This window comes from Streptomyces sp. NPDC058796, from assembly GCF_042745235.1.
Classification (GTDB): Bacteria; Actinomycetota; Actinomycetes; order Streptomycetales; family Streptomycetaceae; genus Streptomyces.
The window spans coordinates 123,995-179,322 of the sequence record NZ_JBHYOP010000013.1; the positions used below are offsets into that span (position 1 = coordinate 123,995).

The 55,328-nt window shown below is 72.9% G+C and carries 52 protein-coding genes and 1 pseudogene (2 of these 53 running past the window's edge); 29 read left to right on the forward strand and 24 right to left on the reverse strand.

What is annotated here, in order from left to right; translation table 11 throughout:
• On the reverse strand, window positions 1-127 hold the 5' end (the start) of the coding sequence (aztB, locus tag ACFW47_RS29410) for a zinc ABC transporter permease AztB (RefSeq protein ID WP_386286463.1). It extends 731 nt beyond the left edge of the window; the window shows 127 of its 858 coding nt (coding positions 1-127); the start codon lies at window positions 125-127; its stop codon lies beyond the left edge, outside the window.
• A 14-nt stretch (window positions 128-141) separates the two neighbouring features.
• Here aztB and aztA point away from each other — a divergent pair, with 14 nt between their 5' ends.
• Both aztA and ACFW47_RS29420 read left to right on the forward strand, forming a co-directional pair.
• Window positions 142-885, forward strand: coding sequence for a zinc ABC transporter ATP-binding protein AztA (gene aztA / locus ACFW47_RS29415; protein WP_386307612.1), 744 nt, complete (start codon window positions 142-144; stop codon window positions 883-885).
• A 75-nt stretch (window positions 886-960) separates the two neighbouring features.
• A complete protein-coding gene (locus ACFW47_RS29420) occupies window positions 961-2,154 on the forward strand; it encodes an amidase (protein ID WP_386307613.1) in 1,194 nt (397 codons plus the stop codon).
• Window positions 2,155-2,187: 33 nt separating this feature from the next.
• Here the strand turns inward: ACFW47_RS29420 and ACFW47_RS29425 are convergent, their stop codons facing one another.
• Window positions 2,188-2,814 (reverse strand): TetR/AcrR family transcriptional regulator, encoded by a 627-nt coding sequence (locus ACFW47_RS29425; RefSeq protein WP_386286469.1) that lies wholly within the window; start codon window positions 2,812-2,814, stop codon window positions 2,188-2,190.
• Between the two features lie 158 nt (window positions 2,815-2,972).
• Between ACFW47_RS29425 and ACFW47_RS29430 the strand changes: the two genes are divergently transcribed.
• Window positions 2,973-3,734 carry an SDR family NAD(P)-dependent oxidoreductase gene (locus ACFW47_RS29430; protein ID WP_386286470.1) on the forward strand — a complete coding sequence of 254 codons (762 nt, stop codon included), beginning with the start codon at window positions 2,973-2,975 and terminating at the stop codon, window positions 3,732-3,734.
• A gap of 19 nt (window positions 3,735-3,753) precedes the next feature.
• Here ACFW47_RS29430 and ACFW47_RS29435 read toward each other — a convergent pair whose 3' ends face one another.
• The gene (locus tag ACFW47_RS29435; protein WP_386307615.1) at window positions 3,754-5,556 is read right to left on the reverse strand and encodes a flavin-containing monooxygenase; all 1,803 of its coding nucleotides are present in this window, start codon (window positions 5,554-5,556) and stop codon (window positions 3,754-3,756) included.
• Between the two features lie 173 nt (window positions 5,557-5,729).
• Here ACFW47_RS29435 and ACFW47_RS29440 point away from each other — a divergent pair, with 173 nt between their 5' ends.
• Entirely contained in the window at window positions 5,730-6,755 is a 1,026-nt protein-coding gene (locus ACFW47_RS29440) for an SMP-30/gluconolactonase/LRE family protein (protein WP_386286474.1), read from the forward strand.
• A gap of 10 nt (window positions 6,756-6,765) precedes the next feature.
• On the opposite strand, the gene ACFW47_RS29445 is transcribed toward ACFW47_RS29440, so the two are convergent.
• Window positions 6,766-7,359 carry a TetR/AcrR family transcriptional regulator gene (locus ACFW47_RS29445; RefSeq protein WP_386286476.1) on the reverse strand — a complete coding sequence of 198 codons (594 nt, stop codon included), beginning with the start codon at window positions 7,357-7,359 and terminating at the stop codon, window positions 6,766-6,768.
• A gap of 70 nt (window positions 7,360-7,429) precedes the next feature.
• Window positions 7,430-8,086, reverse strand: a complete 657-nt coding sequence (locus ACFW47_RS29450; RefSeq protein WP_386307616.1) for a hypothetical protein — start codon at window positions 8,084-8,086, stop codon at window positions 7,430-7,432.
• A 92-nt stretch (window positions 8,087-8,178) separates the two neighbouring features.
• Here ACFW47_RS29450 and ACFW47_RS29455 point away from each other — a divergent pair.
• The 5 genes and pseudogenes from ACFW47_RS29455 to ACFW47_RS29475 all read left to right on the forward strand — a co-directional run.
• Window positions 8,179-8,325: pseudogene (locus ACFW47_RS29455) on the forward strand (IS110 family transposase); the annotation flags it as partial.
• Window positions 8,326-8,625: 300 nt separating this feature from the next.
• A complete protein-coding gene (locus tag ACFW47_RS29460; protein WP_386307617.1) occupies window positions 8,626-10,068 on the forward strand; it encodes an alanine/glycine:cation symporter family protein in 1,443 nt (480 codons plus the stop codon).
• Between the two features lie 563 nt (window positions 10,069-10,631).
• Window positions 10,632-11,624 carry a dihydroxyacetone kinase subunit DhaK gene (gene dhaK, locus ACFW47_RS29465; RefSeq protein ID WP_386286481.1) on the forward strand — a complete coding sequence of 331 codons (993 nt, stop codon included), beginning with the start codon at window positions 10,632-10,634 and terminating at the stop codon, window positions 11,622-11,624.
• A 49-nt stretch (window positions 11,625-11,673) separates the two neighbouring features.
• Window positions 11,674-12,273, forward strand: a complete 600-nt coding sequence (gene dhaL / locus ACFW47_RS29470) for a dihydroxyacetone kinase subunit DhaL (RefSeq protein WP_386286482.1) — start codon at window positions 11,674-11,676, stop codon at window positions 12,271-12,273.
• Entirely contained in the window at window positions 12,266-12,676 is a 411-nt protein-coding gene (locus ACFW47_RS29475; protein WP_386286484.1) for a PTS-dependent dihydroxyacetone kinase phosphotransferase subunit DhaM, read from the forward strand. The genes dhaL and ACFW47_RS29475 overlap by 8 nt, the downstream gene beginning before the upstream one ends.
• A gap of 111 nt (window positions 12,677-12,787) precedes the next feature.
• Here the strand turns inward: ACFW47_RS29475 and ACFW47_RS29480 are convergent, their stop codons facing one another.
• Window positions 12,788-13,633 carry a glycoside hydrolase family 75 protein gene (locus ACFW47_RS29480; protein WP_386286485.1) on the reverse strand — a complete coding sequence of 282 codons (846 nt, stop codon included), beginning with the start codon at window positions 13,631-13,633 and terminating at the stop codon, window positions 12,788-12,790.
• Between the two features lie 220 nt (window positions 13,634-13,853).
• Here ACFW47_RS29480 and ACFW47_RS29485 point away from each other — a divergent pair, with 220 nt between their 5' ends.
• Window positions 13,854-14,867, forward strand: a complete 1,014-nt coding sequence (locus ACFW47_RS29485; protein WP_386307618.1) for a fibronectin type III domain-containing protein — start codon at window positions 13,854-13,856, stop codon at window positions 14,865-14,867.
• 166 nt (window positions 14,868-15,033) lie between these two features.
• Window positions 15,034-15,591 carry a hypothetical protein gene (locus tag ACFW47_RS29490; protein WP_386286489.1) on the forward strand — a complete coding sequence of 186 codons (558 nt, stop codon included), beginning with the start codon at window positions 15,034-15,036 and terminating at the stop codon, window positions 15,589-15,591.
• Window positions 15,592-15,603: 12 nt separating this feature from the next.
• Here the strand turns inward: ACFW47_RS29490 and ACFW47_RS29495 are convergent, their stop codons facing one another.
• The 4 genes from ACFW47_RS29495 to ACFW47_RS29510 form a co-directional block, all read right to left on the reverse strand.
• Window positions 15,604-16,158 (reverse strand): PadR family transcriptional regulator, encoded by a 555-nt coding sequence (locus tag ACFW47_RS29495; RefSeq protein ID WP_386286491.1) that lies wholly within the window; start codon window positions 16,156-16,158, stop codon window positions 15,604-15,606.
• Between the two features lie 31 nt (window positions 16,159-16,189).
• Window positions 16,190-18,205, reverse strand: a complete 2,016-nt coding sequence (locus ACFW47_RS29500; protein WP_386286492.1) for an FAD-dependent oxidoreductase — start codon at window positions 18,203-18,205, stop codon at window positions 16,190-16,192.
• A gap of 113 nt (window positions 18,206-18,318) precedes the next feature.
• Entirely contained in the window at window positions 18,319-18,687 is a 369-nt protein-coding gene (locus ACFW47_RS29505; RefSeq protein ID WP_386286494.1) for a hypothetical protein, read from the reverse strand.
• Window positions 18,688-18,757: 70 nt separating this feature from the next.
• A complete protein-coding gene (locus ACFW47_RS29510; protein WP_386307619.1) occupies window positions 18,758-19,633 on the reverse strand; it encodes a hypothetical protein in 876 nt (291 codons plus the stop codon).
• Window positions 19,634-19,910: 277 nt separating this feature from the next.
• On the opposite strand from ACFW47_RS29510, the gene ACFW47_RS29515 reads away from it, so the two are divergent.
• Window positions 19,911-22,013: a SpoIIE family protein phosphatase gene (locus ACFW47_RS29515; protein ID WP_386307621.1), complete on the forward strand. Its 2,103-nt coding sequence runs from the start codon at window positions 19,911-19,913 to the stop codon at window positions 22,011-22,013.
• On the opposite strand, the gene ACFW47_RS29520 is transcribed toward ACFW47_RS29515, so the two are convergent.
• Both ACFW47_RS29520 and ACFW47_RS29525 read right to left on the reverse strand, forming a co-directional pair.
• Window positions 21,991-22,824 carry a putative protein N(5)-glutamine methyltransferase gene (locus ACFW47_RS29520; RefSeq protein ID WP_386286498.1) on the reverse strand — a complete coding sequence of 278 codons (834 nt, stop codon included), beginning with the start codon at window positions 22,822-22,824 and terminating at the stop codon, window positions 21,991-21,993. The genes ACFW47_RS29515 and ACFW47_RS29520 overlap by 23 nt on opposite strands.
• Window positions 22,825-22,997: 173 nt before the next feature.
• A complete protein-coding gene (locus ACFW47_RS29525) occupies window positions 22,998-24,056 on the reverse strand; it encodes a hypothetical protein (protein ID WP_386307622.1) in 1,059 nt (352 codons plus the stop codon).
• Between the two features lie 106 nt (window positions 24,057-24,162).
• On the opposite strand from ACFW47_RS29525, the gene ACFW47_RS29530 reads away from it, so the two are divergent.
• The 6 genes from ACFW47_RS29530 to ACFW47_RS29555 all read left to right on the forward strand — a co-directional run bounded on the left by ACFW47_RS29530 (window position 24,163) and on the right by ACFW47_RS29555 (window position 28,859).
• Window positions 24,163-24,657, forward strand: a complete 495-nt coding sequence (locus ACFW47_RS29530) for a MarR family winged helix-turn-helix transcriptional regulator (RefSeq protein WP_386307623.1) — start codon at window positions 24,163-24,165, stop codon at window positions 24,655-24,657.
• Between the two features lie 91 nt (window positions 24,658-24,748).
• Window positions 24,749-25,354, forward strand: coding sequence for a sulfite oxidase-like oxidoreductase (locus ACFW47_RS29535; RefSeq protein WP_386286503.1), 606 nt, complete (start codon window positions 24,749-24,751; stop codon window positions 25,352-25,354).
• Window positions 25,347-26,123, forward strand: coding sequence for a ferredoxin reductase (locus ACFW47_RS29540; protein ID WP_386307624.1), 777 nt, complete (start codon window positions 25,347-25,349; stop codon window positions 26,121-26,123). The genes ACFW47_RS29535 and ACFW47_RS29540 overlap by 8 nt, the downstream gene beginning before the upstream one ends.
• Before the next feature lie 114 nt (window positions 26,124-26,237).
• On the forward strand, window positions 26,238-26,822 hold the full coding sequence (locus ACFW47_RS29545) for a hypothetical protein (protein ID WP_386307625.1): 585 nt from the start codon (window positions 26,238-26,240) through the stop codon (window positions 26,820-26,822).
• A 144-nt stretch (window positions 26,823-26,966) separates the two neighbouring features.
• Window positions 26,967-27,935: an acetylxylan esterase gene (locus tag ACFW47_RS29550; RefSeq protein WP_386286508.1), complete on the forward strand. Its 969-nt coding sequence runs from the start codon at window positions 26,967-26,969 to the stop codon at window positions 27,933-27,935.
• Window positions 27,936-28,115: 180 nt separating this feature from the next.
• A complete protein-coding gene (locus ACFW47_RS29555; RefSeq protein ID WP_386286509.1) occupies window positions 28,116-28,859 on the forward strand; it encodes a GntR family transcriptional regulator in 744 nt (247 codons plus the stop codon).
• A gap of 18 nt (window positions 28,860-28,877) precedes the next feature.
• Here ACFW47_RS29555 and ACFW47_RS29560 read toward each other — a convergent pair whose 3' ends face one another.
• The gene (locus ACFW47_RS29560; RefSeq protein WP_386286511.1) at window positions 28,878-29,603 is read right to left on the reverse strand and encodes a class I SAM-dependent methyltransferase; all 726 of its coding nucleotides are present in this window, start codon (window positions 29,601-29,603) and stop codon (window positions 28,878-28,880) included.
• A 4-nt stretch (window positions 29,604-29,607) separates the two neighbouring features.
• The gene (locus ACFW47_RS29565; RefSeq protein WP_382717149.1) at window positions 29,608-30,195 is read right to left on the reverse strand and encodes a PadR family transcriptional regulator; all 588 of its coding nucleotides are present in this window, start codon (window positions 30,193-30,195) and stop codon (window positions 29,608-29,610) included.
• A 92-nt stretch (window positions 30,196-30,287) separates the two neighbouring features.
• Here ACFW47_RS29565 and ACFW47_RS29570 point away from each other — a divergent pair, with 92 nt between their 5' ends.
• From ACFW47_RS29570 to ACFW47_RS29580, 3 genes are all read left to right on the forward strand, one after another.
• Complete coding sequence (locus ACFW47_RS29570; RefSeq protein ID WP_386286513.1) at window positions 30,288-30,698, forward strand: nuclear transport factor 2 family protein; 411 nt, start codon at window positions 30,288-30,290, stop codon at window positions 30,696-30,698.
• A gap of 371 nt (window positions 30,699-31,069) precedes the next feature.
• Complete coding sequence (rho, locus tag ACFW47_RS29575; protein WP_386286515.1) at window positions 31,070-32,215, forward strand: transcription termination factor Rho; 1,146 nt, start codon at window positions 31,070-31,072, stop codon at window positions 32,213-32,215.
• A 97-nt stretch (window positions 32,216-32,312) separates the two neighbouring features.
• Window positions 32,313-33,494: a D-alanyl-D-alanine carboxypeptidase family protein gene (locus ACFW47_RS29580; protein WP_386307627.1), complete on the forward strand. Its 1,182-nt coding sequence runs from the start codon at window positions 32,313-32,315 to the stop codon at window positions 33,492-33,494.
• An 18-nt stretch (window positions 33,495-33,512) separates the two neighbouring features.
• Here ACFW47_RS29580 and ACFW47_RS29585 read toward each other — a convergent pair whose 3' ends face one another.
• On the reverse strand, window positions 33,513-34,445 hold the full coding sequence (locus tag ACFW47_RS29585) for a glutaminase (RefSeq protein ID WP_383285282.1): 933 nt from the start codon (window positions 34,443-34,445) through the stop codon (window positions 33,513-33,515).
• Window positions 34,446-34,574: 129 nt separating this feature from the next.
• Here ACFW47_RS29585 and ACFW47_RS29590 point away from each other — a divergent pair, with 129 nt between their 5' ends.
• Window positions 34,575-35,633, forward strand: a complete 1,059-nt coding sequence (locus tag ACFW47_RS29590) for a fatty acid desaturase family protein (RefSeq protein WP_386307629.1) — start codon at window positions 34,575-34,577, stop codon at window positions 35,631-35,633.
• A 30-nt stretch (window positions 35,634-35,663) separates the two neighbouring features.
• Here the strand turns inward: ACFW47_RS29590 and ACFW47_RS29595 are convergent, their stop codons facing one another.
• Window positions 35,664-36,500, reverse strand: coding sequence for an undecaprenyl-diphosphate phosphatase (locus tag ACFW47_RS29595; protein WP_386307630.1), 837 nt, complete (start codon window positions 36,498-36,500; stop codon window positions 35,664-35,666).
• An 83-nt stretch (window positions 36,501-36,583) separates the two neighbouring features.
• A complete protein-coding gene (locus ACFW47_RS29600) occupies window positions 36,584-36,871 on the reverse strand; it encodes an ArsR family transcriptional regulator (protein ID WP_386286525.1) in 288 nt (95 codons plus the stop codon).
• Window positions 36,872-37,033: 162 nt separating this feature from the next.
• Here ACFW47_RS29600 and ACFW47_RS29605 point away from each other — a divergent pair, with 162 nt between their 5' ends.
• Window positions 37,034-37,441, forward strand: coding sequence for a MarR family winged helix-turn-helix transcriptional regulator (locus ACFW47_RS29605; protein WP_386286527.1), 408 nt, complete (start codon window positions 37,034-37,036; stop codon window positions 37,439-37,441).
• Here ACFW47_RS29605 and ACFW47_RS29610 read toward each other — a convergent pair.
• Window positions 37,438-37,839 (reverse strand): SseB family protein, encoded by a 402-nt coding sequence (locus ACFW47_RS29610; RefSeq protein WP_386286530.1) that lies wholly within the window; start codon window positions 37,837-37,839, stop codon window positions 37,438-37,440. The two genes, ACFW47_RS29605 and ACFW47_RS29610, sit on opposite strands and share 4 nt — an antisense overlap.
• A gap of 214 nt (window positions 37,840-38,053) precedes the next feature.
• Here ACFW47_RS29610 and ACFW47_RS29615 point away from each other — a divergent pair, with 214 nt between their 5' ends.
• The 3 genes from ACFW47_RS29615 (at window position 38,054) to ACFW47_RS29625 (ending at window position 42,417) form a co-directional block, all read left to right on the forward strand.
• Window positions 38,054-38,386, forward strand: coding sequence for a DUF2795 domain-containing protein (locus ACFW47_RS29615; RefSeq protein WP_386286533.1), 333 nt, complete (start codon window positions 38,054-38,056; stop codon window positions 38,384-38,386).
• Window positions 38,387-38,513: 127 nt separating this feature from the next.
• Window positions 38,514-39,968: a glyceraldehyde-3-phosphate dehydrogenase gene (locus ACFW47_RS29620; RefSeq protein WP_386286536.1), complete on the forward strand. Its 1,455-nt coding sequence runs from the start codon at window positions 38,514-38,516 to the stop codon at window positions 39,966-39,968.
• A gap of 196 nt (window positions 39,969-40,164) precedes the next feature.
• The gene (locus ACFW47_RS29625) at window positions 40,165-42,417 is read left to right on the forward strand and encodes a hypothetical protein (RefSeq protein ID WP_386307631.1); all 2,253 of its coding nucleotides are present in this window, start codon (window positions 40,165-40,167) and stop codon (window positions 42,415-42,417) included.
• 46 nt (window positions 42,418-42,463) lie between these two features.
• Here ACFW47_RS29625 and ACFW47_RS29630 read toward each other — a convergent pair whose 3' ends face one another.
• The 4 genes from ACFW47_RS29630 to ACFW47_RS29645 form a co-directional block, all read right to left on the reverse strand.
• Complete coding sequence (locus tag ACFW47_RS29630; RefSeq protein ID WP_386307632.1) at window positions 42,464-45,847, reverse strand: CARDB domain-containing protein; 3,384 nt, start codon at window positions 45,845-45,847, stop codon at window positions 42,464-42,466.
• 372 nt (window positions 45,848-46,219) lie between these two features.
• Window positions 46,220-47,665: an argininosuccinate synthase gene (gene argG / locus ACFW47_RS29635; RefSeq protein ID WP_272590096.1), complete on the reverse strand. Its 1,446-nt coding sequence runs from the start codon at window positions 47,663-47,665 to the stop codon at window positions 46,220-46,222.
• Between the two features lie 46 nt (window positions 47,666-47,711).
• Window positions 47,712-49,154 (reverse strand): NAD-dependent succinate-semialdehyde dehydrogenase, encoded by a 1,443-nt coding sequence (locus ACFW47_RS29640; protein ID WP_386307633.1) that lies wholly within the window; start codon window positions 49,152-49,154, stop codon window positions 47,712-47,714.
• A 20-nt stretch (window positions 49,155-49,174) separates the two neighbouring features.
• Window positions 49,175-50,443 (reverse strand): aspartate aminotransferase family protein, encoded by a 1,269-nt coding sequence (locus tag ACFW47_RS29645; protein WP_386286543.1) that lies wholly within the window; start codon window positions 50,441-50,443, stop codon window positions 49,175-49,177.
• A 260-nt stretch (window positions 50,444-50,703) separates the two neighbouring features.
• Between ACFW47_RS29645 and ACFW47_RS29650 the strand changes: the two genes are divergently transcribed.
• From ACFW47_RS29650 to ACFW47_RS29660, 3 genes are all read left to right on the forward strand, one after another.
• Window positions 50,704-52,371: a PucR family transcriptional regulator gene (locus ACFW47_RS29650; RefSeq protein WP_386286632.1), complete on the forward strand. Its 1,668-nt coding sequence runs from the start codon at window positions 50,704-50,706 to the stop codon at window positions 52,369-52,371.
• A 120-nt stretch (window positions 52,372-52,491) separates the two neighbouring features.
• Window positions 52,492-53,187: a GPP34 family phosphoprotein gene (locus ACFW47_RS29655; protein WP_386286545.1), complete on the forward strand. Its 696-nt coding sequence runs from the start codon at window positions 52,492-52,494 to the stop codon at window positions 53,185-53,187.
• Between the two features lie 98 nt (window positions 53,188-53,285).
• Window positions 53,286-53,858: a dihydrofolate reductase family protein gene (locus tag ACFW47_RS29660; RefSeq protein ID WP_386286547.1), complete on the forward strand. Its 573-nt coding sequence runs from the start codon at window positions 53,286-53,288 to the stop codon at window positions 53,856-53,858.
• Window positions 53,859-53,864: 6 nt separating this feature from the next.
• Here ACFW47_RS29660 and ACFW47_RS29665 read toward each other — a convergent pair whose 3' ends face one another.
• Complete coding sequence (locus ACFW47_RS29665; RefSeq protein WP_386307634.1) at window positions 53,865-54,224, reverse strand: DUF6463 family protein; 360 nt, start codon at window positions 54,222-54,224, stop codon at window positions 53,865-53,867.
• An 87-nt stretch (window positions 54,225-54,311) separates the two neighbouring features.
• Window positions 54,312-55,328, reverse strand: the 3' portion of a protein-coding gene (locus ACFW47_RS29670; protein WP_386307635.1) for a beta-glucosidase. The gene runs 1,365 nt beyond the window's last position; the window shows 1,017 of its 2,382 coding nt (coding positions 1,366-2,382); the start codon falls outside the window, past its right edge; the stop codon is at window positions 54,312-54,314.

Below are 55,328 nucleotides of genomic sequence, written 5' to 3' on the forward strand. Positions count from 1 at the left end.
CGAGGAAGGCCATCCCCCTGAGCACCACCCAGGTACCGGCCGGTGCGCAGATCGCGGACACGAGGATGCCGCCCCACAGGGCGCGCTGGACGAACGTCACTTCGAACGGGGCCGTCAACCACTCCATGCGAGGACACTACAATGAAAATCATGTTCACCAAACCGTCCCAGTCGCCGGCCGCTGCCACCCGGCGGACCACACGCGTGCGCTTCAGTCGGCTCAGCGCCGGCTATCCGGGCCGTCCGGTGCTCCACCACATGACGGCCGGGATACCGGCGTTGGCCACCACGGCCCTCGTCGGTCCGAACGGCAGCGGGAAGTCGACGCTGCTCGGCGTCCTGGCCGGTGTGATCCGGCCGACAGCGGGAGACGTGCACCATGACGGCGACCGGCCGCCGGCCTTCGTGCCGCAGCGCGGTGCCGTCGCGGACTCCCTGCCGCTGACCGTCCGGCAGACCGTCGAGATGGGACGCTGGGGCGAGCGCGGCCCGTGGCGCCGGCTGACGCGCGAGGACCGCGCGAGCGTGGACTCGGCCCTCGCCCGGCTGCACGTCGCCGACCTCGCCGGGCGCCAACTCGGGGAACTCTCGGGCGGTCAGCGCCAACGCGTCCTCGTCGCCCAGGGGCTGGCCCAGGAGTCGGACCTCCTGCTGCTGGACGAACCGACGACGGGCCTCGACCCCGAGGCCAGGGAACGCATCGCGACGCTGCTGTCGGAGCTGGTCGCCGACGGCGTGACCGTCGTCCAGGCCACCCACGACCTGCGGGCCGCGCGCTCGGCCGACGCGTGCCTCCTGCTCCGCGACGGCCGCCTGGCCGGACAGGGGCACCCCGAAGACGTGCTGACCACGTCGGCGCTGGCCGAGGTCTGGCAGCCCGTGTGACACGCGCCCAACCGATATCCGCTGTACGCCGGCTCACGGGACCGCAAGACTCCCGGCCATGGAGGTCACGCACTGATGATGAGCACGGGAAGGTACTCGACCCTGTCCGCCGTGGAGATCGCCGGGCTGGTACGACGCGGCGACGTGACGGCCGTCGACGTCGTCACGGCGGCCCTGGCCGCCATCGAGGAACGCGACGACGGTGTCCGGGCGTTCACCGAGGTATGGCGCGAGCAAGCCCTCGGCCGGGCCCACGACGTCGATGCGCGGCTCGCCCGCGGTGACCGCCTGCCGCTCGCGGGCGTGCCGATCGGCGTCAAGGCGGGCGAGGGCCCCGGCTCCTGGCAGAACGCCAGGCTGGCGGCGGCCGGTTGCGTACCGGTCGGCGCCACTTCGGTTCCGCGCACCGGCCGGGGCTGGCAGACCTACGGGCACACCGGGCGGGGCCCCACCCTCAACCCGTTCCACGCGGCGTGGTCGCCCGGCGGCTCGTCGGCGGGCTCGGCGGCCGCGGTCGCCGCCGGCCTCGTTCCTCTCGCGAGCGGATCCGACGGCGCCGGATCGGTGCGCATACCCGCCGCCTGGTGCGGTGTCATCGGGTTCAAACCCACCAACGGCCGACTGCCCTCCCGCGACCGGGCGGGCCTCAACTCACCGGGCGTACTCGTCCGCGATCCGGCGGACGCCCTCGCCTACCTCCGAGCGGTCGACGGGGAACCGGAGCCGGCCGGGCGTCCGGCGCACCCGCTCGCCGCGGTCTGGTCGGCCGACCTGGGCCACGCGGACAGCGACCCCGCGGTCACCGCCGTCGCCCGTCGGGCGGCCCTGCGACTGGCCCGCGACCGGCTGATCACGCTGACGGGCTCCGCCGGCCCCCTGCTGGTCGATCCCGCCGATGCGTGGACCTCGCTCCGCGCGGGGGCGTGCGACCGTACCGACGCGCATGGCGCCGCCGCCAACGACCGTCTGCTCCGCCGGTGCTTCGAAGACGCCGACCTCATCCTCACGCCCACCACCCCGCATCCGCCGCACGGCCATGACGGCCCTGGCGATCGGATGAGCGTTGCCCTGACCTGGGCTTTCAACATCAGCGGGCATCCGGCGCTCAGTCTGCCGGCCGGGTTCACCCCGCAAGGGGCGCCCGTCGGCCTCCAGATCGTGGCCCGCCCTCACGAGGAGGGGACGCTCCTCGGCGTCGCCCGGGACGCCGCCCGCCTGCTGCCGGCCCGTCGCCCCCTCACGGCGTCGCCGCCCCCCGCCAGTCGCTGACGGCCGCTCCCACGCTCACCGGCACCACGGCGCTCAGGTGAGTCCGGCCGCCGTCACGGCCAGGGCGGTGCGCAGGGTCGCCGCGAGACCGGCCCGGGCGGTCGCGGGATCGGTGCCCGGCTCGGTCGTCCGGTAGGCGTGGTGTTCGACTGCCGCACGGAGCGCGGCGTTGAGCATGGCGGCCCAGATGGCGGGCCGTACGTCGTCGGCGGGCAGCCCGGCGCGCTCGGCGAGGGCGCGCGCGAAGGCGGGTTCCGCCTCGTCGTGGGTCTGCAGCCAGACCGCCCGCAGGCCCGGCTCGCTCCGGGTCAGCCGCAGCAGGGCCCCCACGTCCGGGCCGGGCAGGGCCGCGTCGCGGGCCCACACGTGGTCGAAGGCCTCGTCGAGGGGGCGGCCGGGGCGCCACTGCCGCAGCGCGGCGGCGATCGTGTCGATGCCGGTCGAGAACAGCGGCCGCACGCAGCTCTCCTTGGTCGGGAAGTAGCGCCACACCGTGCGCGCCGAGACCCCGACGGCCTGCCCGATCTGCTCCCCCGTCGTCGCGGCGACGCCCTGGGCGACGAACAGGTCGACCGCGGCCCGGGCGATCTCCAGCCTGACGGCGGCCTTGCGCTCCTCGGTCAGGGGTGGCCGCCCCGTCCGTCCACGAGCTGCGGTCATCTGCCCCTCCGGCGCCGGTGATCAATGCCATGGGCATCCTCCCCCACCCCCTGTTGCCCGCGTTCCGACTTTATGTCACTCAGAGACACAAAGAGGTAGGGTGCCGGCGCGGTGCGACACGAGTCCACCGCGACGGCACTTCTTGGATGGAGCACTTCATGACCGGCGATCTGAACGGACGCGGTGTGATCGTCACCGGAGCGGGATCGGGCATCGGGCGCGCGGCCGCGCTCGCCTTCGCCGCGCAGGGCGACCGCGTCGTGGCGGCGGACCTCGACGCCGACCGGGCCGGCGCGGTCGTCGAGGAGATCGGCCGGGCGGGCGGCACCGCGGTGGCCGTCACGGGCGACCTGAGCGAACAGGCCGTCGTGGACCGGGTGACGGGGACGGCGGTGGAGCGGTTCGGCGGCGTGGACGTGCTGGTGAACAACGCCGGGATCATGGACAGCATGTCGGCACTGGCCGACGTGAGCGACGCCGAGTGGAACCGGGTCATCCGGGTCAACCTGACCGCGCCGTTCATGCTCGCCCGCGCCGTGCTGCCGCACATGCTCGCCGCGGGCCGCGGCGCCATCGTGAACACCGCCTCCGAGGCCGCCCTGCGCGGCAGCGCCGCAGGCGCCTCCTACACCGCCTCCAAGCACGGCGTGGTGGGGCTGACGAAGTCGCTGGCGGTGATGTACCGCAAGAACGGCATCCGCGCCAACGCCGTCTGCCCCGGCGGCACCGCCACCGCCATCGCGGTGGAGGCCGACCGCACGGCGCACGGGCCGGCGGCGATAGGCCCGCACTTCGTCAACCTCGGCCGCATGTCGCAGCCGGAGGAGCAGGCCGCCGCGATCCTCTTCCTCGCCTCGGAGGCCGCGAGCAACATCAACGGCGCGATCCTCCCCGTCGACGACGGCTGGTCCGCCGTCTGAACCGGCCCTGCCCGCAGGTTCAGGAAGCCTGTCCGGCCCTGAGGACCTCGTCCATGGACTCCTCGCGCCAGCGCTTCAGGAGGTCGTGGAAGGCGACCGCGCCGTGCGGATAGGCGTTCGGCCCGTTCGGCCGGCCACGCCCCTCGCCGTTGTAGTAGCCGGGGGTGCACTCGGCGTGGAACCACTCGTGGTCGGGCGCGCCCTCGGCCAGGACCGCGAGCCAGGCGTCCTCGGCCGCACGGGACGGCTCGATGACGGCACCCTCGGCCTCGGCGGCCGCGACGAGTGCCGCCGCGTGCACGGCGTGCTCGTCGAGTACGTGCGTGAAGTTGACGCTGCTGGCGCTCTGCACGGCTCCCAACTGGATCAGGTTCGGAAAGCCGTTGCTGGTGAAGCCGTGCAGGGAGCGCGGGCCCCGCCGCCGCAACGCGTCCAGCAGATCGACGCCGTCCCGGCCGCGGACGGACAGCTTCCCGGAGTGGACGCCGGAGACCCCGACGGAGAACCCGGTGGCGAAGACCAGGCAGTCGAGTTCGTACTCGGTGTCCCCGACGACGACGCCGCGTTCGGTCATCCGCTCGATGCCGTGCGTGTCCGCGGTGTCGACGAGGGTGACGTTGCCGCGGTTGAACGTCTGCAAGTAGGTGTCGGAGAACGTGGGGCGCTTGCAGGCGTACCGGTACCAGGGCTTCAGCTTCGCGGCCGTGTCCGCGTCGGCGACGATCCGGTCGACGCGGGCGCGGACCTCGTTCATCTTCGCGGCGTCCGCGACCTCGTAGGCCGCTTCGAACGCCTGCCGGTCCGCGGGGCGGCGGAAGCTCGGCAGGAGCTTCTCGAGCAGACCGGCCGACGAGGTCCACCGGTCTGCCACGAGGTCCTCTTCGGCGAACTCGCCGGACACGATGCGCAGGAAGTTGTCGCGGCGCTCGCGCGCCCAGCCGTCGCGGTCGGCACCCACGTCCCGCGCGGTGGTACGGCGGTTGGCGCGCACGTCCACGGCGGAGGGGGTGCGCTGGAACACGTAGACGTGTCCCGCGTCCTCGGCCAGCTTCGGGATGACCTGGACGCCGGTGGCGCCGGTGCCGACGACGCCCACCCGCTTGTCCGCGAGGCCGGTGAGGCCGCCGTCCGGGGTGCCACCGGTGTAGGCGTAGTCCCAGCGCGAGGTGTGGAAGGTGTGGCCCTCGAACTTCTCGATGCCGGGGATCCCGGGGAGCTTGAGCTCGGAGAGGGTACCGGTCGCCGTGATGACGTACGTGGCCCGGAACTCGTCGCCCCGGTCGGTCGTGACGATCCACGCCCGCGAGGCCTCGTCCCAGGTCAGGGACGTGACCGAGGTGGAGAACAGCGCGTCCGCGCAGAGGTCGGACTTCTCCGCGATCCGCACCGCGTGGCGGCGGATCTCCTCGCCGGGCGAGTACTTCCACTCCGGGACGTAACCGGTCTCGTCGAGCATCGGCAGATACACGTGCGACTCGATGTCGCAGTGGATGCCCGGGTACCGGTTCCAGTACCAGGTCCCGCCGAAGTCGCCGCCCCTCTCCAGGACACGGACCCGCCCGATGCCCTGCTGCCGCAACCGCGCGCCCGCCAGGATGCCGCCGAACCCGCCGCCGACGACCGCGACGTCCACCCGGTCCCGCAGTGGCTCGCGCTCCCCCGCTTCCGCCGCGTACGGATCGTCGGCGTAGTGGCCGAACCCGGCGTCGGCGGCGAGGTACTGCCGAGTGCCGTCGGGGCGCACGCGCCGCTCCCTCTCCAGGCGATAGCGGCGCCTCAGCTCGGCCAGTGCTTCGGGGGAAGGAGCATGCGGGTTCGTCATGTGGGGGGCCTCGATTCTTCCGGTTCGCTGCCAGGAAGCCGCTCCGGTCCGGCAAAAGCTCACGCGGTCAACGGACTTGAGCAGGCATGCACTACCGTAACAACAACCGGACAACGCTGTCCGGTTGCGGTTGAGACAGCTTCCGCGAACCTTCGGACAGGAAGAGTGACCCCATGCGACGACTCCCGCTCCGATCCCTCACCGGGCTCGCCGCCCTCGGCCTGCTGGCCCTCACCGGGTGCGGTACGGACACCGGCCGCGGCGGCCCCGGGGAGGCGGCCGCCGACGGTGTGGACCGGACCGTCCGCGCCCAGAAGGTGATGCGGCTGACTCAGGTGCACCCCGAGACGGGCATGACCCTGCTCGAAGGCCCCACGTTTGACGGGGACGGCAACCTGATCGTCGTCGACGTCACGGCGCCGGCCGGCGAACCGAAGGTGCTGAGCGTCGACGTCGGGACGAAGACGTCGCACCAGGTCCACACCGACAACCGCGGCGCGTACACCTCGGCTCAGTTCAGTCCCCACGACGGGCGTCTCTACCTGACCGACTTCTCCCACGGCGAGATCGTCAGCATCGCCCCCGACGGCGGCGACCCGCGGACCTTCTTCTCCGGCGAGGTGGACGCAGCGGCGATGAACCCCGACGACATCGCCTTCGACCAGGACGGCAACCTGTACGTCAGCGACTCGCGCGGTATGTCCGAGGGCGAGGCGGAGGGGCGCGTGGTGCGGATCGACCGCGAGGGGAAGGACGCCACCGTCCTGGCGGACGGGCTGGCGGCGCCGAACGGGATCTCGTTCGACTCGGAGTACCGCGGTCTGTGGGTCAGCGAGCTCACGCAGAACCGCGTGTCCTACCTTCTCCTCGACGGCGAGGGCGGGGTCTCCTCCCGGCACACGGCCATCAGGGTGGACGGCGGCCTCGCCCAGACCGACTCGATCGCGGTGGACGCGGACGGCAACCTCTACCAGGCCCTGCACGGCCGGCCCGCCATGGCGGTGTACGACCGGCACGGTGCGCGCCTGGCGACCGTCGAGGTTCCCGCCCGCGCCGCCGAAGGCCTCGAATCGGCGACCAACGTGGCCATCACCCCCGGCGGGACCAAGGCGTACATGACCGTCAGCGGGCCCGCCGGAGGGTACCTGTACACCTTCGACGCACTGGCGGAGGGCACGCGTCAGTCGAACGGCGGCTGACCGCGCCCCTTCACCCGGCGAAGGGGCGCACCGGTCCGACTTCGACGCCGAGCAGCCGCCAGGCCGCCAGCGCCCGGTGTTCCCGCTGCTCGCGGGTGGGGCCGGTGACGGCGCCCGAGACCATGGCGACGGCGATCATGAGATCGTCCCGCGCCCCCGCCAGCCGGTGGCCGTCCGGCAAGTGCGCCCGCAGGGCCCGCTCGACCCGCCGGGACAGATCGGCGGCGTACTCGGGGATGCCGGAGCGGCCGGCCGCACCGTCGGCGTGCAGGACGCTGATGAAGGCCGCCGACTCGGTCTGGTGCCAGGTCAGCACACCGAGGACCCCGGCGATGTCCGCGTCCGGTGCCGTCGCCGCCCGCTCGATCTCACGGACGTTCTCGTCCAGGACCGCGGTGGCCACGGCGGTCCGGTCGGGGAAGTGCCGGTAGAGGACGCCCTGCCCCACCCCGGCTCGACGCGCGATCGCGGACAACGGCGCGCCGAGACCGTGCTCCGCGTAGATCTCGCGCGCGGCGGTGACGAGAGCGGCCCGGTTGCGACCGGCGACCCTGCGTCCGTCGTTGGTGGGGCGCCGCTCGTCGGGTACGGGTTGCTGAGACACATTCAGAGCGTATCGCCGGTGAAGAAGTGCCCTGCTCACGGTTCCGCGGCCGCGGGAGACGGACCGGACGTCAGCGGAGGAGGAGGCCGGTGGTGAGGGGCAGGACCGCTCCGCCGGCCACGCCCAGGGCGAGGGAGGCGGTGCCGGCGGCCCAGCGGCCGAGTGCGGCCTGGGTTCCGGCGGGTGCGGGGCAGGGCGTGACGAAGACGGGGGCGAGCCGGCGCAGGTAGCAGAAGAGGGACGCCACGGTGTTGGCGACGGCGAGGGCGGCGCTGAAGATCTCCGGTTTGCCGGGGAAGACCCCGGTGGGCGGCGTGCCGACCAGGCCGAGGAGTCCGTGGGTCGCGGAAGGCAGCGTGGTGCGCAGTTCGCGGCAGAGCGTGGCGTGTCCGGCCGCGTACAGGAGTGCGGTGCCGGCCAGCATGGTGGTGCCGAGCAGCACGCCCGTCAGGTAGTACTTCAGGGCGGCTTCGGCGCCCCGCACGTCCTTGGCGAAGGCGGCGAAGAGGGTCAGCAGGTCGTTGGCACCGATGAGGGCGAGGGTGCCGGCCCCGGTGAGCAGGAGCAGTACCCAGTACTCGGTCTCCCGTTTGCGTCCGCGGACGGTTACCACCGACATGGCGGTGATCAGCAGCAGGGCGCCGAGTACGGCCAGGCGGCCGACGCCGGTGGCGGTGTCGACGGCGAACACGTGGGCGAAGGCGGTCTGTTCGCGGTCGGCGGCCATGGCGATGGGAAGTGACTGCCCCGCGTACCCCCGGGAGCATCCGGCAATCCGCGAGAACCATCCGCGAGAACCAACCGTTCGCAGCCCGGTCCGACCTTGTCGGCGAGGCCAACCGCATCCGCGGCCCGCTCACCCGGTTCCGCCCCAGCCTCGAACGCGTCCTCGGCCCACGCCTGGACCACCCCGCCGTCACCTGGCTCCACGAGCGCTACGGCCCCCGCGCGCTCTGCGCCGGGCCGGCCCGCCGCTAGCTCGTCGAGGTCGTCCGCCCGAGAGCCCCGCGTTGATTCGAGGCCTGCCGTGTCGGGAGCCGACTGCGGGCTTCGGCCGGTGGCTTCTCACCTGCGCCGCATTTATGTGAGATAGAGCACTTTCATGAACCATAGGCAGGGACGGCGACGCCAGCCTAGAGTCCTGGGGTTTGCGGAGTGTTTACCTCCGCACCCACCCGGCCCGGCCGTCCGCTCCGTACACGACCTGTACGGGCATGCGGGAACCGGGCCGACTCCCCGACTCACGAGGAACCGGGAAGCACTCGCATGAGCACGTTGGAAACCTGGGTCGTCGATCTCAACGACACCTTCTGGACATACCTGCTGATTCCACTGGTCGCCGTCGCCGGCGTCTGGTTCACGCTGCGCTCCAAGGGTGTGCAGGTCCGCCTGATCCCGGAGATGTTCCGGGTCTTCAAGGACAAGCCGCAGTCCGGCGTCAGCCCCTTCGGGGCCTTCACCATCTCCGCCGCCGCGCGGATCGGCACCGGCAACATCGCCGGCGTGGCCACCGCGATCACCATGGGCGGTCCCGGAGCCGTCTTCTGGATGTGGGTGATGGCCCTGGTCGGCGGTGCCTCGGCGTTCGTCGAGTCGGTCCTGGCCCAGCTGTACAAGGTGCGCGACACCGAGCCCGGTACGTACCGAGGTGGCCCGGCCTACTACATGCAGAAGGCGCTCGGAATGCGCTGGCTCGGCGTGGTCTTCGCCGTGCTGATCACGCTGACGTTCGGGTTCGTGCTGACCGCGGTGCAGTCCAACACCATCACGGTGGCCGCGAAGGGCTCCTTCGGCTCGGACGCCTCCTGGTTCAACCCCGTCCTCGGTGTGGTGCTCGCCGTGCTGCTCGCGCTCGCGGTGCTCTTCGGCGTGAAGCGTCTGACGGCCGTCACGAAGACACTCATCCCGGTGATGGCCGGGCTCTACCTGCTGGTCGGCCTGGTCATCGTGTTCCTCAACCTCGGCAACGTGCCGGGCATGCTCGGCGACATCGTCGGCGGGGCTTTCGGCTTCCGCGAGGTCGCCGGCGGCGCCGTGGGTACGGCGATCCTGCAGGGCGTGCGGCGCGGCATGTTCTCCAACGAGGCGGGCATGGGTTCCGCCCCGAACGCCGCCGCGGCCGCGGAGACCACGCACCCGGTCAAGCAGGGTCTGGTCCAGACCCTCGGCGTCTACTTCGACACCCTGGTCATCTGCAGCATGACCGCCTTCGTGATCCTCTCCGCCAACCCGACCCTCGGTGAGCGCGGCGGCGCGGACGTCACGCAGGCCGCCTTCACCAGCGCGCTCGGCGACTGGGCCGGTCACCTGCTGACCCTGGTGGTCTTCATGGTTGCCTTCAGCTCCATGATCGGTAACTACTACTACGGCGAGTCCAACATCCAGTTCATCACCCGCAGCAAGGGCGTGATGAGCTCGTACCGCGCGGTGGTCATCGCCTGCGCCGTCCTCGGCGCGATCGGCTCCGTGCCGCTGGTCTGGAGCCTCGCGGACGTCACGATGGGCGCGATGGTCCTGGTCAACCTGATCGCGATCATCCCCCTCGGCGCGGTCGCCTTCCGCCTCCTCGACGACTACATGGCCCAGCGCCGCCAGGGCCTCGACCCGGTCTTCCGCAAGGACCAGGTGCCGGGCCTGCGCGGCGAGGTGGAATGCTGGGGCGCGTCGGACGCGGACGCCACCCCGAAGGAGCGGACGCCGGTCGGCTGACTCTGACGCGAACGCGCCCCGGCGCGACCGTACACGCCGAAGGGCGGCATCCCGGAAGGGTGCCGCCCTTCGGGCGTCACGGGGCCGGACACGGCTGCGGCGTGAAGGGGCGCACGGCCCAGCTGCGCCGTCGAGGGCAGCTGCCCGGCGTTCCATCGGCCACCTGCAGCCCGGCTCGGCCCATGCAGCAGATGCCCTCATTCGCCGTTCCGTGCCTCTCCTCGCAACGGCCGTCTCGGCCTCTTCCACGTGGCCGCAGGCCGGCCCCAGGCCCTGGTGCAGGAGAGCACCGGCCCCTTGGGCATGACCCGGCGCAGGGCCGAGCCTGGGTTCCGGCCGTGCCTGCCAGAGCGACATTCCCCCGCCCTTGCGGACGTCGCGTCACGTGACCTGCGCGGTCGCAAGGTCGATACTGCCCCTGCGGGGCTCCCGCCGGTGTATCAGTACCGCCGCAATCAGCTCACGACCGCCGTGGACCGCCGAGATCAAGAACTGTCCATACTCGCTCTGAACAGCAAGAACGCAGGCCGACAACCCGCCTGCCACGCGCCTAGGAGGCACCCATGAGGATGCTGATCAACGTTCCCGAGACCGTCGTCGCGGACGCGCTGCGCGGTATGGCGGCCGCCCATCCCGACTTGACGGTGGACGTCGAGAACCGGGTGATCGTGCGGCGGGACGCTCCCGTCGCCGGGAAGGTGGCCCTGGTGTCCGGCGGGGGCTCCGGGCACGAGCCGCTGCACGGGGGGTTCGTGGGGCCGGGGATGCTTTCGGCGGCCTGCCCGGGTGAGGTGTTCACCTCGCCGGTGCCGGACCAGATGGTGCGGGCCGCGGCGGCGGTGGACAGCGGGGCCGGGGTGCTGTTCGTCGTCAAGAACTACACCGGTGACGTGCTCAACTTCGACATGGCCGCCGAACTGGCCGAGGACGAGGGCATCCAGGTGGCCAAGGTACTGGTCGACGACGACGTGGCGGTGACGGACAGCCTGTACACGGCCGGGCGGCGCGGCACGGGGGCGACGCTGTTCGTGGAGAAGATCGCCGGGGCCGCGGCGGACGAGGGCCGGCCGCTGGAGCGGGTGGAGGCGATCGCCCGTCAGGTGAACGACAGCTCCCGCAGCTTCGGCGTCGCGCTCAGTGCCTGCACCACGCCCGCCAAGGGCAGCCCCACCTTCGACCTGCCGGCCGGTGAGCTGGAGCTGGGCATCGGCATCCACGGGGAGCCGGGCCGGGAGCGGCGCCCGATGATGACCTCGGGCGAGATCGCCGAGGCCGCCGTCGACGCGGTGCTGGCCGACCTCAGCCCGCGCAACCCCGTGCTGGTTCTGGTCAACGGCATGGGCGCCACGCCGCTGCTGGAGCTGTACGGCTTCAACGCCGAGGTGCAGCGGGTGCTCGGCGAGCGCGGTGTCGCCGTCGCCCGCACCCTCGTCGGCAACTACGTCACCTCGCTGGACATGGCGGGTGCCTCGGTCACCCTGTGCGAGATCGACGAGGAGCTGCTCGGACTGTGGGACGCGCCGGTGCGGACGCCGGGTCTGAGGTGGGGCATGTGACGGTGGACGGGGAAGGAACCGGAACGTACCTACCAGGCAAGGAGATCCTGTGCTCGACGCCGACTTCTTCCGCCGTTGGATGACGGCGACCGCCACGCTGGTCGACCGTGAGGCGGAACGGCTCACCGCCCTTGACTCACCCATCGGCGACGCCGACCACGGCAGCAACCTCCAGCGGGGATTCACGGCTGTGGCGGCCACGCTGGAGAAGGAGGCACCCGGCACACCCGGGGCGGTCCTCACTCTGGCCGGGCGGCAGCTGATCTCGACGGTCGGCGGCGCCTCGGGTCCGCTGTACGGGACGCTGCTGCGCCGCAGCGGCAAGGCGCTCGGGGACGACGCCGAGGTCAGCCCGGCGCAGCTGGCCGAGGCGTTGCGGACGGGCGTGGACGCGGTCCGGACGCTCGGCGGCGCCCAGCCGGGTGACAAGACCATGATCGATGCCCTGGTGCCCGCCGTGGACGCCCTCGGCGACTCGTTCGCCGCGGCACGTGCGGCGGCGCAGGAGGGGGCCGAGGCGACCACTCCGCTGCAGGCCCGCAAGGGCAGGGCGAGCTACCTGGGCGAGCGCAGCATCGGGCACCAGGACCCCGGCGCCGCCTCTGCCGCGCTGCTGTTCGCCGCACTGGAGGAGGCGGCCGGTGAGTGACGGGAAGCTGGTCGGGATCGTACTGGTGTCGCACAGCGCCCAGGTGGCCGCATCGGTGGCGGAACTGGCGAAGGCCCTGTCGGGCGGCGGCGCCGCCGTGCCCGTCGCCCCGGCGGGCGGGACGGCGTCCGGGGAGTTCGGCACCAGTTCCGAGCTGGTCTCGGCGGCCGCCGCGTCCGTGGACCGGGGCGCCGGGGTCGCCGTCCTCACCGACCTGGGCAGCGCGGTGCTCACGGTGAAGGCGCTGCTCGCCGAGGGCGACGAACTTCCGGAGAACACCCGGCTGGTGGACGCTCCGTTCGTCGAGGGCGCGGTGGCCGCGGTCGTCACCGCCTCGACGGGCGCCGGCCTGGCGGCCGTCGAGGCGGCTGCCGCGGAAGCGTACTCCTACCGGAAGGCGTGACCAGGACCCGGAGGGCCTGATCCGGAACCGGACGGCACGGCCGAGAACCGGAACGCCTCGTGCGCCGGGGGGCGGGGCGGGCACTCTCCCCGCCCCCGGCACGCGCGCGCTTCACCCGCCGTCCACGAACTCCCGCGCGAGCCGCTGCCCCGTCTTCTCGGCGGCGGCCTCGTCCTCGATGGGATCGGTCTCGCTGCCCTTGAAGACGATGTACGTCACGCCGGAGTCGGTGCCGCCCGCGTGCGGGTCGGCGGGGATGCCGAGCGATTCGGCGGCGGCGTAGGAGGCCTCACCGATGAGCTCGCGCGGGCCGACGTCGCCGACGACGGCGTACCGCACCCGGTCACCGTGGACGACGGCCGCGACCGATCCGCCCCGGACGTCGTCCGCTCGGTGGTCCCAGATGTCGCTGGGCTGCGGGACCACGACGTACGGCAGGCGTTCGGCGTCCAGGGGGCGGCCGTCCGACTGGGTGTAGGCGGTGGCGGGCGTGAAATGCGGGTCGGTGCGGCTGTTGCAGTGGTCGCCGGGCCGGCCGTCGCAGTCGACGTCCAGGTCGGCCTTCCAGAACACGGCCCCCCGCGCGCCGCAGACCGGGATGTCGGCCGGTGCTCCGGCGTCGCTGCGGTAGCGGCCCTCGGAGACGGGGTCGCAGTCGCGCACCTTGGCCAGCAGGTCGGCGGCGCGGACGGGTCCCTCGCTCCGGGCGCCGGCTCCGGGTGCGGCCTCGTACTCGGGGCGCACGGCGGCCTCCGGAACCGGCACGTCCCGCGACGGCGGCACCGGCCCCATCCGGAGGGCGGACCGGTCCGCGCGGTCCGGTCCGCCGTGGGGCTGGTGGCCGGAGCGGAACGGGGCCTGGGGACCGGGCCGGGACGGTGGCGGAGCGTCGGGGAACGTCGTGGGGGCGAGCAGGGCGGCGCTGGCCGCGACCAGTGTCAGCGACTGGACACGCACGTTGAGGCCTCTCCTGGGGGACATGGACGGTCACTCGGCCACATCTGTCCCCGAATCATTCGCACCGCCACCTTTTGTGGGCCAGACGGTGCACGCCCTCTTGATGTGATCGCGTCACCCACGCCATATTGGTCCGGACCATTGCCGCCATGCCGCCGCCGGCCGAGCCGGCCCTGTCGCCCCAGCCAGTCCGTCCGAAGTCGCCCCGGAGGCAGCGCCCGTGCGAGACGTCCCCGCCCCCACCGCCCCCTCCCGCGCTCCTTTCCCTCCCCTCCCGCGCCGCTGCGCCCTGCTCTGCGCAGCCCTCGCCCTGGTCGCCTCCTGCGGCTGGGGCACGGGCGACGACGGCGGGGAGAACGGCCCGCTGCCCGGGGCGCCGACGGGCGTCACCGCCGAGGCGGGCAGCGCGACGACGGTGCACGTGATGTGGAACGCGGTCGACGGGGCCGAGGCGTACGAGGTGTACCGCGGCGGCGCGACGGCCGCGGAGGTGCCCGCCGCCGACCGCATGGTGGACGTCACCCGGCTGACCCCCTCGACGGCCTACGCCTTCACCGTGCGGGCCCGCGATGCCGACGGACGGCTCGGGCCACCCAGCCGGGAGGTACGGGCGACCACCCCCGCCGCGGTCACCGACGCCTCGGCGCCGACGCGTCCGGGGGACACGCGCGGCCGGGCGGTGGGCAGCCGGGCGGTCCAGCTCACCTGGTCCGCCGCGACCGACGACCGCGGGGTGGTGTCGTACGACGTGTACCAGGGCGGGACGAAGGTGCACAGCGTCGGCGGCGGGCAGACGGCGGCCGTGGTCACGGGACTGCGTCCGGGCACCCGCTACTCCTTCACGGTCCGGGCCCGGGACGCCGCCGACAACGTCTCCCCCGCCGGGGCCGTCGTGCGGCTCACCACCGAGGGCTCCGACGACGGCCGCGCCACCGCGCCCACGGCCCTGCGCGCGTCCTCCCGTCACGCCGACGGGGCCTACTACATCGACCTCGACTGGACCCCGCCCCGCACGGACGGGGTGGTGACGGAGTACCAGGTCCACCTGGACGGCCGTCCGGCGACTTCCCTCGTCTACGGCGACGAGGCGCAGAGCGACCGGGCCGAGTACAGCTTCTACGCGGGGCGGGAGGCCGGCGTCACGCACCGGGTGCGGGTGCGGGCCAGGCTGCCGGACGGGACCTGGGGCGGCTTCTCGGCGGAGCGGGAGGTGACGACGGGGGCGGGCGGGTGACGAGGGGCGGCCGTGCGCCGGGCGGGGAGCGCGTCACCTGCCCGGTCGCGCTCCGCATGCGGGGGCGGACGCCGCGCTGTTGGCTTCCCGTGAGGCAGCACGGGCGTTTCCGATCTCGGCGGCGCATGGGACGTACCGCCGACCGTGCCGCCGGAGGGCAGTCCACATGCGCATCTCTTCGCCACTTCTCCGCTCCGGCCTGACCGTGGCAGCCGCCGCGCTGCCCGTCGCCCTGACCGCCGGGCCCGCCACCGCGGGCCCGGGGATCTCGGTGAGCACCACCGGGACCACGGTGTCGGTCACCACCACCGCCTGCGCCCAGCTCAACGGCAGCTGGGGCACCGCCTCGCTGATCACCGGCAGTCAGGGGGACTTCGCCCAGGGGCGCCAGGTGGCGCTGACCGGGAACAGTACCGGGCAGGGTGCCAGCTGGTCGGGGATCAGTCCGGGCACCTACACCGTCATCGTCATGTGCTCCAACAACAGCACCGCCGGCTCCCAGACCGTCATCGTCTCGGCGGCGCCCTCCCCCTCGCCCAGCCGGTCCGCGTCCCCGTCGCCCTCGCCCTCCGCGTCCGCGTCACGGGGCGTGCTGGGCGGTCTCGGCGGGGCCGTCCAGGACTACGGCACGGCCACCCTGGTGGCGGGCGGCGCGCTCGTCGGCAGCGGGGTCATCGCGGCGGCCTGGTTCCTGCGCCGGCGGTCGAAGCCGTACCGGTTCTGAGCCGGGGCGCGCTCAGGGCCGCTCGCCCTGGCCCGGCAGTTCGCCGACTCGCGCCAGCGCGTGCCTGAGCCACTGGGTCCAGAAGGTCTCCAGGTCGATGCCCGCACGGAGGACCAGGTGCCGCAGCCGGTCCTCGGTGCTGTCCCTCTCCGGCGGGAAGTCCCGCTTCTCGATCTCCTCGTACTCCGCCAACTGCCGCTCGTGCAGCTCCAGATGGCGGCGCAGGTCCGCCTCGATGCCGGTGGTGCCGACCACGGCCGCCGCCCGCAGCCGCAACAGCATCGCGTCCCGCAGGGGCTTGGGGTCCTGCGGGGTCGCGGTCCAGCGGGCCAGTTCGTCCCGGCCCGCCGGCAGCACCTCGTAGGACTTCTTCTGCCCGCGGGCCGGCTGCTGCCCCGGCACGGCCCGGATCAGGCCGTCGGCCTCCAGTTTTCCCAGCTCGCGGTAGATCTGCTGGTGCGTGGCCGACCAGAAGTAGCCGATCGACCGGTCGAACCGGCGGGTCAGCTCCAGCCCCGACGACGGCTTTTCGACCAGGGCGGTGAGGATCGCGTGCGGGAGTGACATGGGCTCATCCTAGGGACGGCCCACGCAGCCCCTACAGCGCCGCCGCGAGCTCGGTGCCCTGCTTGATGGCGCGCTTGGCGTCCAGTTCCGCGGCCACGTCGGCGCCGCCGATGAGGTGGACGTCGCGGCCGGCTTCGAGCAGCTCCTCGTACAGGCCGCGGCTGGGCTCCTGGCCCGTGCACAGGACCACCGTGTCGACCTCCAGCACCATCGGCTCGCCGTCGACGGTGACGTGCAGTCCGGCGTCGTCGATCCGGTCGTAGCGCACGCCCGGGACCATGGTGACGCCGCGGTGCTTGAGCTCGGTGCGGTGAATCCAGCCGGTGGTCTTGCCGAGCCCCGCGCCGACCTTGGTGGTCTTGCGCTGGAGCAGGTGGACGGTGCGCGGCGGCGCGGGACGCTCGGGGGCGGCGAGGCCTCCGGCGGTCCGGTATTCCGTGTCGACGCCCCAGAGGCGGAAGTACGTCTCCGGGTCCTCGTGCGCCTTGTCGCCGCCGTCGGTGAGGTACTCGGCGACGTCGAAGCCGATGCCGCCCGCACCGAGGACCGCGACCCGGTCGCCGACGGGGGCGGCGTCGCGCAGGACGTCGAGGTAGCCGACGACGCTCGGGTGGTCGACGCCGGGGATGTCGGGGGTGCGGGGGGTCACGCCGGTGGCGACGACGACCTCGTCGTAGCCGTCCAGATCGTCCGCCTCGACCCGGGTGTTCAGGCGTACGTCGACGCCGTGCGCCGCCAGCTGCGTACGGAAGTAGCGCAGTGTCTCGTCGAACTCCTGCTTGCCGGGGACCCTGCGGGCGACGTTGAGCTGGCCGCCGATCTCGCTCCCGGCGTCGTACAGGGTGACCTCGTGGCCGCGTTCGGCGGCGCTGACCGCGCAGGCGAGACCCGCCGGTCCGGCGCCGACGACCGCGAGACGCTTGCGCCGCCGGGTCGGGGCGAGGACCAGCTCGGTCTCGTGGCAGGCGCGCGGGTTGACCAGGCAGGAGGTGATCCTGCCGCTGAAAGTGTGGTCCAGGCAGGCCTGGTTGCAGCCGATGCAGGTGTTGATCGCCTCGGGGCGGCCGGCCGCGGCCTTGGCGACGAAGTCGGGGTCGGCGAGCATCGGGCGGGCCATCGACACCATGTCGGCGGTGCCCTCGGCGAGCAGCCGCTCGGCCACTTCGGGCGTGTTGATGCGGTTGGTGGTGACCAGCGGCACCGACACCTCGCCCATGAGGCGCTTGGTGACCCAGGTGTACGCGCCGCGCGGCACGGAGGTGGCGATGGTGGGGATGCGGGCCTCGTGCCAGCCGATGCCGGTGTTGATGATGGTGGCTCCGGCGGCCTCGACGGCCTTGGCGAGGGTGATCACCTCGTCGAGGGTGGAGCCGCCGGGGACCAGGTCCAGCATGGACAGCCGGTAGATCAGGACGAAGTCCTCGCCGACCGCCTCGCGCACCCGGCGGACGATCTCGACGGGGAAGCGCATGCGGTTCTCGTACGAGCCGCCCCAGCGGTCGGTGCGGTGGTTGGTGCGCACGGCGATGAACTCGTTGACGAGGTAGCCCTCGGAGCCCATGATCTCGACGCCGTCGTACCCCGCCTCGCGGGCGAGGCGGGCGGTGCGGACGTAGTCGTCGACCGTGCGCTCGATGTCGGCGTCGGTCATCTCGCGGGGCACGTGCGGGCTGATCGGCGCCTGGAGCGGGCTCGGGGCGACGAGGTCGGGGTGGTACGCGTACCGGCCGAAGTGCAGGATCTGAAGGGCGATGCGCCCGCCCTCGCGGTGCACGGCCTCCGTGACGGTCCGGTGCTGGTCGGCCTCCGCCTCGGTGGTGAGCGTGGCGCCGCCCGGGTAGGGGCGGCCCTCGTCGTTGGGAGCGATGCCGCCGGTGACGATGAGGCCGACTCCGCCGCGGGCCCGGGCTGCGTAGAAGGCGGCCATGCGCTCGAAACCGCGCTCGGCCTCCTCCAGACCGACGTGCATGGAACCCATCAGGACCCGGTTCGGCAGCGTGGTGAAGCCCAGGTCCAGCGGGCTCAGCAGGTGGGGGTATCGGCTCATCGGGCCCTCCGTGCGCGGTGTGGTGCCTCTGTTGTAGAGGACCGCCGCCTCTTTGTGCAACTAGTTGCACAAAGAGGCGGCGCACACCACACGGCCGCACCGGCGGGCTCGTGTCAGTGACTCTCCAGCCTCACGTGCAGCTCCCGCTCCTGGTCCCCGGAGGCCGTGCTCAGGTCGTGCACGGTGAACAGGGAGTCCAGGGTGGTGCGGAAACGCTCGATCGCCCAGTAGCCGCCCTGCACGTCGGCCTCGACGGACGCCGAGAGCCGGGCCGGGTCGCACTCGCCGTGGGCGTCGGCCACGTCGAACGTGCCGAGCCACACGGTGGGGCGCACTTCGTGGCAGTCCCGGGGCACCTCGTCCGAGCGCCGGTCGGACGAGAAGCACGCGCACAGCGCGTCGAACACGGTACGGGCGTCCTCCTTGCTGCACCCGCTCAGCTCCACCGAGACGGACTCCGGGTGCAGTCGCTCACCGTCCATCGTCATCGCTCCTCTCGTGGCCCATATCCCCAGAAAAGCACCACCCGGGGCCGAGCACTACCGGCGCGGGTCAGCCCCGGGTGAAGCGGTAGGTCTTGCTGTCGGTCAGCACGCAGAAGCCCGGCGACACGACGATCACGCGCAGGGTGCCGGTACGGCGGTCGTAGTCGACGCCCTCCGCCTCGAAGTCGCCGGAGCAGGCGCTGCGCAACGGCAGCTGCCGCAGGGCGGTGACGTGGCCGCTGACGTCCGCGGTGCCGTTCGGGGCGGCGGACAGGTCGATGCGCAGCAGGGGCTTGGTGACGCCGAAGAGGGTCCCCTCGGGGTCGTCGGAGGAGCAGAGCAGCGTCGTCGCGTCGAGGAAGTCGCAGCCCTGGACGTCACGCACGGCGTGGTCGAGGTGGACGGTGGCCGCCTGCGGCAGGTTCACCGACGGTGAGGTGGCCGGGTTGACGCCGGGTGTCGGGAAGACGAGGAGCCGGTTCATGGTGCCCCACTCGCCGGACAGCATCCACTGTCCGTCGGGCGAGACCGCGGACCAGGAGTTGTTCCGCGCCTCGCCGGGACTCAGCGTGTGCACGTACTCCGACCAGCGGCCGTCGGGCGCCTGCACGCGGAACATCTTCGTGTTCCCGTCGTCCCGCTGGTACGGCTCGACGTAGTGGCCGTCGTAGGAGGCATCGGGGTCGCCGACGTGGTTCCACCCGCGGGCGCTGAGACCGAGGGGGATGGTGCCGATGCCGGTGTAGCGGTTCGGGCTGCCGGCCGGGACCTCGACCGAGGCCAGGCCCTGGCTCTCGGTCAGCGGGTCGGCGCGGTCGGAGCCCGCCTCGGTCCAGGTGCCGGCGGCCGGGGCCGCCTGGGCAGAGGGACCGGCGAGGGCGAGGGTGAGGGCGGCGAGTCCGGTGAGGGCGGCGAGACAACGTTGCCGGGCGCGCAGGGGCATGGGCGGGCGCTCCTTGGTGGGGGGCGGGCGGTACGCACTCGGCGGACAGTCTGGCCGTACGCGACAGTCATGTACAGACCAAGTCCAGTCCCGGCGTCGTCCCGGGGCCTGCCCCGCCCGTACTCCGTGCGGCGGCGGCCACTCCCGCGCCGGGTGATGCTGGAAGGAGACGGCAGCGGCCTCGGCGAATCGGCCCTGTGCACGGTGGAACGCGGTAGAACAAGGGAGTCGGCATCGACAGTGCGTGCCGCGTGGAACGGCGAAGGCGGGGCGTGGGATGAGTGGAGCCGGGTCTGCCGGGTTCGACGGGAACGCCGTGTCGCGCGGGCCGGTGCGGCCCAGCGGTCTGCTCGACGTGCTGAACGTGGCCTCGGTGGTGCTGGACACCGACGGCCGGATCGTGCTGTGGAGTCCGCAGGCCGAGGAGCTGTTCGGCTACTCGGCGCCGGAGGCGCTGGGGCGGTACGCCGCCCGCATCATGGTCCACGAGCGCCACCTGGACCTGGTCGTGAAGCTGTTCGCCGACGTCATGAAGACCGGCCGGAGCTGGGCCGGGGCGTTCCCCATCCGCCGCAAGGACGGTGAGACGCGGCTGGTGGAGTTCCGCAACATGCGCCTGCTGGACGACCGGGGGGACGTCTACGCGCTGGGGCTCGCGGTCGACCGGTCGACGGTGCGCCGGCTGGAGCGGGACGTGGCGCTGTCCACGCGGGTGATCCGGCAGTCCCCGACCGGACTCGCCGTCCTGGACACGGAGCTGCGGTACGTCTCGGTCAACCCGTCCCTGGAGCGGATGAACGGCCTGCCGGCCGAGGAGCACATCGGCCGGACGGTCCGCGAGGTGCTGCCGCTGGTGGACGCCGCTCCGCTGGAGGAGGCCGCGCGCCTGGTGCTGGAGACGGGACGGCCGGTGGTCGACCGGGCGGCGACCGGGCGGACCCCCGCCGACCCGGACCGGGACCACACCTGGTCGGTCTCGCTGTACCGGCTGGAGGACGCCGTCGGTGCCGTGCTCGGTGTGGCCGTGTCGGTGGCGGACGTGACCGAGCAGCACCGGGCGGGCGTCGAGGCGGAGGCCGCGCGGCGCCGCCTGGCCGCCGTGGCGGACGCCTCGACCCGGATCGGGACCACGCTGGAGCTGGACCGCACCGCGCACGAACTGGCCGACGTGGCCGTGCCCGGCCTCGCGGACATCGCGGCCGTGGATCTGCTGGAGACGGTGGTGAAGGGCCGGCGCAGCACCCTCGGTCCGGCCGAGCCGGCCGTGATCCGCGCGCTGGCCGTGCAGGCGGAGAACGCCCCCGAGGCGCTGCGGGCGGCCGACCGGCCCGGTCAGGTCGCCCGGTACGGGCCGGACCGACTGGTCACCGAGTGCGTGCGCACGGGGCTGCCGGTGATGGTGGAGCGGGTGGCCGAGGAGGACCTGCCGCGGATCGCCCGCTCCCCCGAGGCGGCCGAGCTGCTGCGCCGGGCGGGCGTGCACTCCTACCTGGCCGTGCCGCTGATCGCGCGGGGCGAGGTGCTCGGCGCCCTGGACCTCAAGCGGATGCGCAATCCGCTGCCGTTCGGCGAGGACGACCTGCTGCTGGCCCGGGAGCTGGCCGTCCGGGCGGCGCTCCAGATCGACAACGCCCGCTGGTACCAGAACGCCCGCGACGCCGCCCTCACCCTCCAGCGGAGTCTGCTGCCCAGTCATCCGCCGGTGACGGGCGGGCTGGAGGTCGCCTCCCGCTACCAGCCGGCCGAGGCCACCAGCGAGGTCGGCGGCGACTGGTTCGACGTGATCGAACTGGCGGGCTGCAAGACGGCGCTCGTGGTGGGCGACGTGATGGGCAGCGGCATCGCGGCGGCGGCCTCCATGGGGCGGCTGCGCACGGCGACGAACACCCTGGCCGCCCTCGACCTCGATCCGGCGTTCCTGCTCGAACACCTCGACCGGACCACGGCCGGCCTCGACCAGGCCATCGCCACCTGCGTCTACGCCGTCCACGACCCGCACCTGCGGCAGTGCCGGATCGCCAACGCCGGCCACCTGCCCCCGGTCCGGCTGCGGGCGGGCCGTCCGCCGGAGCTGCTGGACCTGCCCACCGGGGTGCCGCTGGGAGTGGGTGGTGTCCCGTTCTCCACCACCACCGTGGACCTGGATCCGGGCGACCGGCTGGTGTTCTACACCGACGGTCTCGTCGAGACCCGAAGGCATCCGCTGGACGAGCGGCTCGACGCGCTGCTCGCGCTGCTGGAGGGCCCTGACCGCCCGCTGCAAGAGGTGTGCGACCTGCTCCTGCGCACCCTGCACGAGCCGGAGAACTCCGACGACGTGGCCCTGCTGATCGCCCGGGCCACGCCGCCGGACGCGCCTAGCCCGGGCCAGGCTCCCTGACGCCGATCACCACATGGGCGTACAGCTCCTCGCAGACCGCGAGACGGGTCACGAGCCCCGCCCGGGTGAAGGCGTCGACGGCCGCCGGTGCCTGGCGTCCGCTCGTCTCGACCAGCAGGCAGCCACCGGGCGCGAGCCAGTCCGGTGCCCCGGCGGCGACCCTGCGCAGCACCTCCAGGCCGTCGGCGCCGCCGTCGAGGGCGGCCAGCGGCTCGTGCTCCCGCGCCTCGGCGGGCAGCAGGGGGACCTCGCCGGTGGGGACGTAGGGCACGTTGGCCGCGAGGATGTCCACGCGGCCGCGCACCGCGTCGGGCAGCGCGTCGAACAGGTCCCCCGCGTACACCCGGCCGCCGGAACCGGCGAGGTTGCCGCGGGCACAGGCGACCGCGGCCGGGTCGACGTCGGCGGCGTGCACCTCGGGCCGGTCGAGCGCGGCGGCCAGGGCCGCACCGACGGCGCCGGAACCGCAGCACAGGTCCACGACGACGGCCGCGTCCGGCGCCTGCGCCAGGGCCTCGGTCACCAGGAACTCGGTACGGCGGCGGGGTACGAAGACCCCGGGCGTGACGGCGACGCGCAGACCGCGGAACCCGGCCCAGCCGAGGACGAGTTCGAGGGGCAGCCCGGTGGAACGGCGGTCCACCAGCGCGGTGAGCTCGTCGGCGGTGCGGGCGGCGGCCAGGATCAGTTCCGCCTCGTCCTCGGCGAAGACGCAGCCCGCGGCGCGCAGCGCGGTCACGACGGAGTCGTACGAGGGGAAGGCGGCCGAGAAGGGGGAAGGAAGGTGAGGCGTGGAGAACAGCTGAGGCATGGAAGCCGAGAGCCTTTCGAGAACCGAAGGGCGCTCTCAGGGTCACCCGCTGACGGGGACCGCACTGCCGTGAGGTGAGAGCACCAGGGCCGACACAGCGGTAATGGGTCTCACCTCCCAGGTGTCCGGCGGCCGGGGGCTGTCCGCGGCCGACGGTCACCCTACCCCAACGATCAGACGCCGACGGACTCCTCGGCCTCCTCGTCCGCTTCCGCCTCCGCGCCGGCCTCCCGGCCGTCCGGCCTCGCGTGCTTGCCGGCGGTGACCGGAGCCGGCGCCGTGGCGGCGCGCTCACGCAGGGCGGCGACCGCCGTCACCAGCAGCCCGAGCAGCAGCCAGGCGAGCAGCGTCCACACGCTGCGGCCCAGCCCGTCGCCGTCGAAGTACAGCAGGCCGCGGGTGCCCTCGACGAACCCGGCGCCGTTCCAGAAGGCGTGCAGGGTGCCGAAGAAGCCGTTCTGCAGCTCGGGGCGGAACAGACCGCCGGAGCTGGTGAAGTTGAGCATCACGAACAGCACCATCATGGCGAGCGTGGTCCACCGCTTGAGGAAGGTGTGCAGGCCGACGCCGATGAACAGGATGCCCGCGGCGTACAGCCAGGCCATGCCCCACACACCGGCGAGGTCGTGGTGGGCGAGGTGGAACACCGGCCCGGCGAGCAGGGCCCCGATGCCGCTGACGACCACGGAGACACCGAGCGTGAGCAGGGCCCGCACCCGCATGGACAGGGCGGCTCCGGCGGCGCCGAGGGCGGCGACCGAGGCGTAGGAGCCGATGCTGACCGCGATCAGCAGGAAGAACAGGCCCTGTCCGGTGGGGTCGTCGTCGACCGGGGTGGCGACATCGGTCACCTCCACAGGGACGCCCTGCTCTTCGGCGAGCGGGGTGAAGACCTTCTCGGCGGCCATGGCGCCCATGTCGGAGGCGGCGGTGGCCACCAGGACCTCGGGCGCCTCGCCCGGCACGTAGGCGCCGGTGATGTCGCGGGCCTCCAGGAGACGGACGGCGTCGGCGCGGCTCGCGACGGTCCGCACGTCCAAGGCGTCGCCCGCCTCGTCCTTCACCGACTGGGCGAGGACCTTCGCCTCGGGTCCGGAGCCGACGACGGCGACCGGGAGGTGGTTCGGCTCGGGGGTGACGAAGGCCCCCATGTAGGCGAGTCCCATGCCGACGCACATCAGCAGCGGGGTGATCAGATGCGTCAGCACGTGGCGCAGGGCGTGCGACTTCATCGCGCACATCCTCCAATGGGCGGCCGGAGGCGGCCGCCAAACTAGTTGGCTTATACAACCCTCTTTCCAGTTGTACTATACAACTAGCCATGCAGGAGGAGGACCCGTGACGAGGGCCGAGACGCACGATGAGACGACTGTCACCCCCGGCGGCCGCACCGCGGACGCGGCCGTGGAGACCATCCAGCGGGAGATGACGGCCTTCGCCCGCCGCGCCCGCGCGTCGGCCGGGCGCATGCACCCGGAGCTGTCCCTGGTGTCGTACACCCTGCTCGGACACCTGGAGGAGCGGGACGGCTGCCGGGCCACCGACCTGGCCGCCCACTACGCCCTGGACAAGTCCACCGTCAGCCGCCAGGTGTCCGCCCTGGAGCGCGCCGGGCTCGTCGAGCGCCGCGTCGACCCGGACGACCACCGCGTCCAGGTACTGCACCTGACACGGGCCGGGCGGCGCATCCTGGCCCAGGTCACCGAGAGCCGCCGGGCCGCGGTCCGGGAGCGGCTCGCGGACTGGTCCGGGGAGGACCTCGCCCGCTTCTCCGCGTACCTGGAGCGGTACAACGCGTGGCCGGCCGCTCCGGCCGGCGGGGACCAGGACTGAGATCCCGCTCCCGGCCGCGTACGGTTGACCGGTACGCACTGATCACGCCGGCCGTGGCACCCCCTCGCGCCGGTCCGAAAGGCCGCACCGCATGAACACCACCCGAGGCTTCACCGGGCGCCCGCGCGGGGCCCGGCCGGGGCTGCCGCCCGGCCAGTACGACGCCGGCGACGACTGGCCCGTGCTGTCCGCCGAGGTCACGCCCGACCTGGCGGCCGCCGACTGGACGTTCCGCGTCGGCGGCCTGGTCACCGAGGAGCGCACCTGGGACTGGGCCGGCGCCCACCGCCTGCCGGAGTCGGCGTACGCGGGCGACATCCACTGTGTGACGGGCTGGTCGAAGTTCGGGGTGCGGTTCACGGGCGTGTCCGTGGACACCTTCCTGGAGGCGTCGGCTCCCCTGCCGTCCGCCACGCACGCCGTCGCGTACGCGCACACCGGATACACGGCGAACCTGCCGCTCGCGGATCTGACGGGCGGGCGCGCCTGGATCGTCCGGGAGTACGACGGGCGGCCGCTCGCGCCCGAGCACGGCGGCCCGGCGCGGCTGATCGTGCCGCACCTGTACTTCTGGAAGAGCGTCAAGTGGATCGCCGGTCTGGAACTCCTCGACCACGACGAGCCCGGCTTCTGGGAGCGGAACGGCTACCACGCGCGCGGCAACCCCTTCGAGGAGCAGCGGTACTCCGGTGACTGAGACGGCGACGCAGACGACAGCGCCCTTCGCGCCCCCGACGCGGTTCGCCGTGCCGGGACGCATCGAGGTGGCGGGCGAGGTGGCCGCGAGGTGGCAGACGGCCACCCTCGCGCAGGTCCGCCGGGAGACGCCCCGCGCGTCCACCTTCCGGCTCGCGGTGCCCGGGTGGGCGGGCCACCTGCCCGGCCAGCACCTGATGCTGCGGCTCACCGCCGAAGACGGGTACGTGGCCCAGCGGCACTACTCACTGGCATCCGCGCCGGACGACTCGGGGCACATCGAACTGACCGTCGACCACGTCGAGGACGGCGAGGTGTCCGGCTGGTTCCACCGGGTGGCCCGGCCCGGTGACCGGATCGAGGTGCGCGGCCCGCTGAGCGGCTTCTTCGCCTGGCCCGGTGACCGGCCGGCGCTGCTGCTGGGCGCGGGCTCCGGGGTCGTGCCGCTGATGTCGATGGTCCGGCACCACCGGGCGCGGCGACTGACGGTGCCGCTGCGGATGCTGGTGTCCGCGCGCAGCCCCGAGGAGCTGATCTACGCCCGTGAGCTGGGTCCGGAGACGGTGCCCGTCTTCACCCGGAGCGCGCCGGCCGGGACACCCGTGGGCCGGATGACGGCCGCGCACCTGGCACCGCTGCTGTCCGAGCCGCCCGCCGGGGGCTGGGAGGCGTACGTGTGCGGTTCCAACTCCTTCGCGGAGCACGCCTCGCGCCTGCTGGTGGCGGCCGGTCAACCGGTGGACCGCATCCGGATCGAGCGCTTCGGCTGAGCCGGCCCCGCCCTCGGACTGCTCCGCGTCCGGGGCGGCGACAGGGTGAGCGAGGTCGGCCGTACGGGGTACCAGACCCCTGCGGGTACTCGCACACGAGGCGCGGAGGTCGACATGCGAACCCGGGTGCGTGGCCGGCGCCTGCGGCACAATCCGCTGCGACGCCGGTCGGACGTTGTCGAGGCGTGGACGACGGTGGTCGTCGTCCTCCTGCTGTTCGTGGGGGCGCCGGCGCTCGGCGCGGCCGCCGCCCTGTGGAGCCACGCCGGCGCGCAGGCGGTCGCGGCGGAGCAGCGGGCCGAGCGGCACCGCGTGCGGGCGACGGTGGAGGGCAGGACCCCGGACACCCTCCCGTCGGTGCAGGCGGGCGGCCAGCACTCCTACCGTGCGACCGTCCGCTGGACCACGCCCGAGGGCACCGAGCGGACCGACACCGCCCGGGTCCCGGCCGGCACCCGCCACGGTGACACGGTGGACGTGTGGCTGGACTCCCGCGGCCGGAACGTTCCGGCGCCCGTCCACGATTCCGCGGTCCTGCAGCACAGCGTGACCATCGGCGCCTGCACGACGATCGGGGCGGCGCTCGCGGTGCTCCTGGCGCGCTGCGCCGTACGCAAGGTGGCCATGCGGCGCCGGCTGGCCGAGTGGGACCGCGAGTGGGCCCTCATCGAACCGGAGTGGACGCACCGCCGGGCCTGACCGGTCGCACCTCCCTGACCTGCGGTTCGACGGGCCGAACCCCGGCGGGCGCCGCGATCAGGATCTGGCGGGTCCTGTGACCGCTCACGTACGGTGTGATCGTCCGTACGGTCCGGTACCGGCTCCCAGCAAAGGCGGTTTTCGATGGCCCTGTTCGACCTTCCGCTCGACGAACTCCGCGCGTACCGCAGCGCGTCGGCCGAGCCCGAGGACTTCGACGCTTTCTGGGGCAAGACGCTCGCCGAGGCCCGTGAGCACGACCTGGCCGTCCGCTTCGAGCCGGTGGACACGGGTCTGTCCACGGTGCGGGTGCACGACGTGACCTTCGCCGGGTTCGGCGGTCACCCGGTGAAGGGCTGGCTGACGCTGCCCGCGGCGGCGGAGGAACCGCTGCCGCTGGTCGTGGAGTTCGTCGGGTACGGCGGCGGGCGCGGACTGCCCCACGAGCACCTGCTGTGGGCGTCCACGGGGCGGGCGCACTTCGTGATGGACACCCGCGGTCAGGGCAGCGCCTGGGGCGGCGGCGGCGGAACCCCGGACCCGGTCGGCGGCACCCCCGCGTACCCGGGTTTCATGACCCGTGGCCTGGACGCTCCGGAGAACTACTACTACCGCCGCGTCTTCACCGACGCCGTGCGCGCGGTGGAGGCGGCCCGCTCGCACCCGCTGACCGACGCGGCACGCACGGTCGCCCTCGGCGGGAGCCAGGGCGGCGGCATCACGATCGCCGTCGGCGGGCTGGTGCCGGATCTGACGGCCGTCGCGCCGGACGTGCCGTTCCTGTGCGACTTCCCGCGCGCGACCACGCTCACCGACCGGCACCCGTACCGGGAGATAGGCCTGTACCTCAAGACGCACCGCGGCCGCACCGAGGACGCGCTGCGCACGCTGTCCTACTTCGACGGGGTGCACTTCGCGGCGCGCGGCCGGGCACCCGCCCTCTTCTCGGCGGCCCTGGAGGACCAGACCTGCCCGCCGTCGACCGTCTTCGCGGCGTTCAACGCCTGGGCCCACGACGACAAGGCGATCGAGGTGTACGACTTCAACGACCACGAGGGCGGCGGGCCCTTCCAGGAGGCCGCCAAGCTGCGGTGGCTGCGCTCCCGCAGCTGACCGGACGGGCTGGGGGGCGCCCTGTACGGCTGCTTGTGGCGCGGTGACGGACGGACGACGCGCGGGTGAGGTTTCGGCCGAACCGGCAGACGGCCCTTCCCTGCTGGTTTAGACCAATGATACTTCTGGTGGCGCACCGAGCCCGCGCGGCTACCGCACGTCACGACAGGAGGGCGCGGCATGGCCCCCGCCACCCCGTACGACCACTCCCCCGCCGACATCCCGCCCCTGTACCGGCGGGTGGCGGCACGGCTGCTCGGCGAGCTGCGCGACGGGGCCTTCCCGCCGGGCGGGCGGCTGCCCGGCGAACGCCGGCTGGCCGAGCACTTCGACGTGAGCCGGGAGACCGTACGGCAGGCCCTCGAGGTGCTGCGCCGGGACGGGCTGCTCGCCACCGACCGGCGGGGCAGCCACGTCGCCCTGCCGGGACCGGCCCCGCAGAGCCCGGCGTCGCTGGCCTTCCCGGTCGGCGCGCGGTCGGCCGAGCCGTGCACCGGCGACCGGACCACCGTCGCCTGGGAGCCTCCGTCGCGGGAGCACGCCGAAGCGCTGGGAATGGCTCCGGGCCGGCCGACCCTGGTGCACCGGTACACGTCCGCGACCGCGGACGGGAGCGGCCGGCGGACGGCCGTGACCTCGTTCTCCGCCGTGGCCCTCGCCGAGGTCGAGGAGCTCGCCCGGTACCGCGGACGCGCCGACGGGTCCAACTCGGCGCAGCTGCGGCGGGCGTACGACTGGATGCGCGGGGCCGGCCTGACCCTGCACCACCGGGACACGATCACCCGCCTCGCGGACACCCAGTCCGTGCGGGTCGTCCGGCGGGTGCACGACCAGTACGGGCGCCCCCTGGAAATCACGGACCTCCTCGTGGACGCCCGACAGGACGCGCTGGTCTACGAGTTCACGCTTCCGGCGGCCGGCTGACCCGGTCCGCCCCCGCCCTCACGGCAGCCGCCGGGCCACGACCAGCCGGGCGCGCGGACTGCCGTCGGCCCGGAGTCCGAACTCGGGCAGGGCCCGCAGCTCCGTGCGGAATCCGGCGCGGGCCAGCTCCCGGCCCACGTCCCCGAGCCGGAACGTCCGGTAGTACATGACGAACGGCGGCCGCCACAGCGCGTTGCGCACCCGCATCGCGGCGTCGAAGCCGAGCAGCGTCCAGTATCCGCGGGAGCCGGGCCGGGGCGGGGCGACGACGGGGAAGGCGAAGCTGCCGCCCGGGCGCAGCACGGAACGCACCTGGCCGAACAGCCCCGGCAGTTCGCGGGGCAGGAAGTGCCCGAACGCGCCGAAGCTGACGACGAGGTCGAACACGGGACCGAAGGGCAGGGCGCGGGCGTCCGCGCGCACCCAGGAGACCTCGGGCCCCTCGGGCACGCCGCGTTCTCGGGCGACCGCCAGCATGCCCGCGCTGAAGTCGACGCCCGTGACGCTCTCCCGGCACACCCGGGAGAGCACGGCCACGCCCGCGCCGGTGCCGCAGCACAGATCGAGCCCGGCGCCGAACGGCCCCGCCGATTCCAGGGCCGAGGCCACGGCGCCGAGCATCCGGTCCGGCGTCCGGTACGGGGTGTGGTCGAACTTCGGCGCGAGCAGGTCGTAGCCGCGCTCGACCGACGACAGCGCCTGGACGGCGAGTTCGCGCAGGGTGGGGCCTTCGGGGCTGAACATCAGGTCAGCCTAGGGCCTGTCCGGTGGGGCCCGCCGGGGCGCGCCGCTCCCGCAGCACCGTGAGGACGCGCTCGCACCAGCGGGCGTTCTCGCGTTCGAACGTGATCCCGGCGAGCAGGGTGAGGTAGGGCCCGACGCGGTCGGACTCCCGCAAGTGCTCCTCCTCGGTGCGTCCGCCCAGGAGGCGCTCGCGGACCCGTTCGTAGCGGGCGAGTTTGCCCAGGGCCCAGGCCCTGCGTTCCTCCACCAGCGCGCGGACCCGCTCCGGGTCGACGCCGTCCATGGCCTGCATCTTGATCAGGAACTCGTCGCGGACGGCGGTGGGGCGCCGGGTCGGCTCGGCGGCGAAGGCGCCCAACTGCTCGCGGCCGGCCGCCGTGAGGGAGAACAGCCGTTTGGTGGGCCGGCGCTCCTGCGGCACCGTCCGGGCCTCGATGAGTCCGTCGCCCGCGAGGCGCTCCAGCTCGCGGTAGAGCTGCTGCGGCGTGGCCGGCCAGAAGTTGGCGAGCGAGACGTCGAACACCTTGGACAGCTCGTAGCCCGAGGCCTCGCCCTCCAGCAGGGCGGCCAGGACGGCGTACTTGAGAGACATGTCGACACGCTAGCAAGCAGGGGCTACCCTGCTCCGCACCTATTCAAAAAGTTGGGTATCTCGCCAGGTGCCCACTGACCTCAGGAGTCACGATGCGGGCATTCCGCGCGGCGGTCGAGGCCCACGACCTCGACGCCGTCGAAGCACTGCTGGCCGAGGACGTGGTCTTCACCAGTCCCGTCGTGTTCAAGCCCTACCACGGAAAGGCGATCACGGCGGCGATCCTGCGTGCGGTCACCCGCGTCTTCGAGGACTTCCGCTACGAACGCGTCATCGGCGAGGCGGACGGCCGGGACCACGCGCTGGTCTTCACGGCACGGGTGGGCGACCGGGAGATCGGCGGCTGCGACCTCCTGCACCTCGACGAGGACGGCCGGATCGACGAGCTGACGGTGATGGTGCGCCCGCTGTCGGGCGCTCAGGCGCTGCAGGCGGCGATGGGCGCGCAGTTCGAGCGGATCGCCCGGGAGGCGCGGGAGGCGGGGGCGGGTTCGGGGACCTGAGTCCCGCCCGGGCACATGAGAAGGACGGAACATCCGTCGCACCCGCGGCGTTGAGGAGGGTGGGAGCCGGAAAGGCGCCCGCCTCTCCACCGCTCCACGGTCTCCATGGTCTCCATGGTACGGTGCGTGAAGCACTTGTGTACGCCCGGTTCCGGGCGCCGGTGCCTGTTTCTCTCTCGGTTCGCAGACCCGCCCGTCCAGTCGACCGGCGCGTCAGCTTCCCAGCACAACCTCGTGAGCGGGTGTCTCGATCCGCCGTGTCCGAGGTGCTGTTCCCGCCGTCCGGAGGAGTGTCGTCCGACCCCTCACGCGGCCTCTCACCCCTTCCTTCCGCATGTTCCGTGCCCGCGTCCTCGAAAGGACCGACCACCATGACCACCACACTCGAACACCCCCCCGTACGTCAGTCCCCGTCCCCGGCCGAGACCGTGCGCGGTGTCCTCGACATCGACGCGGGCGGGAAGGGACACCTGCGAGGCCCGAGCCTGCAGCCCGAGCCGGCCGACCTCTCCGTCTCCCCCGCGCTGATCCGCCGCCACGGCCTGCGCAAGGGCGACCTGGTCGAGGGCGTGCGCGGCGACCGCCGCGCCCTGTCCGACGTCGTCCGGGTGGGCGGCCGCGCACCCGGAGGGCAGGGCGGCCGGCGCCGGTTCGGCGACCTGACGCCGCTGCATCCGCACACCCGGCTGCGGCTCGAACACCCGGCGGCCGGGGCGACCGGGCGCCTCGTCGACCTGCTCGCCCCGGTCGGCAAGGGGCAGCGCGGCCTGATCGTGGCCCCGCCGAAGACCGGCAAGACCGTCCTCCTCCAGCAGATCGCCGCCGCGGTCGCCGGCAACCACCCCGGCTCCCGCCTCATGGTGGTGCTGCTCGACGAGCGCCCCGAAGAGGTCACCGACATGCGCCGGGCCGTGCGGGGCGAGGTGTACGCCTCGACCTTCGACCACGGCGCCAAGCAGCACATCGCGCTCGCCGAGCTCGTGATCGAGCGGGCCAAGCGGCTGGTCGAGGCCGGCGAGGACGTCGTCGTCCTCCTGGACTCCCTCACCCGGCTGTGCAGGGCGCACAACAACGCCGCCTCCTCCGGCGGCCGCACCCTCAGCGGCGGGGTCGACGCCGGGGCGCTGCTCGGACCCAAGCGGTTCTTCGGCGCCGCCCGGCAGGCCGAGGAGGGCGGCTCCCTCACCATCCTCGCCACCGCCCTGGTGGAGACCGGCTCGCGCGCCGACGACTTCTACTTCGAGGAGCTCAAGAGCACCGGCAACATGGAGCTGCGGCTCAGCCGTGAGCTCGCCGCCCGGCGGGTCTTCCCCGCCGTGGAACTGAGCGGTTCCGGCACCCGCCGCGAGGAACTGCTGCTGTCCCCCGCGGAGTCGGCCGCCGTGACCGGGCTGCGGCGGGCCCTGCAGACCCGGGACGGGCAGTCCGGTCTGGAGACGCTGCTGGAGCGGATGCGCCAGACCCCGGACAACGCGACGTTCCTGCGCGCCGTCCAGCCCACGCTGCCCACGGGCTGACGTCCGCCGTCGCTGCCGCTACGGCATCCGGGTGCTTGCGGACGCGACCCGGCCCGGGCAGCGTGGCGGTCCGGGGGTCCGTTCCTACGTTTGCGGTATGACTATCGGATTCTCATCTCGGGCGGTTCGCTCCACCTGTGTGCTCTGTGCGGCCGGGCTGCTGACGCTCATGCCCGCCGCCGCGGCCGCCCGCGCGGAACGGCCGGACCCCGGTCCGCCCGGCGGGTCACGGGCCACGGCGCCGCAGCAGGCGCTCCTGTACCGCTCCGGTACCCAGGTCCGGCCCCTACGGGGTGCGCCCGAGGTCCCCGATGTCTCCGCGCTGTCCTGGGTGGTGGCCGACGCCGGCACCGGCGACGTGCTGGCGGCGCACGACGCGCACCGCAAGCTGCCGCCGGCCAGCACCCTCAAGACCCTGTTCGCGCTCACGGTGCTGCCGGTCCTGCCGGGCGGCATCCGCCACGAGGTGAGTGCGGACGAGCTGTCCGGCATCGGGCCCGGCAGCAGCCTGGTGGGTGTCGTCGAGGGACGCACGTACCGGGTCTCCGACCTGTGGAACGGCGTCTTCCTGAACTCCGGCAATGACGCGGTCCACGTCCTCGCCTCGCTCACCGGCGGCTGGAGCGCCACGGCCGCCCGCATGCAGGCCGAGGCCCGCGCTCTCGGCGCCCGCGACACCCAGGTGCGCTCGCCCGACGGCTACGACGCGCCGGGACAGGTGTCGTCGGCGTACGACCTCGCGGTCTTCGGCCGGGCGGGCCTCAGGAACCCGGACTTCGCCCGGTACTGCAAGAAGATCGACGCGATGTTCCCCGGCCGCAACGGGGACTCCTACGGGATCCTGAACACCAACCGGCTGCTCACCGGGGCGGACGGTGTGGAGCCGTACCCGGGGCTCATCGGCATCAAGAACGGCTACACCAGCAACGCCGGCAACACGCTCATCGCGGCCGCCCGACGCGACGGACGGACTTTGGTGGTCACCGTGATGAACCCGCAGGAGGGCGGCGGCCACGCCGTGTACGAGGAGGCCCGCGCCCTGCTCGACTGGGGATTCGAGGCGGACGGCCGCGTCGCCCCGGTGGGATCGCTGGTGCCCGCTTCCGCCCGTCCTCGGCAGGGTCCCGAGGCCGTGCCCGCGTCGGTCACGACGGTCCGGCCGTCACGGGACGACGCGGGCTGGGCGGAGACCGGCGCGATCGTGGGCGTCGCCGGGCTCGGCGCGGGCGCCATGGCCCTCGCCCTGCGGCTCAAGCTGGTCCGGGCGGACAAGGGCTGACGCCGCCTCGGCCCCTGCTCAGAAGACCGAAAGACCCGTCAGCGTCGTGAAGCGGTCGAGGGCGGCGACCCCGGCCACCGAGTTGCCCCGCTCGTCCAGACCGGGGCTCCAGACGCACAGCGTGCAGCGGCCGGGCACCACCGCGATGATGCCGCCGCCGACCCCGCTCTTGCCCGGCAGGCCCACCCGGTAGGCGAAGTCACCGGCCGCGTCGTACGTCCCGCAGGTCAGCATCACGGCGTTGACCTGCTTGGCCTGACTGCGGCTCAGCAGCCGGGTGCCGTCGGCGCGGATGCCGTGCCGGGCCAGGAACCCGGTCGCCAGGGCGAGGTCCGCACAGGAGGCGGCCACGGAGCACTGCCGGAAGTACTGCTCCAGCAGGACCGGAACGGGGTTGTCGATGTTGCCGTACGACGCCATGAAGTGGCCGAGGGCCGCGTTCCGGTCGCCGTGCGCGGTCTCGGAGGCGGCGACCTCCTCGTCGTGGGTCAGGTCCGGGTTGCCGCTCTCCGCGCGCAGGAAGGCGAGCAGTTCGCCCGCCGCGTCGCCGGTACGGGTGTGCAGGCGGTCGGTGACGACGAGGGCGCCGGCGTTGATGAACGGGTTGCGCGGGATGCCGTTCTCGTACTCCAGCTGCACCAGGGAGTTGAACGGGTTGCCGGACGGTTCGCGCCCCACGTGCTCCCAGAGGGCGTCGCCCTCGCGGGACAGGTCGAGGGCGAGGGTGAACACCTTGGTGATGGACTGCGCGGAGAAGGGCTCACGCCAGTCCCCCACCCCGTACACCGTGCCGTCCGGCTCGGCGACGGCCATGCCGAAACGGCGCGGGTCGCAGGCGGCCAGCGCCGGGATGTAGTCCGCGGGCCGGCCGCTGCCCGGCGTCCGCTCGATCTCCTCGGCGATGCGTTCCAGGACCGGCAGGAAGGTCGTCGGCGTACTCATGATCGCCATTGTCCACGCGGGCGCGTCCCGGCGCGCAGCGGCGGGGAGGACCCCAGGTCGGGGGTGGGGCTGGCTGCACCCCCGGCTCGGGGGCCAACGCCATTCTGCGACCGGACGGCCGTGCACATACTGAAGTACATGGTCAATTCAACGGTGCTCGTCGAGAGCACGCCCGCGCGTGGACAGGAAAAGCGACGCGAGAAGGGGAGCGACTTTTCCGAACTCGGCCGGCGTATGGCCGACGCGGGGCTGCTGCGGCGCCGCCCGCTGTATTACACGGTCCGTTTCGGCCTGGTCGCCCTGGCGCTGGCGGGCGGTGTCGCCGCCTTCCTCCTGCTGGGGGACGGCTGGAGCCAGCTGTTCGTGGCGGTGGGGATGGCCGTCGTCTTCGGCCAGCTCGGACTGGCCGCCCACGACCTCGCCCACCGGCAGGTCTTCACCCGCCGGCGCCCCAGCGAGACCGGCGGACTGGTGGTGGCCAACCTGCTGCTGGGCATGAGCTACGGCTGGTGGATGAACAAGCACACCCGCCACCACGCCAACCCCAACCACGAGGAGAAGGACCCGGACGTCTCGCCCGACATCCTGGTCTGGTCCCGAGGGCAGGCGAGCCGGGCCGAGGGGCTGCCGCGTTTCATCGGGAAGCACCAGGCCGCGCTGTTCTTCCCGCTGCTGACGCTGGAAGGGCTGAATCTCAGCTTCAACAGTTTCAAGGCACTGCGCAGTCCCGCCATGAAACGGCCGGTCCTCGAGGGCACACTGCTCGTCGCCCACTTCGTCCTGTACTTCGGCGGCCTGTTCACGGTCCTCTCCCCCGGCAAGGCGCTCGCCTTCATCGCCGTGCACCAGGGCCTGTTCGGGATATACCTGGGCTCGGTCTTCGCACCGAACCACAAGGGCATGCCGATGATCGGGGAGAGCACGCGGCTCGACTTCCTGCGCCGTCAGGTCCTCACCTCCCGCAACGTACGCGGGGGGTTCTTCGTCGACGCCTTCATGGGCGGCCTCAACTACCAGATCGAGCACCATCTCTTCCCCAGCATGCCGACCCCGGCCCTCGGCAAGGCCCAGGTCATCACCGAGCGGTACTGCGCCGAACTGGGCGTCCCGTACCACCAGACGGGGCTGCTGGCCTCGCACCGGGAGGCGCTGCGCCACATGAGGAGCGTCGGGGAACCGCTGCGCAACGCCCGCTGAGCACCCGTGCGGTGTCCCGGCGTGCCGCGGTCAGCCCTGCAGTACGCCGGTGCCGAGCAGCCCGAACAGCAGGATGCCGACCGCGATCCGGTAGATCACGAACGCGTTGAAGGAGTGCTTGGCGACGAACTTCAGCAGCCAGGCGATGGAGGCGTAGGCCACCACGAAGGAGACCAGCGTGCCGACCGCCAGGGGCGCGGCGCCCGTCCCGGTGCCGAGGGCGTCCTTCAGTTCGTAGAGACCGGCGCCGGTCAGGGCGGGGATGCCGAGGAAGAAGGAGAGCCGGGTGGCGGCCACCCGGTCCAGGTCGAGCATCAGGGCGGTGGACATGGTGGCGCCGGAGCGGGAGAAGCCGGGGAAGAGGAGGGCGAGGATCTGGGAGCCGCCGACCAGCATCGCGTCCTTGAAGGAGGTGTCGTCCTCCCCCCGCTTGTGCCGGCCGGTCCGGTCGGCCACCCACATGACGCCGCTGCCGACGATCAGCGAACCGGCGACCACCCACAGCGAGGCGAGCGGCCCCTTGATCAGCGGCTTGGCGGCCAGCCCCACGAGCACGATCGGGACCGTCGCCGCGATGACCCACCAGGCGAACTTGTAGTCGTGGTGGTAGCGCTGCTCCCGGTCGGTCAGTCCGCGCAGCCAGGCGGAGACGATCCGCGCGATGTCCCGGCGGAAGTAGACGAGGACGGCGGCGATCGCGCCGACCTGGATGACCGCCGAGAACCCGATGACGGCGTCGTCGTCGACGGGGATGCCCATCAGCCCTTCGACGATCTTGAGGTGGCCGGTGGAGGAGACCGGGAGGAACTCGGTCACCCCCTCGACCGCTCCGAGGACGACGGCCTGACCGATGCTGATGGCGCTCATGGCATCCATGTCCTACTACAGGCGGTGAGCGGCTCACCGTCACCGCCGGAGCGCGTCGGCCTCAGTCACCCCCGTGAGCGCCGCTACCAGTCCTTCTCGAACATCCGCGCCACTTCGGCGATCCGCACCTCGTCCCTCCGGTAGTACGTCCGCCGGCGGACGCGGACGGCGCGGAGCAGCCCGACTCTCGCGAGGAGTTCGAGGTGGGTGACGGCAGCGCGGCGGGACACACCGAGCTTCGCGGCGACCAGCTCCGCGCGGACGCCGTGCGCGACGACGTCCTCGTGGTGCCGCGGCGGGAAGTGGGCGGCCGGCTTCCCGAGCCATTCCAGGATGGCGAGGCGCGTACCGCGCACGGGGGTTCTGAGCATCTCGCCCTCCCTGGTTCCGGGCCCGCCCGTACCGTGTCCTCCCACTGTCCCGCAGCCGGTACCCCGCTGTCCGGCACTCCGGCACCCTGCTCCCGGTCTCGCACTCGCGCGCGCACTGGTTGCACGGGAAACGAACCGTGGTCCCGGTGTTACCGTGCAGACATGGCAGCCAGGACGGCCGGTGCGCGGCTCGGGGAACGGTGGCGGGAGATCCTCTCGGTGCACGCGCGCACACTGTGCGAGATCGACCGCGTGCTGCACCCGCACGGTCTGGGCGCGAGCGACTTCGAGGTACTCGACATCCTCGCGACCGAGGGGCCCGAGGAGGGCTCCCAGTGCCGGGTGCAGAACCTCGTCGGCCATGTCCACCTGAGCCAGAGCGCGCTGTCCCGCCTCATCGCCAGACTGGAGAAGGACGGGCTGGTGGTGCGCTCGATGTGCGCGGAGGACCGGCGCGGCGTGTACGTCGCCCTGACCCGCAGGGGCCGCGACCTGCACGCGCAGGTGCTGCCGCTGCAGCGGGCCGTGCTGGCCCGCATGCTCGGCGACGAGGCGGGCGCTCCCTTCTAGGGCCGGGCCAGCAGGGTGCGTACGCCGTCCGACGTGAGCGTGAGGCGGTGCTCGGAGCCCGCGTCGATGGACAGCGACAGGTCGTCGGCCGGCCACTGGGCGGCGAGGGCGCCCAGCGGCACCAGGCGGTAGCGGGAGACGTACGGCAGCAGGTCCGCCATCTGGAGCTCGGACGTGAAGACCGGGACCACCTGCCGGCCGCCCTGCTGTTCCAGCACCGGAAGCGCGAGCATCCCCGGGTCGGCGGCGTCCTGGTCGTTCGCGTCGTCGGGGACGGGGACGAGCACGTCGCTGCTCGCGAGCGTGTCGAGCGCCGCCGTGTCCTCGGTGTTCTCAGCAAGTGCGTCCAGCGCGCGCTGGGCGGGCGAGACGGAGTTGTCGTTCGCGGGTGTTTCCATGACAGATCCCTGGTCGCGGCGGTGGGGTTCCCGCCCCGGACGATCGGCGCGGGGGCGGTCCAGCCTCGCGTACCCGATCGCCCAGGCCGCAATCCTGTTCGATGATTCGCCCGGAATGTGAGGAGTGGGACCCAGGGGGTTACTCGGGGACTCCGAACGCCCCGCAGGCCCCACGGGCCCACAGGGGCCGAGTCACGGACCGGGAGAAGACCTCATGTCCCACAGCACCAGCGCCCGAGAGGTGGCCGAAGCCATCAAGGACGTCGACTTCCCCGCGCGCAAGGACGATCTGATCCGGGCGGCACGCGAGGCGGGCGCCTCGCAGGACGCCGTCGCCGCGCTGCGCGGCATTCCGCCCGAGAGCTACGCCAATCGCGAGGAAGTGGCCCGGTCGGTGCGCGTGGACCCCGCGTCCGACCTCGGCACGTCCCGCGCACAGCGCGCCGAGCAGGCCCGCGCGGGCGGCAAGCCCGGCCAGTCGCAGCACCTGCGTGAGGTGCCGAAGCCGCCCGTGGAGGAGGAACTGGACCGCGGCCGGGACCGCTGACGACCCGGTTCGGTGCGGGAGCGAGGGCCTCGCGGCCCGATCATCTGATCACAACGAGGCCCACTTGATCGATCATAAGGGCGATGGGGTTAGCATATGAGCGCCGCCTAGCTCGAAAGATAGAGACGTGACTGTCAACGACGACTCGTTCACCAACTGGAAGAACCGCGAGGAGATCGCGGAGTCGATGATCCCGATGATCGGGAAGCTGCACCGTGAGCGGGACGTCACCGTCCTGCTGCACAGCCGCTCCCTGGTGAACAAGTCGGTGGTCAGCATCCTCAAGACCCACCGCTTCGCCCGGCAGATCGCCGGCGCGGAGCTGTCGGTCACCGAGACGATGCCCTTCCTGCGGGCCCTCACCACGCTGGATCTCGGCCCCTCGCAGATCGACATCGGCATGCTCGCCGCGACCTACAAGAGCGACGACCGCGGGCTGTCGGTGGAGGACTTCACCGCCGACGCCGTCGCCGGGGCCACCGGCGCCAACAAGATCGGCCGTGGCGAGGGGCGCGACGTCGTCCTGTACGGCTTCGGCCGCATCGGCCGGCTCGTCGCCCGTCTGCTCATCGAGAAGGCGGGCTCGGGCAACGGCCTGCGGCTGCGCGCCATCGTGGTGCGTGGCGGCGGTGAGCGGGCCGCCGAGGACATCGTCAAGCGGGCCTCGCTGCTGCGCCGCGACTCGGTGCACGGCCAGTTCCAGGGCACGATCACCGTCGACGAGGACAACAGCACGATCCTCGCCAACGGCAACGCCATCAAGGTGATCTACGCCGACGACCCGGCGCAGGTCGACTACACGGCGTACGGCATCAAGAACGCCATCCTCATCGACAACACCGGCAAGTGGCGCGACCGGGAGGGCCTGTCCAAGCACCTGCGCCCCGGCATCGACAAGGTCGTCCTGACCGCGCCGGGCAAGGGCGACGTCCCCAACATCGTGCACGGCGTCAACCACGACACCATCAAGCCGGACGAGCGGATCCTGTCCTGCGCGTCCTGCACCACCAACGCGATCGTCCCGCCGCTGAAGGCGATGGCGGACGAGTACGGCGTGGAGCGCGGCCACGTGGAGACCGTCCACTCGTTCACCAACGACCAGAACCTGCTGGACAACTACCACAAGTCGGACCGCCGCGGCCGCAGCGCGCCGCTGAACATGGTGATCACGGAGACGGGCGCCGCCTCGGCCGTCGCCAAGGCCCTCCCGGACCTCAAGGCGAAGATCACCGGCAGCTCGATCCGCGTCCCCGTGCCGGACGTCTCGATCGCGATCCTCAACCTCCAGCTCGGCCGCGAGACGACCCGCGAGGACGTGCTCGACCACCTGCGCGAGGTGTCGCTGACCTCGCCGCTCAAGCGCCAGATCGACTTCATCAGCGCGCCCGACGCGGTCTCCAGCGACTTCATCGGCTCGCGCCACGCCTCGATCGTGGATGCCGGCGCGCTCAAGGTCGAGGGCGACAACGCCATCCTCTACCTCTGGTACGACAACGAGTTCGGCTACTCCTGCCAGGTCGTCCGCGTCGTCCAGCACGTCTCCGGGGTGGAGTACCCGACGTACCCGGCCCCGGCGGTCTGATCGCCGCAGTCCGTGGCGAGGGGCGGTCCGGGCGGACACCGCCGGCACTGCGCGCACCCGCAGTGCCGGCGGCACCGGGCAGAAGGTCCAAAGCGGGAGCTGACCCGCGTCGGCCGACCGTGCCGGGGCATGAGTGTGGTGGCGTACCACCCGTACGCCGTGTCGCACGACGGTCGGCCGAAACGAGAATGGGGTCATGGACGGACTGGTTCGGCGTTCCCCCTGGGTAGGGGTGCTGATCTGGTGCGTGGCGGTGCTGAGCCTGTCCGTCCTGGCCGCGGCGGCGGTGGTGCGCAGTACCGTCCTCGATCCCAGGTTCTACTCCCAGGTGCTGGAGGACGAACGCGCCTACCAGCGGTTCTACGACGAGGTGCTGGTCGACCCGGCCAGTACGCCGCTGACCCAGGAGCTCCTGGACCGGCTGCCCGTGCCGCAGTCGACCATCACCTCGAACCTCAAGGTGGTGATCCCGCCGGAGACGCTGCGGGCCATGGGCGACCGGCAGATCACCGAGGTGGTCCACTATCTGGAGGGGGACCGCGGCCGGCTGCGGATCACGGTCGACCTGGAGCCCGTCGTGGCGAACGTCGAGCGGCTCAGCCAGGCCTACTTCGGCGACGCCGTGGCCGCCCTGCAACAGCGGTCCGAACCCGACTTCCAGGCCTTCGTGCAGCGCCTGTCGGAACTGGCGGGGCAGGTGGTGGCCGGTGAGGCGCCGCTGGAGGGCCTGCCCTCGCTGCCGCTGTCCCACGGGCAGGCCCGCGCGGCGACCGAGGTGCTGATGCGCCTGGTGCCGGCGGACGCGCGCGCCGGGATCAGACCCACCGTGCAGGCGGCGCTGGACCGCGGGGACGTGGCCGGGGCACTGGCGTCGGTCGCGCCGGTCGCGCTGACGGACCAGGTCCGGGCGGCGGCCGCGGAGTTCCTGCGGGAGGCCCGGGAAGGCACCTGGGTCATCACGGTCGACGTCGACCCGACGCGGGAGGCGCTGGCCCCGGTGGACCGCGCCCGTTCCGTCACCCGCCTCTTCCAGGAGGTGGTCGAGCCGGCGGCGGCGGTACTGTGCGCCGCCGCGCTCACCCTGCTGTGGCTGTCCACGCCCGGTCCCGTCAGACGGCGGCTGATGCCGCTCGGGTGGGTGCTCGCGGCCGCCGCCTCGCTGACGGCCCTGACGGTGCTGCTGCTGCGTCTCATGCCGGTCGACGCCCTGTTCGGGACTCCGGCCTCGTGGCCCCCGTCGGCGGCGGAACTCCTCACGGACGTCCAGGCCACGGCCGTCGACCAGCTCCTGACGACCGCCGTGCTCGTCGCGGTGATCCTGCTCGCGGCGGGCGCCCTGCTGATCACCGTCGGATGGGCCTGGGAGACCAGGCCCGGCATGCCGGTCCTCACCGATCCGCGGCACGGCCCGACGCTGACCTTCGCCGTCACGGCGTGCGCGCTCGTCGGCACGATGCTGGCGCCGGTGGCCGTCACCGGTTCCTCGCCCCGCATCTGCCAGGGCAGCGCCGAGCTGTGCGACGCCCGGTACGACGAGATCGCGCAGCTGGCCTCGCACAACGCGATGGCCACGACGGCGGACCGGTTCATCGGCCCCCTCCAGGACCCGGACATCGTGGGCCAGCTCGACGCCGGGGTGCGCGTCCTGCTCCTGGACACGCACCGCTGGGAGCGGCCCGAGGAGGTCGCGGACCGGCTCAGCACCTCGGACTTCTCCCCCGCGCTGCGGCGGCGCCTCACCGGCATCCTGGAGCGGGTGAACCCTCCGGAGCCCGGCCTGTGGCTGTGTCACTCGGTGTGCGGCGCCGGGGCGCTGGAGCTGGCGCCCACGCTGCGCCAGATCGGTGACTGGCTGCGGGCGAACCCCACGGAGGTCGTCACGCTCATCCTTCAGGACGGGGTCGGCGCCGTCGACAGCCAGGCCGCCTTCGAGCAGGCCGGGCTCTTGGACCTGCTGTACGAGCCGGACCCGGACCCGGACCGCCCGTGGCCGGAGCTGGGGGAGATGATCGACGGGGGCCGGCGGCTGGTCGTCTTCGCGGAGAAGGCCGACGGGCCCGCGCCGTGGTACCGCAACCTCTACCGGTACGGCATGGAGACGCCGTTCGCGTTCCGCAGCCCGGACGACATGTCCTGCCTGCCGAACCGGGGCGGCACGGACAAGCGGCTGTTCCTGCTCAACCACTTCGTCACGGCCGGCGGCGGGCGGCGGCTGGACGCCGGGACCGTCAACTCCCGGGAGCGGGTGCTGGAGCGGGCGCACAACTGCGAGCGGCAGCGCGGCAGGCCGGTGAACTTCGTCGCGGTGGACTACGCGACGATCGGCGACGCGCTCGGCGCGGTCGAGGAGCTGAACGCGGAACGCCGTGAGGACGACGGCCGCTTCCCCGTGGAGCGGTCGCCGGACCGGCTCGGCGACGCGGTGGTGGCCGCGTCACCGAGGGAGTGAGGCGAGCCGGCGGTCCGCGGGCGGACCGCCGGCCGGTGCGCCGCCCCTAGCGGTTGATCTTGAACTGGGAGCCCGGCTCGACGCGTATGTCGCCTTCCGCCGAGTTGGTGATCGTGACGTCGGTCAGGGTGGCGCTGCCGCGGGCGCCGCCCATCGCCAGGATGCCCGATCCGTTGTTGGACCCGCCGATGCGGACGTTGTCGATCCGCACGTCCGGCATCGCTCCGCCTCCCGTCTTGAACTGGATGCCGTCGTAGGTCGAGTCGAGGATCTCGGTGTCCCGGATGGTGACGCCCGGGATGTCCTGGCCCTGCGCGAAGAGGGTGATCGCGCCGAACTCCTGCGCCTCGTTCCAGAACGCGCCGCCGGTGCGGTGCAGGGCGTTGCCCGTGATCAGGGTCTGCCCGGAGAAGGGCAGCGGGTCGTGGTCGGTGGCGAGCATGATGCCCGGGTAGTTCATCGTGTCGGAGATGACGTTGTTCTCGATGGTGTTGCCGTGGCCGCCGTAGATCGCGATGCCGTTGGCCCGCCACGGGAGCTGGATGGTGTTGTTGCGGAAGTGGTTGTCGTGGCCGACGTCCACCGAGGTGTCCTTGACGTACTTGCTGGCCCACACCGCGAGCGAGTCGTCGCCGGTGTTGCGGAAGGACGAGTTGTAGACGGTGGAGTTGCGGGTGCCGTTGGCGAAGTTGATGCCGTCGGCGTAGGTGTTGCGGATGCGCATGCCGGTGAACTCCAGGCCGTCGCCGGGGCCCCACAGCTCGGGGATGTTCGAGTAGTCGCGGCCGGCCCAGACACCGACGTTGGCGTGCTCGATCCACACGTTGCTGATCTTGGTGTCCTTGCCGAAGCGGCCGTTGAGGCCGACGCCGCCCTCGTGGTTGCCGTCGCCGCCGCGGATGGTGCCCGACCCGAAGATGGCGAGGTCGGAGATCTGGGTGTTGTGGTCGATGTCGAAGCCGAAGTTGCCCTCGTGCGGGTGGTTGATGCCGCCGGCCTCGTGCGGCGGGGTCAGGGTGTGGAGCTGGGAGTGCCACATGCCCGCGCCGCGGATGGTGACGTCCCGGATGCCGACCTGGTTGAACTGGCCGCGGTTCTGCGGGTCGTCGGTGAGGATCTTCTGCTCCTGGCGCCACTGCCCGGCCGGGATCCACACGCAGGGGATGTCGCCGTTCTGGTCGGCGGTGACGGCCCGCTGGATGGCGTCGGTGTCGTCGAGCCCGTCACCGGGGACGGCACCGTACTCGGTGATCGAGACGCAGCTGTCCGGCTTGCTCTTCGGCGGCGCGACCTGCTCCAGGTCGATCAGGTCGATGACGTAGAAGGCGGCCGTGTCGCCCGCGTCGCGCTGGAGGCGGAACTCGGTGCCCTGCGGGAAGGTGCGGTCCAGCAGCGCGTGGGACTCGTCGAACAGCCGCCGCGCGTCACCGCCGGGCCGGTTGGTGAGGCCCTCGGGGTCGTCCGTGTTGCCGTACAGCCAGCTGTGCTTGGAGGACAGGGTCAGCTTCCGCACGAACTTGCCGTCGGCGTAGAGGCTGATCGTGGCCTCGGCTCCGCCGCCGCCGGGGGCGTCGGGGATGGAGTTGCGTACGACGATGGAGTTGGTGGGCGTGGTGGAGGTGAACTCGACGTACTGTCCGGTGGTGTCGAGCCGGACGGACTTGCGGCCGGAGGACTCGGTGCCGAAGTTGGTGTGCCCGAAGGTGCGCTTGGCGTCGGTGGTGAGCAGGGTGCCCTCGTAGCGGCCGTTCTCCGCCTCGTACTCGGTGTACGGGACGGCGGCGCCGCGTCCGACGACGATGGACCTGGCGAGGACGTTGTTGTTCTCGTTGGTCTCGGTGACGACGCCGGTCGCGTCGGCGGTGGCGGTGAGCGTGGCGCCGCCGCTCGTCGCCTTCCAGGTGCCGCTGATCGGCACGTTGACGGTGGCGCCCGCGGCCACCTCGCCGGTCGTGCCGTTCAGGGTGGTGGTGCCCGCCTGGAGCCGGGTCACCGAACCGGCCTCGACGGCGCTGGTGCCGCGGTTGTGCACGGCGACGGTGAAGGTGACGGGCGCGCCCACGGCCGGGTTGGCCGGGTCGGTGGTGATCGAGCGCACCTCCAGGTCGGGACCAGGGGCCCGGTCGACGACCAGCCGGTCGGAGGCGGTACGGCTGTTGTTGGAGTCGTCGAGCTCGGCGACCGTGTCCCGGGGGTCGGCCACGGCGGCGACGGCGTAGCTGCCGGCCGCGTGGGTGCCGGTGGCGATCTCCACCTCGGCGGACTCGCCGGGGCCGAGTGCGGGCACCTCCGCGCTGCCGGCGGTGGTGCCCTCGACGGTCACCTCGGCCGTGGTGGCGGCCGAGGGTGCGGTGCCGGCGTTGCGGACCGTGGCGTTGACGGTGACCTCGTCCCGCTCGGAGGGGTCGGCGGGCGACCAGTCGAGGCCGGTGACGGTCAGGTCGGGCGCGGGCGCGGCGGCACCGACGACCTGGAACTCAGCGACCTGGCCGCCGGGCGCGCCGGTGTTGGAGAAGAACCTGAGCCGTACGTCGGACACGCGGCCGGTGACCGGGATGGTCACGGTGTTGTCCGTGCCGGGGCTGAAGGAGTAGTCGGCGCGGGCCCGCAGCGTGGTGAAGCCGCTCTCGCCCAGCGCGCGTCCGAGCACCTGGACGCCCTGGGTCCGGGCGGACCAGACCGGGTCCGGGTTGAGCTTGACGACCACGGCGCTGACGTCCGCGTCCGCGCCGAGCTTCACGGTGAGGTCGGCAGGGTGGCCGGCGGCCTCCCAGTAGGTGGAGGTGGAGTCGTCGGTGGCGTTGGCGGCGACGTAGGAGTGGACCGACGAGGTGGCCTCGACCGGCTTGTTGCGGGCCAGGTTGGTGCCGGTGGGCGGTGGCTCGGTGACCACGTCGTCGCCGTACACCTCCAGTTCGGACAGCTGGGCCGCGTTCCAGCCGGTGTTGCCGGTGACGTGGACGCGGACGTGGCGCGTGTCGCCGGGCGCGTCGAGGTCGAGGGCGACGGTGTTGGCGCGGGCGGGGTCGAAGGCGCGTGGCGCCGAGGCGTCGAGGGTGCGGAAGACGGAACCGTCGGTGCTGCCCTGGAGGGAGAGGGTCTGGCTGCGGCTCTCCCAGCCGGCGGGCAGCTTGAGGACCACCCGCTGGACGTCGCGGGCCTCGCCGAGGTCGACCTGCACCCACTGCGGGAAGGAACCGGCCGGGCCCTCCCAGTAGGTCGCCTGGGTGCCGTCGGTGGTGTTGCCGGCCGGGTACGCGCCGTGCGAGCCGCCCGCGGTGGCCGGGCGGCCGAGGGCGAGGTTCACGTCGGCGGCGGCCGGGGCGGCCTGGGCGTCGGCCGCGAAGGGCAGCGGGAGCAGCCCGGCCGTCATCAGCCCGGCCACGACGGCGCCCGTCAGCGACCGTCGGCCGAGAGATCTCCATCTCATGGGGGTCCTCTTGTTCGGTGGGGAGTCGGGGGGTGCGACAGGCCGGCAAGCAAAGGGGAACCATCGGCCATGCACGTCAATTGAGCAGGACAGTCGATTCTTTGCGGAAAGGGCGTCATCAGGTTTCTAGCGCGTCACCTGTTTGTCAACGGTCCTCGCCACGCCCGGATTTGATGCGCAAACCCCTTGCGCTCCTTGCGGTGGTCTTGCGTTGACGTTGACCTGCGCATGTCGCGTCCGTTCGCCCCGGCGACACCGGTTCGTCCTTGTACGGCACGCAAGTCGTGCACCGGGACGAGAAACAGAAAGGCCGGCCCGACGCCCGTAGGCGTCGAGCCGGCCCTTGCCGGTGGTGCGTCCCCTGGGACGCGGTCAGTCCGTGCCGGACTCCATGGCGGCGCGGTCCAGCAGCTCGTCGTCGCCGGAGACCTGGCCGCGCGAGGCGATCGCCTGGGCGCCGCCTTCCGGCATGGCGCCGATCAGCCCCGTGGCGGCGGCCTGGGCGGCGCCGATGGCGGGGTTGGCGGTGCCGATCATGCCGAGTCCGGCGTACTGCTCCAGCTTGGCGCGGGAGTCGGCGATGTCGAGGTTGCGCATGGTGAGCTGGCCGATGCGGTCCACCGGTCCGAACGCGGAGTCCTCGGTGCGCTCCATGGACAGCTTGTCCGGGTGGTAGCTGAACGCCGGGCCCGTGGTGTCGAGGATCGAATAGTCCTCACCGCGCCGCAGCCGGAGGGTGACCTCGCCGGTGACGGCCGAGCCGACCCAGCGCTGGAGCGACTCCCGGATCATCAGCGACTGCGGGTCGAGCCAGCGGCCCTCGTACATCAACCGGCCCAGGCGCCGTCCCTCGGTGTGGTACTGGGCGAGGGTGTCCTCGTTGTGGATGGCGTTGACGAGGCGCTCGTAGGCCGCGTGCAGCAGGGCCATGCCGGGGGCCTCGTAGATGCCGCGGCTCTTGGCCTCGATGATCCGGTTCTCGATCTGGTCGGACATGCCCATGCCGTGGCGGCCGCCGATGGCGTTGGCCTCCATCACCAGGTCGACCGGGGAGGCGAACTCCTTGCCGTTGACCGTCACCGGGCGGCCCTGGTCGAAGCCGATCGTCACGTCCTCCGCGGCGATCTCGACCGACGGGTCCCAGAACCGCACGCCCATGATCGGCTCCACGGTCTCCACGCCGGTGTCGAGGTGCTCCAGCGTCTTGGCCTCGTGGGTGGCGCCCCAGATGTTGGCGTCGGTGGAGTACGCCTTCTCCGTCGAGTCCCGGTAGGGGAGGCCGTGGGCGAGCAGCCACTCGGACATCTCCTTGCGGCCGCCGAGCTCGGTCACGAAGTCGGCGTCCAGCCAGGGCTTGTAGATCCTCAGCTGGGGGTTGGCCAGCAGGCCGTAGCGGTAGAACCGCTCGATGTCGTTGCCCTTGAAGGTGGAGCCGTCGCCCCAGATCTGGACGTCGTCCTCGAGCATCGCCCGCACCAGCAGGGTGCCGGTGACGGCACGGCCGAGCGGCGTGGTGTTGAAGTAGGCGCGCCCGCCCGAGCGGATGTGGAACGCCCCGCAGGTGAGGGCGGCCAGGCCCTCCTCCACCAGCGCCGCACGGCAGTCGACCAGGCGCGCGATCTCGGCGCCGTAGGTCTTGGCGCGGTCGGGCACCGAGGCGATGTCGGGCTCGTCGTACTGGCCGATGTCGGCGGTGTACGTGCAGGGGACGGCGCCCTTGTCACGCATCCACGCGACCGCGACCGAGGTGTCGAGGCCGCCCGAGAAGGCGATACCGACGCGCTCGCCGGTGGGGAGGGAGGTGAGGACCTTGGACATAGGAAGAGTATGCATGATTACGCATGACCATGCAAAGCCTGGGTGGTCAGCGAGCCGGCATCGCCAGGTACTGGTACTCCAGGAACTCCTCGATGCCCACCGTCCCGCCCTCGCGCCCGAGCCCGGACTGCTTGATCCCGCCGAAGGGCGCGGCCGGGTTGGAGACGAGGCCGGTGTTGAGGCCGACCATGCCGACCTCCAGGCGCTCGCCGACGCGCAGGGCCCGGTCGAGGCCCTCGGTGAAGAGGTATCCGACGAGCCCCCAGGGGGTGTCGTTGGCGCGCCGGACCACCTCGTCCTCGTCGTCGAAGGTGAGGATCGCGGCGACCGGTCCGAAGATCTCCGTGTCCATCAGGCGACTGTCGGGGGAGACCCCGGTGAGCACGGTGGGCGGGTAGAAGCAGCCGGGCCCGTCGGGGGTGCGGCCGCCCACGAGCACGCGGGCACCGCGTTCCAGCGCGTCGGCGACCAGCGCCTCCACCTTGGCCCGTCCGGCGGCGTCGATCAGCGGGCCGACGTCGACGCCGTCCCGGGTGCCGGGGCCGACCACGAGGGCGCCCATGCGCTCGGCCAGGCGCCGGCCGAACTCACCGGCCACCGAGCGGTGGACGAAGAAGCGGTTCGCCGCGGTGCACGCCTCGCCCATGTTGCGCATCTTCGCGACCATCGCGCCGTCCACGGCCTTGTCCAGGTCGGCGTCGTCGAAGACGATGAACGGCGCGTTGCCGCCCAGCTCCATCGACGCGCGCACGACCGTGTCCGCGCACTGGGCCAGGAGCAGCCGCCCGACAGCCGTGGAGCCGGTGAAGGACAGCTTGCGGATCCGGCCGCCGCGCAGGAGCGGTTCGCACACCTCGCCCGCACGGGAGGTGGTGACGACGTTCAGGACGCCGTCCGGCAGCCCGGCCTCCTGGAGGATCGCGGCGAGGGCCAGGCCGGACAGCGGTGTCTGCGGGGCCGGCTTGAGGACCGTCGTGCAGCCTGCCGCGATCGCCGGGCCGATCTTGCGGGTGCCCATGGCCAGCGGGAAGTTCCACGGTGTGATCAGCAGACAGGGTCCGACGGGGCGCCGGGCGAGCAGCATGCGGTTGCGTCCGTCGGGGAGGATGCCGTGACCGCCGTCGATGCGGACGGCCTCCTCGGAGAACCAGCGGAAGAACTCCGCCGCGTACGCCACCTCGCCCCGGGCCTCCGCGAGCGGCTTGCCCATCTCGGCCGTCATCAGGCGGGCGAGCGCGTCGGTGCGGCCGAGGATGATCTCGTAGGCGCGGCGCAGGATCTCGCTGCGGGCCCGGGGCGCCGTACGGGCCCACTCCTCCTGCGCCTGGACCGCCGCCTCCTCGGCGAGCCGGGCGTCCTTGGGCCCCGCGTCGGCGACGTGGCGGAGGATCTCGCCGGTCGCGGGGTCGTCCACGGGCATGACGGCGCCGTCGGCGGCGTCCGCCCAGGCGCCGCCGATGAACAGCCGGGTCGGTGTGTTGTCGGTCATCGGGCTCCTCCTCGCCGTGCTCACCGGTCCGCGGCCTGCGAGGTGCCGGCCCGCACCGCGGCCGCCCAGGCCCGCAGCCCCTCGTCGATCTCCGACTCGCCGATCACCAGCGCGGGAATCATCCGCACCACCTGGTTCCACGCGCCGCACAGCAGCAACAGCAGGCCCTCGTCGACGGCGGCCCGCTGGACCCGGGCGGCGGTCTCGGGATCGGGCTCGCCGTCCTCGGTGACGAACTCGGAGGCCAGCATCAGCCCCATCCCGCGCACGTCCCCGATGGCCGGCGTGCGGGCCGCCACCGCCTCCAGTCCCCGGCGCAGCCGCGCCCCCATGGCCTCGGCGTTGTCGACGAGTTTCTCGTCGCGTACGACGTCGAGGGTGGCGCAGGCCGCCGCGCACGCCACCGCGTTGGCCCCGTAGGTGCCGCCCTGCGAGCCGGGCCAGGCCTTGCGCATCAGTTCCCCGGGGGCGGCGATCCCGGACAGCGGGAACCCGCTGGCCAGCCCCTTGGCGGTGATGAGGACGTCGGGGGTGACGCCGAAGTGCTCGTGGCCCCAGAACCGGCCGGTGCGGCCCACGCCGGTCTGCACCTCGTCCAGGATCAGCAGGAAGCCGTGCCGGTCCGCCCGTTCCCGCAGGCCTTCCATGAAGGCGCGGTTCGCGGGCACGTACCCGCCCTCGCCGAGGACCGGCTCGACGATGACAGCGGCGGTGTCGGCGGGCGAGGAGATCGTCTGGAGGGTGTAGTCGAGTTCCCGCAGGGCGAAGCGGGTGGCGGTGTCCTCGTCCCAGCCGTAGCGGAACGCGGTCGGGAAGGGGGTGACGACCACGCCGCTCATCAGCGGTGAGAAGCCGGAGCGGAAGCGGGTGCCGGAGGTGGTCATGGAGGCGGCGGCCACGGTGCGGCCGTGGAAACCGCCGTGGCAGACCAGGACGTTGGGCCTGCCCGTGGCCTGGCGGGCCAGGCGCAGCGCCGCCTCCACCGCCTCGCTGCCGGAGTTGGTGAAGAACAGGCTGTCCAGTCCCTCGGGCAGCACCTCGCCGAGCCGGTCGACGAGCCGGCGCAGCGGCTGGTGCATGACGGTCGTGTACTGGCCGTGGATCAGCGTGCCCACCTGCTCCTGGGCGGCGGCCACCACCCTGGGGTGGCAGTGCCCGGTGCTGGTGACGCCGATGCCGGCGGTGAAGTCCAGATGGCGGCGGCCGTCCTCGCCGTAGAGGTGGACGCCCTCGCCCCGGACCGCCGTCACGGGCGTGGCCTGGCGAAGGTGCGGCGACAGTGCGGTCATGCTCGTCTCCCGGCCTGGTCGTCGGTCGTACTGCGGTGCCCCGAGCCTGCCCTCGGTACGCGCCCGGACAACGCGTGATCTGTCCGGGCGCGGCGCGGTGTCCGGACGTTGTGTCAACCGGTGCGCTCCACCGTGCCGCGCCCTTGGCGCCCGGCTCGCCCCCGGGCGCCCTTGCGCAGGTCAGTGACGCTTGTCAGAGTGACAACAGCGCGCAGGGAGGCACCGTGAGCGAGAACCGGGACCCGGCTCCGGGACCCGTCCTGGACGGCACGGGCGCCCCCGTGCCCGCTCCGTGCCCGGCCCCGGCGGGGCGTCCGCTCACCGTGGCCGACGTACTGGCGCTGCCGGTCGTGGCCGACGGCGACCCGCGGGTGGTGACCGGCCTGGAGCACATCGACCGCCCGGTGCGCTGGGTCCACATCACCGAACTGACCGACCCGGCCTCCTTCCTCAAGGGGGGCGAACTGGTCCTCACCACCGGCATGCCGCTGCCCGACGACGCCAATGGGGTGCGCCGCTACGTCGACGAACTCGCCGCGGTGGGCGCCGCGGCCCTGGTCATCGAGCTCGTCCGCCGGTACCACCGGCCGCCCGACGCGCTGGTCGAAGCCTGCCGGGCGCGCGGTCTGCCCCTGGTCACGCTGGCCAAGGACGTGAACTTCCTGGACGTCACGCAGGTCGTCCACGCGCTGCTCCTCGGCAACCAGGCGGACGCGATGCGCCGGACCCAGCGCGTCCACGAGGCGTTCACCGCCCTCACCCTGCGGGGCGCCGGGCCCGAGGACGTGCTGCGCGCCGCGGCGGAGATGAGCGGACACACGGTCGTACTGGAGAACCTGGTCCACCGGGCACTGTTCTGCGAGCCCTCCGGCACCACCCCGGAAGCCGTGCTCACCGACTGGGAGCGGCGCTCCCGGTCCACCCCCGCCGCCGACCGGACGGGAATCCGCGGGCCCGAGGGCTGGCTCGTGGCGCCGGTCGAGTACCAGGGCGAGACCTGGGGACGGGTGGCCATGCTCCACGGCCCGCCCGGTGCGTCCGGCCCGGCCCGCACGGCCGCTCCCCCGCCCTTCGGTCCCGAGGACGTCACGGTCCTGGAGCGCACCGCGATGGCCCTCACCATCGCCCGCCTCACCCATCCCACGCCCTGGGAACGCGCCGCGCACCGCAACGCCCTGCGCGACCTCGCGGAACAGCGCCACCACTCCCCTGCGGACGCGCGCGCCCGCGTCACGGCGCTCGGGCTGCCCGCGGAGCACGCCCGCTTCGTCGCCGTCCTCGCCGACGTCCCGGCCGGATCGGAGACCGCGAGGACCGAGGCCCGCCTCTCCGAGGAGCTGGACGCGTCGGGAACGCGGGCACTCGTCGGCCTCCTGGCCCCCACCCGCATCGGCGTGCTCCTGGCGCTGCGCCCGTCCCAGCCGTGGCGGCAGGCGGTCGAGCGGGTGAGCCGGACCGTCCTGCACCCGGCCCCGGGCACGACCGTGAGCGTCGGCTCCCCGGCCGGGGACCTCGCCGACGTCGCCCGCTCGTTCCGCGAGGCGGCCGGGGTGGCCGAGGCGACCGGGCCTGGCCAGCCCCTCCCACCGGACCGCTCCTTCCACGAACGGTCCGACATCGGCCTGCGCCGCCTGCTGTTCGCGCTCCGCGACGACATCCGGGTCCAGGAGTTCGCGGAACGGCAGCTGGGCCGTCTCCTCGACCACGACGCCCGGCACGGCACCGGTCTCCTGGCCACCCTGCGGGGCTACCTGGACGCCGCCGGCAACAAGACCGTCGCCGCCCGCGCGGCGGGCGTGTCCCGGGAGACCGTCTACCAACGCCTGCGCACCATCGAACGGCTGCTCGGCCGCGACCTGGAATCCGGCGAGCAGCGCACCGAACTCCACGTGGCGCTGCAGGCGCTCGACGCCCTGCGGGGGCGCTGACCGCGCAGGCGGGACCGGCGGTGCGGGAACGGCGGACCCGGGTGGGAGCGTCCTGGAGGGCACGGGGTGAAAGCCTCGCCCGCGACCGCCCGCCCAGCCCGGCACCGGAGGACCGAACGCATGGCATCCCCCACTAAGATCCCGGACGTCCCGGAAGTCCCCACCACCCTCGGCGAGCAGCTCCTGCTCCTCTCGCTGGACGACGAGTCCGGTACCGCACGGGAGTCGGCGCGGGTCGCGCCGGCGATCGCCGCGGCCGCGCTGGTGGAGCTGTCGCTGGCCGGCCGCGTGGACGTGACCGACGAGGAGGTCACCGTCGTCGACGCGACGCCGCTGGGCGAGCCCGCCCTGGACGCCGCGCTCGAAACCGTCGGCGGCGGCGAACCGGGCACGGCCAAGGACTGGATCGAGCGGCTGAAGACGGACGCGGCGGCCCGGGCGAACACCGGCCTGATCGACAAGGGCCTGGTCCGCGAGGAGCGGAGGAAGGTGCTCGGACTCTTCCCCGTACGCCGCTACCCGCAGGCCGACGGCTCCGTGGAGGGGGCGGTGCGCCGGCGCCTGGAGGCCGTCGTCCTGGGGGGCGCGGCACCGGACGAGCGTACGGCGTCCCTGGTGGCCCTGCTGCACGGAGCGAAGCTGCACCGCCTGGCCTTCCCGGAAGCCGACGCGCGCCGCGTGGTGGCGGCCATGGAGTCGGTCTCGCAGGGCCGGTGGTCCGCGGCGGCCGTGCGCCACGTCGTGAGGGCCGCCGAGGACGCGCTGGCGGTGATCGTCGCGGTGACGGCGGCGACGACGGTCGTGACGACCGTCTGAGGTTCACTGGGGACGCGGCGATGAGTTTCCCGCCGGCCGCCGGTCCTACATCCTGAACGTGCTGGAAACAGACTTGAGACAGACAGTGGGGACCCGAGATGCGTACCTTGATCAGCACCGCCTTCGTCTCGCTCGACGGCGTGGTGGAGGCCCCGGGCGGCGAGCCCGGATACCGGAACTCCGGGTGGACCTTCAAGGACGTGGAGTTCCTGCCCGAGGCGTACGAAATCAAGGACCGGGAGCAGAAGGAGGCCTCGGCCCTGCTGCTGGGCCGGGTCAGCTACGAGGCGTTCAGCCCGGTGTGGCCGGACATGGCGGAGTTCCCCGGCTACAAGGTGATGCCGAAGTACGTCGTCTCCACCACCCTCACCGAGGACCGCCTGGTGTCGAACTGGGGCGAGACCACGATCCTGCGCTCCCTGGACGAGGTCGCCGCGCTCAAGGAGACCGAGGGCGGCCCGGTCATCGTCCACGGCAGCGCGGCGCTGAACCGGAGCCTGTCGGACGCCGGACTGATCGACCGCTACCACCTGCTCGTCTTCCCGCTCCTCCTCGGCGCGGGCAAGCGGCTGTTCAGCACCACGGACAAGGACACCCAGAAGCTGAAGCTCGTCGAGCACGAGGTCTACGCCAACGGCCTGCAGAAGCAGGTCTTCGACGTGGTGCGCTGACCCGGCTCAGCCGCGCAGTGTCCTGCGCAGCACTAGCCCGCCGATCGCCGCGAGGGCGGGGAAGCCGCCCTTCGGCATGACCGCGGTGCCCGCCACGCCGACGGCGGCCAGCACGGCACCGGCGGCGCGCTGGGCGGGCAGGTCCCGGTGCTCCTCCGCGGACCGCAGCAGCCGGCCGCCCATCCACAGGGCGGGCGCGGCGGCCAGGAACCAGAAGGCGGTGGCCCGGTCGCCCCGGTCCGGCACGGACCCCAGGAGGTTCCCGCGCGCCAGGTCGGCGAGCACGTCGCGGTAGACCACGGCGCCGACGGCACCGTGGGCCAGGCCGACGAACTGGAGTTGGCGTCCGGCTGAGCATCGCGTCATGGCCTCATCGTACGGGCGGGACGGTCGCCGACGAGCGGGCGCACCCGGGCGCGTTGCCGGGTGCGCCGCTCGTGGTCCGCCGGCGGATCAGGCGTCGGCGGCTCCTTCGACGCCGAAGTCGGCGTGCAGTCGCCGGGTGTGGTCGACGCGGCGCGCCGGGCCGGTGAGGGTGACCGTCGCCGTCAGCCGCGGATCGGTGCTGGAGGCGGCGAGCCGCAGCTCAAGGTCGCCCGGCTCGACGACGCGGTGGCCGTCGCGCCCGGTGAACGCGGCGAGGTCGGCCGGGACCGTGACGCGCAGCCGGCGCTCCTCCCCCGCCTCCAACGGCACCCTCGTGTAGCCGACGAGGCGCTGCACCGGCTGGACGACGGAGGCGACCGGGTCGTGCAGGTAGAGCTGGACGACCTCGGTGCCGTGCCGCGCGCCAATGTTGCGCACGGTGAGGCCCAGTCGGAACTCCCCGTCGGTGGGCGCCTCTTCACCGTCCACGACGAGGTCGCTCCACTCGAACGTGGTGTACGTGAGTCCGTGCCCGAAGCCGAAGGCGGGCGTCGGGTCGATGTTGGACACCTCGCTGGCGTGGGCGAGCCGGGCCCCGAGATAGGTGGTCGGCTGGGCGCCCGCGCCGCGGGGCACGCTGACCGGCAGCCGGCCCGAGGGGTTCGTCCGTCCGCCGAGTACCGCGGCGAGTGCGGCGGTGCCCTCCACGCCGGGGAAGAAGGACTGGACGATCGCCGCGGCCTCCGGCACGGCCCGGCCCAGGGCGTAGGGGCGTCCCGCGAGCAGCACGGTCACGACCGGCTTGCCGGTGTCGAGCAGCGCGTCGAGGAGCCGCTGCTGCGCGCCTGGCAGGGTCAGCGACTCCGCGTCGCAGCCCTCGCCGCTGGTGCCGCGCCCGAACAGCCCGGCCCGGTCGCCCAGGACGGCGAGGACGACATCGGCGTCGCGGGCCGCCGCGACCGCCTCGGGGATGCCCGACACGTCGCCGTCGTCGACACCGGTGCCCCGTACGACCGTGAGCTCCGCGTCGGGGAACTCGGCGGCCAGCGTGGAGCGCAGGGTGGGCAGTTCGATGCCGAGGGGGGTCTCCGGGTGGTGGACGCC

Coding starts and splice junctions, on each gene's coding strand:
- ACFW47_RS29660 (WP_386286547.1), top strand. CDS start 53,286: ATGCGTACCTTGATCAGCACCGCCTTCGTCTCGCTCGACGGCGTGGTG.
- ACFW47_RS29610 (WP_386286530.1), bottom strand. CDS start 37,839: ATGGAAACACCCGCGAACGACAACTCCGTCTCGCCCGCCCAGCGCGCG.
- ACFW47_RS29570 (WP_386286513.1), top strand. CDS start 30,288: ATGCGGGCATTCCGCGCGGCGGTCGAGGCCCACGACCTCGACGCCGTC.
- ACFW47_RS29585 (WP_383285282.1), bottom strand. CDS start 34,445: ATGGCGATCATGAGTACGCCGACGACCTTCCTGCCGGTCCTGGAACGC.
- ACFW47_RS29520 (WP_386286498.1), bottom strand. CDS start 22,824: ATGCCTCAGCTGTTCTCCACGCCTCACCTTCCTTCCCCCTTCTCGGCC.
- ACFW47_RS29450 (WP_386307616.1), bottom strand. CDS start 8,086: ATGGCCGCCGACCGCGAACAGACCGCCTTCGCCCACGTGTTCGCCGTC.
- ACFW47_RS29535 (WP_386286503.1), top strand. CDS start 24,749: ATGAACACCACCCGAGGCTTCACCGGGCGCCCGCGCGGGGCCCGGCCG.
- ACFW47_RS29505 (WP_386286494.1), bottom strand. CDS start 18,687: ATGGACGGTGAGCGACTGCACCCGGAGTCCGTCTCGGTGGAGCTGAGC.
- ACFW47_RS29515 (WP_386307621.1), top strand. CDS start 19,911: ATGAGTGGAGCCGGGTCTGCCGGGTTCGACGGGAACGCCGTGTCGCGC.
- ACFW47_RS29435 (WP_386307615.1), bottom strand. CDS start 5,556: ATGACGAACCCGCATGCTCCTTCCCCCGAAGCACTGGCCGAGCTGAGG.
- ACFW47_RS29665 (WP_386307634.1), bottom strand. CDS start 54,224: ATGACGCGATGCTCAGCCGGACGCCAACTCCAGTTCGTCGGCCTGGCC.
- ACFW47_RS29555 (WP_386286509.1), top strand. CDS start 28,116: ATGGCCCCCGCCACCCCGTACGACCACTCCCCCGCCGACATCCCGCCC.
- ACFW47_RS29630 (WP_386307632.1), bottom strand. CDS start 45,847: ATGAGATGGAGATCTCTCGGCCGACGGTCGCTGACGGGCGCCGTCGTG.
- ACFW47_RS29510 (WP_386307619.1), bottom strand. CDS start 19,633: ATGCCCCTGCGCGCCCGGCAACGTTGTCTCGCCGCCCTCACCGGACTC.
- ACFW47_RS29595 (WP_386307630.1), bottom strand. CDS start 36,500: ATGAGCGCCATCAGCATCGGTCAGGCCGTCGTCCTCGGAGCGGTCGAG.
- aztA (WP_386307612.1), top strand. CDS start 142: ATGAAAATCATGTTCACCAAACCGTCCCAGTCGCCGGCCGCTGCCACC.
- ACFW47_RS29495 (WP_386286491.1), bottom strand. CDS start 16,158: ATGTCACTCCCGCACGCGATCCTCACCGCCCTGGTCGAAAAGCCGTCG.
- ACFW47_RS29460 (WP_386307617.1), top strand. CDS start 8,626: ATGAGCACGTTGGAAACCTGGGTCGTCGATCTCAACGACACCTTCTGG.
- argG (WP_272590096.1), bottom strand. CDS start 47,665: ATGTCCAAGGTCCTCACCTCCCTCCCCACCGGCGAGCGCGTCGGTATC.
- ACFW47_RS29490 (WP_386286489.1), top strand. CDS start 15,034: ATGCGCATCTCTTCGCCACTTCTCCGCTCCGGCCTGACCGTGGCAGCC.
- ACFW47_RS29430 (WP_386286470.1), top strand. CDS start 2,973: ATGACCGGCGATCTGAACGGACGCGGTGTGATCGTCACCGGAGCGGGA.
- ACFW47_RS29525 (WP_386307622.1), bottom strand. CDS start 24,056: ATGAAGTCGCACGCCCTGCGCCACGTGCTGACGCATCTGATCACCCCG.
- ACFW47_RS29580 (WP_386307627.1), top strand. CDS start 32,313: ATGACTATCGGATTCTCATCTCGGGCGGTTCGCTCCACCTGTGTGCTC.
- ACFW47_RS29590 (WP_386307629.1), top strand. CDS start 34,575: ATGGTCAATTCAACGGTGCTCGTCGAGAGCACGCCCGCGCGTGGACAG.
- ACFW47_RS29560 (WP_386286511.1), bottom strand. CDS start 29,603: ATGTTCAGCCCCGAAGGCCCCACCCTGCGCGAACTCGCCGTCCAGGCG.
- ACFW47_RS29425 (WP_386286469.1), bottom strand. CDS start 2,814: ATGACCGCAGCTCGTGGACGGACGGGGCGGCCACCCCTGACCGAGGAG.
- dhaK (WP_386286481.1), top strand. CDS start 10,632: ATGAGGATGCTGATCAACGTTCCCGAGACCGTCGTCGCGGACGCGCTG.
- ACFW47_RS29545 (WP_386307625.1), top strand. CDS start 26,238: ATGCGAACCCGGGTGCGTGGCCGGCGCCTGCGGCACAATCCGCTGCGA.
- ACFW47_RS29600 (WP_386286525.1), bottom strand. CDS start 36,871: ATGCTCAGAACCCCCGTGCGCGGTACGCGCCTCGCCATCCTGGAATGG.
- ACFW47_RS29550 (WP_386286508.1), top strand. CDS start 26,967: ATGGCCCTGTTCGACCTTCCGCTCGACGAACTCCGCGCGTACCGCAGC.
- ACFW47_RS29605 (WP_386286527.1), top strand. CDS start 37,034: ATGGCAGCCAGGACGGCCGGTGCGCGGCTCGGGGAACGGTGGCGGGAG.
- ACFW47_RS29615 (WP_386286533.1), top strand. CDS start 38,054: ATGTCCCACAGCACCAGCGCCCGAGAGGTGGCCGAAGCCATCAAGGAC.
- ACFW47_RS29625 (WP_386307631.1), top strand. CDS start 40,165: ATGGACGGACTGGTTCGGCGTTCCCCCTGGGTAGGGGTGCTGATCTGG.
- ACFW47_RS29565 (WP_382717149.1), bottom strand. CDS start 30,195: ATGTCTCTCAAGTACGCCGTCCTGGCCGCCCTGCTGGAGGGCGAGGCC.
- ACFW47_RS29440 (WP_386286474.1), top strand. CDS start 5,730: ATGCGACGACTCCCGCTCCGATCCCTCACCGGGCTCGCCGCCCTCGGC.
- ACFW47_RS29500 (WP_386286492.1), bottom strand. CDS start 18,205: ATGAGCCGATACCCCCACCTGCTGAGCCCGCTGGACCTGGGCTTCACC.
- ACFW47_RS29655 (WP_386286545.1), top strand. CDS start 52,492: ATGGCATCCCCCACTAAGATCCCGGACGTCCCGGAAGTCCCCACCACC.
- ACFW47_RS29420 (WP_386307613.1), top strand. CDS start 961: ATGATGAGCACGGGAAGGTACTCGACCCTGTCCGCCGTGGAGATCGCC.
- ACFW47_RS29645 (WP_386286543.1), bottom strand. CDS start 50,443: ATGACCGCACTGTCGCCGCACCTTCGCCAGGCCACGCCCGTGACGGCG.
- rho (WP_386286515.1), top strand. CDS start 31,070: ATGACCACCACACTCGAACACCCCCCCGTACGTCAGTCCCCGTCCCCG.
- ACFW47_RS29640 (WP_386307633.1), bottom strand. CDS start 49,154: ATGACCGACAACACACCGACCCGGCTGTTCATCGGCGGCGCCTGGGCG.